General features: G+C 64.7%; 48 protein-coding genes and 1 pseudogene (1 of these 49 only partly in view). 39 read left to right on the top strand and 10 right to left on the bottom strand.

The genetic code is table 11. The annotated features are described in order from the left end of the window. From rpmF to FOY51_RS07035, 21 genes are all read left to right on the top strand, one after another. Nucleotides 1-97: the 3' portion of a 50S ribosomal protein L32 gene (gene rpmF, locus FOY51_RS06940; RefSeq protein ID WP_149429422.1), read on the top strand. Its footprint begins 86 nt before the window's first position; only the last 97 of its 183 coding nucleotides appear in the window; its start codon lies off the left edge, out of view; its stop codon occupies nucleotides 95-97. A gap of 94 nt (nucleotides 98-191) precedes the next feature. Next, entirely contained in the window at nucleotides 192-869 is a 678-nt protein-coding gene (gene rnc / locus FOY51_RS06945) for a ribonuclease III (protein ID WP_235916183.1), read from the top strand. A 9-nt stretch (nucleotides 870-878) separates the two neighbouring features. Further along, nucleotides 879-1,739 carry a bifunctional DNA-formamidopyrimidine glycosylase/DNA-(apurinic or apyrimidinic site) lyase gene (gene mutM, locus FOY51_RS06950; RefSeq protein ID WP_149429424.1) on the top strand — a complete coding sequence of 287 codons (861 nt, stop codon included), beginning with the start codon at nucleotides 879-881 and terminating at the stop codon, nucleotides 1,737-1,739. Between the two features lie 134 nt (nucleotides 1,740-1,873). Beyond that, on the top strand, nucleotides 1,874-2,452 hold the full coding sequence (locus FOY51_RS06955) for a dihydrofolate reductase family protein (protein WP_149429425.1): 579 nt from the start codon (nucleotides 1,874-1,876) through the stop codon (nucleotides 2,450-2,452). A 3-nt stretch (nucleotides 2,453-2,455) separates the two neighbouring features. Continuing rightward, nucleotides 2,456-3,469 (top strand): PHP domain-containing protein, encoded by a 1,014-nt coding sequence (locus FOY51_RS06960; RefSeq protein WP_149429426.1) that lies wholly within the window; start codon nucleotides 2,456-2,458, stop codon nucleotides 3,467-3,469. A gap of 152 nt (nucleotides 3,470-3,621) precedes the next feature. Next, a complete protein-coding gene (locus FOY51_RS27830) occupies nucleotides 3,622-3,747 on the top strand; it encodes a hypothetical protein (protein ID WP_290367877.1) in 126 nt (41 codons plus the stop codon). Continuing rightward, nucleotides 3,744-3,842 (top strand): K(+)-transporting ATPase subunit F, encoded by a 99-nt coding sequence (kdpF, locus tag FOY51_RS06965; RefSeq protein WP_149429427.1) that lies wholly within the window; start codon nucleotides 3,744-3,746, stop codon nucleotides 3,840-3,842. The genes FOY51_RS27830 and kdpF overlap by 4 nt, the downstream gene beginning before the upstream one ends. Nucleotides 3,843-3,845: 3 nt before the next feature. Further along, nucleotides 3,846-5,531: a potassium-transporting ATPase subunit KdpA gene (kdpA, locus tag FOY51_RS06970; protein ID WP_149429428.1), complete on the top strand. Its 1,686-nt coding sequence runs from the start codon at nucleotides 3,846-3,848 to the stop codon at nucleotides 5,529-5,531. Then, nucleotides 5,528-7,615, top strand: coding sequence for a potassium-transporting ATPase subunit KdpB (gene kdpB / locus FOY51_RS06975; protein ID WP_149429429.1), 2,088 nt, complete (start codon nucleotides 5,528-5,530; stop codon nucleotides 7,613-7,615). Before kdpA ends, kdpB begins: the two co-directional genes overlap by 4 nt. Nucleotides 7,616-7,621: 6 nt before the next feature. Further along, nucleotides 7,622-8,272, top strand: a complete 651-nt coding sequence (locus FOY51_RS06980) for a potassium-transporting ATPase subunit C (RefSeq protein WP_149429430.1) — start codon at nucleotides 7,622-7,624, stop codon at nucleotides 8,270-8,272. Between the two features lie 7 nt (nucleotides 8,273-8,279). Then, nucleotides 8,280-10,784, top strand: a complete 2,505-nt coding sequence (locus tag FOY51_RS06985) for a sensor histidine kinase (RefSeq protein ID WP_371830413.1) — start codon at nucleotides 8,280-8,282, stop codon at nucleotides 10,782-10,784. Then, nucleotides 10,781-11,461 carry a response regulator gene (locus tag FOY51_RS06990; RefSeq protein WP_149429432.1) on the top strand — a complete coding sequence of 227 codons (681 nt, stop codon included), beginning with the start codon at nucleotides 10,781-10,783 and terminating at the stop codon, nucleotides 11,459-11,461. Before FOY51_RS06985 ends, FOY51_RS06990 begins: the two co-directional genes overlap by 4 nt. 22 nt (nucleotides 11,462-11,483) lie before the next feature. Further along, complete coding sequence (locus tag FOY51_RS06995) at nucleotides 11,484-11,912, top strand: OsmC family protein (RefSeq protein WP_149429433.1); 429 nt, start codon at nucleotides 11,484-11,486, stop codon at nucleotides 11,910-11,912. After that, on the top strand, nucleotides 11,912-12,196 hold the full coding sequence (locus FOY51_RS07000; RefSeq protein WP_235916162.1) for an acylphosphatase: 285 nt from the start codon (nucleotides 11,912-11,914) through the stop codon (nucleotides 12,194-12,196). Before FOY51_RS06995 ends, FOY51_RS07000 begins: the two co-directional genes overlap by 1 nt. Before the next feature lie 238 nt (nucleotides 12,197-12,434). Beyond that, nucleotides 12,435-12,971, top strand: a complete 537-nt coding sequence (locus tag FOY51_RS07005) for a hypothetical protein (RefSeq protein ID WP_149429548.1) — start codon at nucleotides 12,435-12,437, stop codon at nucleotides 12,969-12,971. A gap of 3 nt (nucleotides 12,972-12,974) precedes the next feature. After that, nucleotides 12,975-14,141: a glutathionylspermidine synthase family protein gene (locus tag FOY51_RS07010; RefSeq protein ID WP_149429435.1), complete on the top strand. Its 1,167-nt coding sequence runs from the start codon at nucleotides 12,975-12,977 to the stop codon at nucleotides 14,139-14,141. 14 nt (nucleotides 14,142-14,155) lie between these two features. Then, nucleotides 14,156-14,629 (top strand): DUF350 domain-containing protein, encoded by a 474-nt coding sequence (locus FOY51_RS07015; RefSeq protein WP_149429436.1) that lies wholly within the window; start codon nucleotides 14,156-14,158, stop codon nucleotides 14,627-14,629. 210 nt (nucleotides 14,630-14,839) lie between these two features. Then, nucleotides 14,840-17,584: a sensor histidine kinase gene (locus FOY51_RS07020; RefSeq protein WP_149429437.1), complete on the top strand. Its 2,745-nt coding sequence runs from the start codon at nucleotides 14,840-14,842 to the stop codon at nucleotides 17,582-17,584. Further along, a complete protein-coding gene (locus FOY51_RS07025) occupies nucleotides 17,581-17,997 on the top strand; it encodes a roadblock/LC7 domain-containing protein (RefSeq protein WP_149429438.1) in 417 nt (138 codons plus the stop codon). The genes FOY51_RS07020 and FOY51_RS07025 overlap by 4 nt, the downstream gene beginning before the upstream one ends. An 8-nt stretch (nucleotides 17,998-18,005) precedes the next feature. Further along, nucleotides 18,006-18,380, top strand: a complete 375-nt coding sequence (locus FOY51_RS07030) for a DUF742 domain-containing protein (protein WP_149429439.1) — start codon at nucleotides 18,006-18,008, stop codon at nucleotides 18,378-18,380. Further along, complete coding sequence (locus FOY51_RS07035; protein ID WP_187776207.1) at nucleotides 18,361-18,948, top strand: GTP-binding protein; 588 nt, start codon at nucleotides 18,361-18,363, stop codon at nucleotides 18,946-18,948. Before FOY51_RS07030 ends, FOY51_RS07035 begins: the two co-directional genes overlap by 20 nt. Before the next feature lie 6 nt (nucleotides 18,949-18,954). On the opposite strand, the gene FOY51_RS07040 is transcribed toward FOY51_RS07035, so the two are convergent. Then, nucleotides 18,955-20,493 carry an APC family permease gene (locus FOY51_RS07040; protein WP_149429440.1) on the bottom strand — a complete coding sequence of 513 codons (1,539 nt, stop codon included), beginning with the start codon at nucleotides 20,491-20,493 and terminating at the stop codon, nucleotides 18,955-18,957. Nucleotides 20,494-20,555: 62 nt separating this feature from the next. On the opposite strand from FOY51_RS07040, the gene smc reads away from it, so the two are divergent. The 8 genes from smc to FOY51_RS07080 all read left to right on the top strand — a co-directional run bounded on the left by smc (nucleotide 20,556) and on the right by FOY51_RS07080 (nucleotide 33,618). After that, nucleotides 20,556-24,176, top strand: coding sequence for a chromosome segregation protein SMC (gene smc, locus FOY51_RS07045; RefSeq protein ID WP_149429441.1), 3,621 nt, complete (start codon nucleotides 20,556-20,558; stop codon nucleotides 24,174-24,176). A gap of 51 nt (nucleotides 24,177-24,227) precedes the next feature. Next, on the top strand, nucleotides 24,228-25,655 hold the full coding sequence (gene ftsY, locus FOY51_RS07050; protein WP_149429442.1) for a signal recognition particle-docking protein FtsY: 1,428 nt from the start codon (nucleotides 24,228-24,230) through the stop codon (nucleotides 25,653-25,655). Between the two features lie 112 nt (nucleotides 25,656-25,767). Beyond that, on the top strand, nucleotides 25,768-26,421 hold the full coding sequence (locus FOY51_RS07055) for a hypothetical protein (RefSeq protein ID WP_149429443.1): 654 nt from the start codon (nucleotides 25,768-25,770) through the stop codon (nucleotides 26,419-26,421). Between the two features lie 206 nt (nucleotides 26,422-26,627). Continuing rightward, nucleotides 26,628-27,986, top strand: coding sequence for an ammonium transporter (locus tag FOY51_RS07060; protein WP_149429550.1), 1,359 nt, complete (start codon nucleotides 26,628-26,630; stop codon nucleotides 27,984-27,986). Nucleotides 27,987-27,990: 4 nt separating this feature from the next. Beyond that, nucleotides 27,991-28,329 carry a P-II family nitrogen regulator gene (locus tag FOY51_RS07065; protein ID WP_149429444.1) on the top strand — a complete coding sequence of 113 codons (339 nt, stop codon included), beginning with the start codon at nucleotides 27,991-27,993 and terminating at the stop codon, nucleotides 28,327-28,329. Then, on the top strand, nucleotides 28,319-30,844 hold the full coding sequence (locus FOY51_RS07070) for a [protein-PII] uridylyltransferase (protein WP_149429445.1): 2,526 nt from the start codon (nucleotides 28,319-28,321) through the stop codon (nucleotides 30,842-30,844). The genes FOY51_RS07065 and FOY51_RS07070 overlap by 11 nt, the downstream gene beginning before the upstream one ends. A 137-nt stretch (nucleotides 30,845-30,981) precedes the next feature. Continuing rightward, a complete protein-coding gene (gene ffh / locus FOY51_RS07075) occupies nucleotides 30,982-32,544 on the top strand; it encodes a signal recognition particle protein (protein ID WP_149429446.1) in 1,563 nt (520 codons plus the stop codon). 9 nt (nucleotides 32,545-32,553) lie between these two features. Then, complete coding sequence (locus FOY51_RS07080; RefSeq protein WP_149429447.1) at nucleotides 32,554-33,618, top strand: amidohydrolase family protein; 1,065 nt, start codon at nucleotides 32,554-32,556, stop codon at nucleotides 33,616-33,618. Between the two features lies 1 nt (nucleotide 33,619). On the opposite strand, the gene FOY51_RS07085 is transcribed toward FOY51_RS07080, so the two are convergent. The 6 genes from FOY51_RS07085 to FOY51_RS07105 all read right to left on the bottom strand — a co-directional run bounded on the left by FOY51_RS07085 (nucleotide 33,620) and on the right by FOY51_RS07105 (nucleotide 38,427). Next, nucleotides 33,620-34,141: a hypothetical protein gene (locus FOY51_RS07085; protein ID WP_149429448.1), complete on the bottom strand. Its 522-nt coding sequence runs from the start codon at nucleotides 34,139-34,141 to the stop codon at nucleotides 33,620-33,622. A 2-nt stretch (nucleotides 34,142-34,143) separates the two neighbouring features. Beyond that, the gene (locus FOY51_RS27140) at nucleotides 34,144-34,308 is read right to left on the bottom strand and encodes a hypothetical protein (RefSeq protein ID WP_187776209.1); all 165 of its coding nucleotides are present in this window, start codon (nucleotides 34,306-34,308) and stop codon (nucleotides 34,144-34,146) included. Between the two features lie 118 nt (nucleotides 34,309-34,426). Next, nucleotides 34,427-35,143 (bottom strand): hypothetical protein, encoded by a 717-nt coding sequence (locus FOY51_RS07090; RefSeq protein WP_149429449.1) that lies wholly within the window; start codon nucleotides 35,141-35,143, stop codon nucleotides 34,427-34,429. A gap of 18 nt (nucleotides 35,144-35,161) precedes the next feature. Continuing rightward, on the bottom strand, nucleotides 35,162-36,268 hold the full coding sequence (locus tag FOY51_RS07095; RefSeq protein ID WP_149429450.1) for a VIT1/CCC1 transporter family protein: 1,107 nt from the start codon (nucleotides 36,266-36,268) through the stop codon (nucleotides 35,162-35,164). A 63-nt stretch (nucleotides 36,269-36,331) separates the two neighbouring features. Continuing rightward, entirely contained in the window at nucleotides 36,332-36,916 is a 585-nt protein-coding gene (locus tag FOY51_RS07100) for a hypothetical protein (RefSeq protein WP_235916164.1), read from the bottom strand. Nucleotides 36,917-37,074: 158 nt separating this feature from the next. Next, nucleotides 37,075-38,427: an MFS transporter gene (locus FOY51_RS07105; protein WP_149429452.1), complete on the bottom strand. Its 1,353-nt coding sequence runs from the start codon at nucleotides 38,425-38,427 to the stop codon at nucleotides 37,075-37,077. 117 nt (nucleotides 38,428-38,544) lie between these two features. Between FOY51_RS07105 and FOY51_RS07110 the strand changes: the two genes are divergently transcribed. Together FOY51_RS07110 and FOY51_RS07115 are read left to right on the top strand one after the other, a co-directional pair. Then, nucleotides 38,545-39,051, top strand: coding sequence for a winged helix-turn-helix transcriptional regulator (locus FOY51_RS07110; RefSeq protein ID WP_149429453.1), 507 nt, complete (start codon nucleotides 38,545-38,547; stop codon nucleotides 39,049-39,051). A gap of 62 nt (nucleotides 39,052-39,113) precedes the next feature. Next, the gene (locus FOY51_RS07115; RefSeq protein WP_187776210.1) at nucleotides 39,114-40,097 is read left to right on the top strand and encodes an LLM class F420-dependent oxidoreductase; all 984 of its coding nucleotides are present in this window, start codon (nucleotides 39,114-39,116) and stop codon (nucleotides 40,095-40,097) included. 49 nt (nucleotides 40,098-40,146) lie between these two features. Here the strand turns inward: FOY51_RS07115 and FOY51_RS07120 are convergent, their stop codons facing one another. Next, nucleotides 40,147-40,824, bottom strand: a complete 678-nt coding sequence (locus tag FOY51_RS07120) for a response regulator (protein ID WP_149429454.1) — start codon at nucleotides 40,822-40,824, stop codon at nucleotides 40,147-40,149. Beyond that, nucleotides 40,817-42,418, bottom strand: a complete 1,602-nt coding sequence (locus FOY51_RS07125; RefSeq protein ID WP_371830414.1) for a sensor histidine kinase — start codon at nucleotides 42,416-42,418, stop codon at nucleotides 40,817-40,819. The genes FOY51_RS07120 and FOY51_RS07125 overlap by 8 nt, the downstream gene beginning before the upstream one ends. Before the next feature lie 95 nt (nucleotides 42,419-42,513). On the opposite strand from FOY51_RS07125, the gene FOY51_RS07130 reads away from it, so the two are divergent. From FOY51_RS07130 to trmD, 8 genes are all read left to right on the top strand, one after another. Continuing rightward, nucleotides 42,514-43,509 (top strand): Bug family tripartite tricarboxylate transporter substrate binding protein, encoded by a 996-nt coding sequence (locus FOY51_RS07130; RefSeq protein WP_149429456.1) that lies wholly within the window; start codon nucleotides 42,514-42,516, stop codon nucleotides 43,507-43,509. Beyond that, nucleotides 43,506-44,027: a tripartite tricarboxylate transporter TctB family protein gene (locus FOY51_RS07135; protein ID WP_149429457.1), complete on the top strand. Its 522-nt coding sequence runs from the start codon at nucleotides 43,506-43,508 to the stop codon at nucleotides 44,025-44,027. The genes FOY51_RS07130 and FOY51_RS07135 overlap by 4 nt, the downstream gene beginning before the upstream one ends. Before the next feature lies 1 nt (nucleotide 44,028). Then, the gene (locus FOY51_RS07140; RefSeq protein WP_149429458.1) at nucleotides 44,029-45,558 is read left to right on the top strand and encodes a tripartite tricarboxylate transporter permease; all 1,530 of its coding nucleotides are present in this window, start codon (nucleotides 44,029-44,031) and stop codon (nucleotides 45,556-45,558) included. After that, on the top strand, nucleotides 45,555-45,944 hold the full coding sequence (locus FOY51_RS07145; RefSeq protein WP_149429459.1) for a universal stress protein: 390 nt from the start codon (nucleotides 45,555-45,557) through the stop codon (nucleotides 45,942-45,944). The genes FOY51_RS07140 and FOY51_RS07145 overlap by 4 nt, the downstream gene beginning before the upstream one ends. A gap of 185 nt (nucleotides 45,945-46,129) precedes the next feature. After that, complete coding sequence (gene rpsP / locus FOY51_RS07150; protein WP_149429460.1) at nucleotides 46,130-46,594, top strand: 30S ribosomal protein S16; 465 nt, start codon at nucleotides 46,130-46,132, stop codon at nucleotides 46,592-46,594. Next, a complete protein-coding gene (locus tag FOY51_RS07155) occupies nucleotides 46,591-46,833 on the top strand; it encodes an RNA-binding protein (protein WP_006933693.1) in 243 nt (80 codons plus the stop codon). The genes rpsP and FOY51_RS07155 overlap by 4 nt, the downstream gene beginning before the upstream one ends. A 13-nt stretch (nucleotides 46,834-46,846) precedes the next feature. Further along, complete coding sequence (gene rimM / locus FOY51_RS07160) at nucleotides 46,847-47,374, top strand: ribosome maturation factor RimM (RefSeq protein ID WP_149429461.1); 528 nt, start codon at nucleotides 46,847-46,849, stop codon at nucleotides 47,372-47,374. Then, a complete protein-coding gene (gene trmD, locus FOY51_RS07165; protein ID WP_149429462.1) occupies nucleotides 47,371-48,069 on the top strand; it encodes a tRNA (guanosine(37)-N1)-methyltransferase TrmD in 699 nt (232 codons plus the stop codon). The genes rimM and trmD overlap by 4 nt, the downstream gene beginning before the upstream one ends. On the opposite strand, the pseudogene FOY51_RS07170 reads toward trmD, so the two are convergent. Next, nucleotides 48,066-48,189, bottom strand: a pseudogene (locus tag FOY51_RS07170) (IS5 family transposase); the annotation flags it as partial. The gene trmD and the pseudogene FOY51_RS07170 sit on opposite strands and share 4 nt — an antisense overlap.

A 48,189-nucleotide genomic window follows, 5' to 3' on the forward strand; every position in this document is an offset into this window, starting at 1 on the left:
GTGCCCGAACCGTGGCTGTGGCGAGAAGACTCTCCCGCACACCGCGTGCCCGTCTTGCGGTACGTACAAGGGTCGACAGGTCACAGCAGCGGTCTGACGGCTGCTCCGGGATCGACGTGGCGAGCAAAAGCGCCAGTGCGGCTTCGACCAATGACGATGTTGCGTGGGTCAGCGATGCGGACTATTCCAGTCTGCTCGCTGCCCTCGGCATCGACCTTCAGCCTGCGCTGTTGACGCTTGCGCTCACCCATCGGTCCTATGCCTACGAAAACGGTGGCTTGCCCACGAACGAACGCCTCGAGTTTCTCGGCGATTCGGTTCTCGGGCTGAGCATCACCGAAAAGCTGTATCGCACTCACCCCGAGAAGTCGGAGGGTGAGCTAGCGAAGCTGCGCGCCAGCGTCGTCAATATGCACGCTCTCGCTGAGGTTGCTCGCGGCCTCGGTGAAGGCGGTCTCGGGACCTACCTGCTGCTCGGTAAGGGCGAAGAGCAGACGGGTGGCCGGGACAAAGCCAGCATCCTGGCGGACGGCATGGAATCTCTGCTCGGCGCAATCCATCTGGAACACGGTATCGACGCCGCTCGCACCGTCGTATTGGATCTCTTCGACGAGTTGCTCGAGCGTGCACCCAAGATGGGTGCCGGCCTCGATTGGAAGACCAGCCTGCAAGAATTGACCGCCGAGAAGAGCCTCGGCGTTCCGGTGTACGAGATAACCTCCACCGGGCCCGATCACGACAAAGAGTTCACGGCAACCGTTTTGGTGAGCGGATCGCCGCTCGGAACCGGTGTCGGGCGGTCGAAGAAGGAAGCGGAGCAGAAGGCGGCCAGCACCGCGTGGAACGCGCTGTCGCCTGACGCCGACTGATCCGGCCGCATGCCTGAACTTCCCGAAGTCGAGGTAGTTCGCCGCGGCCTTGCTACGCACGTCGTCGGTGCGACGATCGAATCCGTCGAGGTGTTGCATCCCCGAGCAATTCGCCGCCATGAACCCGGAGCGCACGACCTTTCGGCGCGACTGATCGGGCAGACGTTCGCTGCCGCCCAGCGACGCGGCAAGTATCTGTGGCTCGAACTCGAACCTGCGGGCGAGGCGTTGGTTGTTCATCTGGGAATGAGTGGCCAGATGCTGGTCCAAGATCCTGCCGTCGATCGCGAGAAGCACGCTCGGATCGTCACCACACTCGATTCCGGCGCGGAGCTGCGATTCGTCGATCAGCGCACCTTCGGGGGCTGGGCGTTGGCCCCGTTGGTGACGGTGGACGGAACTGTGGTTCCCGAGCCGGTCGCTCATATCGCGCGAGATCCGATGGATGCTTTGTTCGACGTCGAATCGGTCGTTACGACGTTGCGCGGCAAGCACACCGAGATCAAACGCGCGCTGCTCGATCAAACGGTGGTCTCCGGAGTCGGTAACATCTACGCCGACGAAGCGCTGTGGCGGGCAAAGCTGCACGGCAACCGGCTGACGGACAAATTGAGCAGGCCGGCGCTGCGGTCGCTGATGAATTCGGTGCATGCGGTGATGGGGGAGGCGCTCGTGGAGGGCGGCACCTCGTTCGATTCGCTTTACGTCAACGTCAACGGCCAGTCCGGCTACTTCGATCGATCGCTCAATGCCTATGGGCGCGAAGATCTTCCGTGTAAGCGCTGCGGTGGCCCGATGCGACGCGAGAAATTCATGAACCGATCGTCGTTCTCGTGCCCACGGTGTCAGCCGCGGCCGCGGGGCGTATGAGGTCAACCGTCGCGAGCCGGGGGACTCCCACCTGCTCCTTACGGTGTCAGGGGATCCCTCGCTCAGTCTGAAATTTGCACAGCACGGGTCGGCCCCGCACGCTACCGTCGTAACGTATCGATCGAGGAGGGCGGATGCGCAAGCTCACGTACTACGTCGCGGCAACCATCGACGGCTTCATCGCCGCGACGGACGGGTCGGTCGACTTCTTCCCGGTCGGTGGTGATCACGGTCCGGCAATCACGGCTCAGTATCCGGAGACGGTGCCGACCAAGGTGCGCGAAGCGCTGGGGATCGACAGCGAGAACGGCGAATTCGACTCCGTGCTGATGGGGCGCAAGACCTACGACTTCGGCGTCAAGACGGGTACCGCCAGCCCGTACGCGCACCTTCGGCAGTTCGTGGTGTCGCGGACGCTGGCCGAGAGTCCTGATCCGGCAATAGAACTCGTCGCCGACCCCACGGCGAAGGTCCGCGAGCTGAAGAAGGAACTCGGCCACAACGGCATCTGGCTCTGCGGTGGCGGCGAACTGGCGCACGCTCTGCTGCCCGAGATCGATCAGATATTCGTCAAGATCTACCCGATAGTTCTCGGAACCGGTCGGCCGTTGTTCGGTGCGGGTGGCGGCGTCGGTGCGCCCCTGGACTTCCGGGTGATGACCAGCCGGGTCTTCGCCGACGGCGTCGCGTTCATGAAGTATCAGAGGACCTGATCGGTGGATCCGACAGTTGCCCTCCGCGAGGTCGCATACTGGCTGGAACGCTCACGCGCAGAGACGCATCGGGTGAAGGCGTATCGCAAGGCCGCCGACATCGTCGACGGCCTCGACGACGCCGAGCGTGCCGAACACGGTCGGACGAACAGCTGGACCACCCTTGCCGGGATCGGACCGAAGACCGCCGCGGTGATCTCGCAGGCGGTTGCGGGCCGCGAGCCCGACTATCTCGCCGAGGTCAAGGGCAAAGCCGAACCCATCGGCGAAGGCGGGACCGAACTGCTCGCCGCACTGCGAGGCGATCTCCATACACACTCCAACTGGTCCGACGGCGGAAGCCCGATCGCGGAAATGATGCGCACGGCAGTCGCGTTGGGCCACGAGTATTGCGCGCTGACCGACCACTCACCGCGATTGACGGTTGCCAACGGGCTGTCGGCGGAACGGCTGCGCTCGCAGCTCGAGGTCATTGCGGAGTTGCAAGCCGAGCTCGCTCCATTCCGAATTCTCACGGGCATCGAGGTTGACATCCTCGACAACGGCACCCTTGATCAGGACGATGACTTGCTCGCCGAACTCGATATCGTCGTCGCGAGTGTGCATTCGAACCTCCGCGCGGACAGCGCGGCGATGACGCGACGCATGGTCAAGGCCATCGCGAATCCTCATGTCGACGTACTGGGGCACTGCACCGGCCGGCTGGTCGAGGGCAATCGCGGAACCCGACCGGAGTCGAAATTCGACGCGGCGATCATCTTCGAAGCATGCAAGCAGTTCGGGACGGCCGTCGAGATAAACAGTCGCCCGGAACGCCAAGACCCGCCCATGCGGCTGATGGAGATGGCGCTGGAGACCGGCTGCTACTTCTCCATCGATACCGATGCCCACGCACCAGGCCAACTCGATTGGCAGGGTTACGGATGCGAACGCGCGCAGGAATGCGGCGTGCCCGCCGAACGCGTCATCAACACGTGGTCGGCGGACGAACTGTTGGAGTGGGTGGCGCCCGCCTAGCGTTCACCGCCGTAAAGATTCCATCAAGTCGCCTGGTCAGGGCGTAAGAGGTCCGTAAGCAACAGCGGAACCGTGCCCAGACGGAGAGATGCTGTGTTTCCTTCCAGCATCGACCTCGACAGAAGCTGTCGAACTCATACAAAGGACTCTTGATGGCTGATCTGGCCTATGTGCTGCTGATTTTCGGCGGCTTCGCTGTGTGCGCGCTGGTTCTGCGCGCGCTGTACGGCGGCGGTCCTTCGACGAAGTCGGGCGTCAGCAAAGGGGCGCCGTCATGACAGCCGCCGGCCTACTGAGTGTGGCGTTGATCGTCGTGTCCGCTGCCCTCGTGATCTATCTTCTGATCGCCCTTCTGGACCCCGAGAGGTTTTAGTACATGAATCCCGCTCTTGCCGCGGGACTGCAGATCGCATTGGTGGTCGGAGTTCTCGCGATTCTGTATGTCCCACTCGGCGACTACATGGCCCGGGTCTACACATCGGAGCGCGATCTTCGGATCGAGTCCCTGCTGTACCGGGTGTGCCGAATCGACTCTCGTACCGAACAGACCTGGTACGGCTACGCAGGTAGCCTGCTCGGGTTCTCACTCGCGAGCGTTCTCTTTCTGTATGTCCTGCAACGTATTCAAGGCGTGCTGCCGATAAACAACGGCCTGCCCGGCGTCAGCCCGGCGGTCGCGTTCAACACTGCCGTGTCTTTCGTCACCAACACCAACTGGCAGTCGTATACGCCCGAAACGACGATGTCCAACCTCACCCAGCCGCTGGGACTCGCGGTGCAGAACTTTGTATCCGCTGCCGTCGGTATGGCGGTTGCCGTCGCGTTGATACGTGCATTGATCCGGGTTCGCGGTACCGGGGAGATAGGCAACTTCTGGGTGGATCTCACTCGGGGTAGCTTGCGCATTCTGCTCCCCGGGTCTTTCGTCGTGGCGCTGATACTGCTCAGCCAAGGCGTGATTCAGTCGTTCCACACCGGCTTCGCTTCGACCGGACTCGACGGCACCAGCGTCACCAACGCTCTGGCACCCGTGGCGTCGCAAGAGGCCATCAAGGAGTTCGGCACCAACGGTGGCGGAATTCTGGCAGCCAACTCTGCGCACCCGTTCGAAAACCCGACGCCGCTGAGCAACATCGTCGAAATCATTGCGCTGCTGTTGATCCCGGTGGCATTGACCCGCACCTTCGGGACCATGGTCGGCGATCGCAAGCAGGGGCTCACGCTGGTTGCGGTGATGACATTGCTGTGGGGTGGTCTGCTCGCAGTGACCTTGGCGGCCGAATCCGGAACACGCGGTATCGCGGCCAAGGCCGCCGGAGCGATGATGGAAGGCAAGGAAGTTCGGTTCGGAATTCCCGGCTCGGCTTTGTTTGCGGTATCGACGACGGGAACCTCGACGGGAGCGGTCAACGCCGCGCACGACAGCATGTCGCCCCTGGGGGGTGGCGCCGTGATCTTGAACATGCTGCTCGGCGAAATCGCGCCTGGTGGAACGGGAACCGGCCTGTACGGAATCCTGGTCCTCGCCTTGATCGCGGTGTTCGTCGGTGGTCTGCTGGTCGGGCGGACCCCCGAATATCTCGGCAAGAAGCTCGGCAAGCGCGAGATCACGTTGGCCTCCCTGTCTGTTCTGGTCATGCCCGCGTTGGTGTTGATCGGGGTCGGCATCACGTCGATCCTCGGCACCACCACCGGATTCCAAGGCAACAGCGGCGATCCCGGTAGTCCTCAATCCATCCACGGGTTCTCAGAAGTGGTCTACGCGTACGCGTCGGCGTCCAACAACAACGGCAGCGCGTTCGGCGGGTTGACGGTGACCAGCGACTGGTTCCAATCGTCGCTCGGCATCTGCATGCTCCTCGGGCGGTTGCTGCCGATCGTCTTCGTGCTGGCGCTGGCGGGATCCTTTGCCGCACAGAAGAAGACGCCGCCGACGGCGGGCACCCTCCCGACGAGCGGTCTGATGTTCGGTGGATTGCTCACCGGCACAGTGGTACTCGTCGCGGCCCTCACCTTCTTCCCGACCCTCGCACTGGGTCCCATCGCGGAGGCTTTGCAATGACAACCACACTCGACGCGCCCGTGGCGTCTGAGCACGATGCGCCACGCTCACGCAGCGTGAACGGCGGAATCTTCAGTCCTCGCCAGCTGATCTCGTCGCTGCCTGCGGCATTCCGCAAGCTCGATCCTCGTCATCTGGCCCGCAACCCCGTGATGTTCGTCGTGTTGATCGGCTCGGCCGTCAGCACGCTCATGGCGTTCGCCGATCCCTCGGTGTTCTCGTGGGTAGTCGCGGCGTGGCTGTGGTTCACCGTGCTGTTCGCGAACCTCGCCGAGTCCGTCGCCGAAGGTCGTGGCAAGGCGCAGGCCGCCAGTTTGCGGCAGGTCAAGCGCGACACCGTCGCCAAACGACTCGACCCGAACGGCGGCGTGCAGGAAGTCGCAGGCACCGATCTGAAAGTCGGCGACAAGGTGGTAGTCGTCGCAGGCGAGGTGATTCCTGGCGACGGCGATGTGATCGAAGGCATTGCGACAGTGGACGAGTCGGCAATCACCGGCGAATCGGCTCCGGTCGTCCGGGAGTCCGGCGGTGATCGCTGCGCTGTCACCGGTGGTACCACCGTGCTCTCCGACCGGATCGTCGTTCAGATCTCGGCCGCACCCGGCGAATCGTTCGTGGACAGGATGATCGCGCTAGTCGAGGGTGCGTCGCGGCAGAAGACGCCGAACGAGATCGCGCTGAACATCCTGCTGGCGTCGCTGACGATCATCTTCCTGCTCGCGGTGGTGGCGATCGGCCCCATGGGGCTCTACGCAGGTAACGCGCAAGATCCGATCAAGCTGATCGCGCTACTCGTCTGCCTGATCCCCACCACGATCGGCGCGTTGCTGTCGGCGATCGGCATCGCAGGCATGGATCGGTTGGTGCAGCGCAACGTGCTCGCCATGTCCGGTCGCGCCGTGGAGGCCGCGGGCGATATCGACACACTGCTGATGGACAAGACCGGCACCATCACCTACGGCAACAGGCAAGCGACCGAGCTGTATCCGGCGCCGAGTGTCCCCGCCGAGGAACTGGCCGAAGCCGCGCGGCTGTCGAGTTTGGCGGACGGGACGCCGGAAGGCCGCAGCATCGTCGACCTATGTTGTGAGAAATTCGGTCTCGATGCGCAGCCGAGCACCGAGGAAAAAGCTGCCGAGTTCGTCGCGTTCACCGCGCAGACCCGCATGAGCGGACTGGACATCGCAGGCAGCCAGATCCGCAAGGGCGCAAGCGATTCGGTGATCACCTGGGCGTCCGGACTCGGTGCGTCGGTAGTCCCCGCTGTCACCGACGCCGTGAACGAGATTGCGCAGAACGGCGGCACACCACTCGTGGTCGCCACCGTCGAGCGCGGTGCGGCACGCATTCTCGGCGTGATCGCGCTGTCCGATGTGGTGAAACCCGGTATCGCCGAACGCTTCGCGGAGCTGCGAGCAATGGGCATCCGCACCGTGATGATCACCGGAGACAATCCGCTGACCGCCCGGGCCATCGCAGCGGAGGCCGGGGTCGACGACTTCATGGCGGAAGCCACACCCGAGGACAAGTTGGCCCTCATCCGTAAGGAGCAAGAAGGTGGGCGTCTCGTCGCGATGACCGGCGACGGCACCAACGACGCTCCGGCACTTGCACAATCGGACGTCGGCGTCGCGATGAACACCGGTACCTCTGCAGCCAAAGAGGCCGGGAACATGGTCGATCTGGATTCCGATCCCACCAAGTTGATCGAGATCGTGGAGATCGGCAAACAGTTGCTGATCACGCGCGGTGCCCTGACCACATTCTCCCTCGCGAACGACCTGGCCAAGTACTTCGCGATCCTGCCCGCGCTGTTCAGCGGCATCTATCCGCAGCTGGACACGCTGAACATCATGCGGCTTGCAACACCCGAATCGGCCATCGTCTCTGCGGTGATCTTCAACGCGTTGGTGATCGTCGCGCTGATTCCGTTGGCGCTCAAAGGTGTTCGCTACCGTCCGTCGAGCGCATCTCAGTTGCTCGGCCGAAACCTGCTGATCTACGGCGTCGGCGGTGTGGTCACGCCGTTCATCGGCATCTGGCTGATCGACCTCGTTGTGCGACTGATTCCTGGAATTGGGTGATCTGACATGCGATTTTCTCTTGGCCTGCTTCGGCAGACGGTGGCCGGCCTGACCGTGCTGCTTGCGTTGACCGTCGTGTTGGGCGTCGCCTATCCGGCAGTGGTGTGGGGAGTGAGCCGCATCAGTTCGGGCGCCGCCGAGGGGTCGCCCGTCACCGATGCTGCCGGCTGCGTGGTCGGTAGTCGTTGGGTGGGAGTCGATCCGAAGGTCGCCGCGGATGCGCCCGACCCGTTCTTCCATGCCCGTGTCACTGGGTCCGCGGCAGACAACGACCCGTTCGCTACCACGGATCCGTCCGCGGCGCTGCCCTCCAACCTGGGCCCGAGCAGCCCAGTACTTGCGCAGTTCATCGAAGCGCGCCGCGCCAAGATCGCGCAACGCGAGGGGGTCGATCCGGCCGCGGTACCGGTGGACGCCGTGACCGGATCGGGCTCGGGCATCGACCCGCAGATCAGTCCTGCCTATGCGGCCATTCAGATTTCGCGGGTCGCGCGCGAAACGGGTAAGTCCGTGGACCAGGTGCGCGCACTCGTGGACGAGAACACCGATGGCCGGACACTCGGCTTCATCGGGGCGCCGCGCGTGAACGTTCTGGAACTCAACACGGCTCTCGGCCTGAAGGCACCTTCCTGTGGAGCGGCCAACACTGGTGGATGATGAGGACGTGAACGCCGCCGCGGATCGCAAACGAGGGGAGCTGCGCATCTATCTGGGCGCAGCTCCCGGCGTGGGCAAGACCTTTGCGATGCTCGGCGAGGCCCATCGCCGAATGGACCGCGGCACCGATGTGGTTGCGGCAGTGGTCGAAACACACGGTCGCAAGCGAACGGCGGAGTTACTGGAGGGGATCGAACAGATTCCGCCACTTCGAGTCGAGTATCGCGGCACGTCGATGCCGGAATTGGACGTGGCGGCGGTGCTGCGGCGAAAGCCCGCTCTGGTGCTGGTCGACGAACTGGCACATACCAATACGCCGGGCAGCGATCATCGCAAGCGCTGGGAAGATGTGGAGCAGATTCTCGACGCAGGCATCGACGTGGTGTCCACGGTGAACGTGCAACACCTGGAGAGCCTCAACGACGTTGTCGCACAGATCACCGGCGTGGTGCAGCAGGAAACCGTGCCCGATTCGGTGGTCCGCGCTGCGACCCAGATCGAGTTGATGGACATCACTCCGGAAGCGTTGCGGCGCAGGCTAGCCCATGGCAACGTCTACGCGCCGGAGAAAGTCGATGCGGCGCTGAGCAACTACTTTCGCCCCGGAAACCTCACGGCGCTACGCGAACTCGCGCTCCTGTGGCTTGCGGACCAGGTGGATGCGGCGCTGGCGAAGTACCGCTCGGAGAACAAGATCACCGACACCTGGGAGGCCCGCGAACGCGTGGTGGTCGCGGTGACCGGTGGACCGGAATCGGAAACCCTGGTGCGTCGGGCGAGTCGTATCGCGTCGAAGTCGAGCGCCGAGCTGATCGTTGTGCATGTGGTGCGCGGCGACGGTCTGGCAGGCGTCTCGGCGCCGCAGATGGGCAAGGTTCGCGAACTGGCAACAAGCCTGGGAGCGAGCCTGCACAGCATCGTCGGCGACGACGTTCCGGCCAGTCTCCTCGAGTTCGCCAAGGAGATGAACGCAACGCAGTTGGTGCTCGGAACGTCACGTAGGTCGCGGTGGGCGCGGATCTTCGATGAGGGCATCGGTGCGGCGACGGTGCAGCAGTCCGCGAAGATCGACGTCCACATGGTGACGCACGAAGAGGCCAAGACCGGGTTTCGCATCTCGTCGGTGACACCGAAGGAGCGGCGCATCCTGGCGTGGGTCGCGGCCGTCGTGGTCCCGCCGCTGGCGTGTTTTCTCACTCTGTTGCTGCTCGACAAATATCTCGCACTGGGCGGTGAGAGCGCCGTCTTCTTCGTCGTCGTACTGGTCGTCGCACTGCTGGGCGGCGTTGCGCCTGCCGTGCTGTCGGCGCTGGTCTCCGGCCTGCTGCTCAATTATTACTTCGCCGCACCGCGGCACAGTCTGACGATCGCAGAGCCCGACAGCTTCGTGACGGTGCTGGTCTTGCTGCTGGTGGCGGTGGCGGTTGCCGCCCTCGTCGACGGCGCCGCCAAGCGGGCGCGGGAGGCCAGGCGCGCGTCGCAGGAAGCCGAACTCCTTGCATTGTTTGCAGGTTCGGTGCTGCGCGGCGCGGATCTACCTGCCTTGCTGGAGCGTGTCCGGGAGACCTATTCGCAGCGCGCGGTTTCCATGGTGGGGGAGCGGGAGGGGCTGATCGCCGCCGTCGGTGATCGGCCTGGCGGCTGTGCAGACGATGCCGACACTGTGCTGGATGTCAATGACGGCGAATATCGGATGCTGCTGTGCGGAACAACGCTGCCCGCGCGCGATCGCCGGGTGCTCGGAGCAGTCGCCAATCAAGCCGTCGGTTTGGTCCGTCAACGGCAACTCGGCGAAGAAGCAAGCAAGGCAACGGCTCTGGCGGAGGCAGATCGGTTGCGGCGTTCGCTGCTCTCAGCCGTCAGCCACGACCTGCGGACCCCGCTCGCCGCTGTGAAGGCCGCCGTGTCGAGCCTGCGCAGCGACGATGTGGAGTTCTCGCCCGAAGACACCGCCGAACTTCTCGCGACGGTCGAGGAGTCGACGGATCAGCTCACCGGCCTGGTCGGCAATCTGCTGGACTCGTCGCGTTTGGCGGCGGGCGTGGTGCGGCCGACCCTGGTCCGGGTGTATCTCGACGAGGTGGTGCACCGCGCGCTGGTGGGGGTCGGTGTCGGCGCGCGCGGATTCCGCCGCGTAGGCGTGGATCGGTTGCAGGTGGATGTGGGCGACACCAGTGCGATGGCGGACGGCGGCTTGTTGGAACGGGTCATCGCGAACCTGGTGGACAACGCGTTGCGGTATGCGCCGGACAGCGTGGTGCGCGTCGATGCGGCGCAGGTTGGTGACAGAGTGCTGATCACGGTGGCCGACGAAGGTCCGGGCATCGCACGGGGGACGGAGGAGCAGGTGTTCGATGCGTTCCAGCGGCTCGGCGATCGAGACAACACCAGCGGCGTCGGACTCGGTCTGTCGGTCGCGCGTGGCTTCGTCGAGGCGATGGGCGGAACCGTCACGGCGACCGATACGCCCGGCGGCGGTTTGACGATCGTCGTGGATCTGGCGGCGGCATGACCCGAGTGTTGGTTGTCGACGACGAACCCCAGATACTGCGGGCGCTACGCATCAACCTCTCGGTTCGCGGATACGAGGTGACTACCGCGGCAACAGGTGCCGGTGCCCTGCGTGCGGCTGCGGAGACGCACCCCGAGGTGATCGTGCTCGATCTCGGTCTACCGGACATGGACGGCATCGAGGTGCTGGCCGGTCTGCACGGCTGGTCGAGTGCTCCGGTGATCGTGCTGTCGGCTCGCACGGACTCCGCGGACAAAGTGGAGGCGCTCGATGCGGGAGCCGACGACTATGTGACCAAGCCTTTCGGCATGGACGAGTTCCTTGCGAGGCTCCGCGCAGCGGTCCGGCGCGGCGCAGCGGCGGCCGATGTCGATGAACCGGTGGTGGTGACCGACTCCTTCACCGTCGACCTCGCCGCGAAGAAAGTGGTGAAGGACGGCGCCGAGGTGCATCTGACGCCGACGGAGTGGGGAATGCTCGAAATGCTGGTGCGCAATCGGGGCAAGTTGGTCGGCCGCAAGGAGCTTCTCAAAGAGGTGTGGGGGCCCGCGTACGAGACCGAGACGCACTACCTGCGGGTCTACTTGGCTCAGCTGCGGCGCAAGCTGGAGGTGGATCCGGCTCATCCGAAGCACCTGCTGACAGAATCCGGGATGGGCTACCGGTTCCAGCGCTGACCGAACTGGCAGGATTGTCGACATGACAGAGGAAGCGCAACCGACAACGCTCTGGGTCGAGCGAACCGGAACCCGCCGATACACCGGCAAGAGTTCGCGCGGCGCAGAGGTGCTCGTCGGATCTCAGGACGTCGACGGCGTTTTCACCCCGGGTGAGCTGCTGAAGATCGCGCTCGCCGCCTGCACCGGCATGAGTTCGGACTTCCCCCTGTCTCGCAGGCTCGGCGACAATTACGACGCGACGGTTCGCGTGTCCGGCGATGCCGACCGGGAGAACGAGACCTACCCGAAACTCGACGAGGTTCTCGCGCTCGACCTCAGCGAACTCGACGATGCCGCCCGCGATCGGCTGCTCACCACTGTGGCGCGAGCCGTCGACAAGGTATGCACCGTAGGCCGAACTCTGAAGGCGGGCACCGAGGTGTCGCTGACCTTCGACGTCGATTCCTAGTGGGCGCAGCAGCAGACGTTCGGCTCAGTGCATGGGTGCACGGAAACGTTCAAGGCGTCGGCTTTCGATGGTGGACCCGCTCGCGCGCTCTCGAGCTCGGATTGGTCGGCCACGCCACCAACACGCGCGACGGCAGAGTGTCCGTTATTGCCGAAGGATCCCGTGCGCAGTGTGACAAGCTACTCGCGCTGCTGCGCTCCGGCGAGACGCCGGGCCGAGTGGACCTGGTTGTGGAAAGCTGGGAAAGCGCACGCGGTGAATTGACCGGATTCGAGGAGCGGTAGTGCGACAGACTGCGGCATCGACGCACGAGCGGCGCGGAGACACGACGCGCAAGCGGCGCGAAGACATGAGGGAGAACCGGTGACGTCCGACGGTTCCGATAGCGGACAGAACGGCGCAGGCAACACGGGCCCGGAAAATACCGAGCCGCAGCCGTTCCAGGGTCGGCCTGGCCCCGACCCGGCTCAGCCGCGTCCCTACGCACCCCCGCCGGAGCCGACAACGCCCGCCTCGTTCGCGCTGCCCGGATCGGAGCCGCCGCAGCCGCCGCGGCGCGGCACGGTCCGCAACCAAGATCCCGGATCCACCAAACCGCGCCCACCGACGGTCGCCGAGGCTCGGGCGCGCGACAAGGCGCGCAGGTTGGCTGCCGAAGAAGAAGAGGCGCAGGCGCTGGCGGCGGAGAAGAAGCGCAAGCGCAATCGCAGGCTGATCGGCGGCGGCGCCGTTGTCGGGCTGGTCGGCGTGGTTGCGCTCGGCTATTCGGCGTTGAAGTCCGACGAGGTCAACGCCAGCTGCGTGAAGGAGGAGAACGGCCAGGAAGTGGTTGTCGCCGATTCCTACTGTTCCCAAGGGCACTCCAGCGGCATGGGCGGTCTGATCATTCTTGGCGGCAGCCAGTACCGCTACTACTACGGCGGCAACCAGACCATCGGTCAGCGTCCGACCGGCGGCACCACCACTCTTCCGAAGGGCGCCACAGTGAAGACCAAGTCGGGCACCACAATTCAACGCGGTGGTCTCGGTAGCAAGCTCGGCGGCAGTAGTGGGTCATAGCTGATGCGGCGAACGAGAACCACCCCGCGTCCGGGCTGGCAAGCCATCGTCGAATCACAGGGTTTGGTCTACGGGACGCCCGCGCGCGACGCGAACGGATCCGCGCGACCCTACTGGGACGAATCGGTGCATTACGAGTTCGAGATGGACGAGATCCTCGCGCTCGAAGCCGATGTGGAACTCCTGCACTCGATGTGCCTCCACGCCGTCGAGCAGGTCGTGCTCACCGAGCGCTACCGCGACTTCGGCCTTCCGGAGTGGAGTTGGCAGGCGATCGCGGACTCGTGGAAGCGATCCGATCCGCATGTCTACGGCCGTTTCGATCTGCGCTACGACGCGCGGCGGCCCGCAAAGCTCCTCGAATACAACGCCGATACGCCGACCACCCTGTTGGAAGCCTCGGTGGTGCAGTGGCATTGGCTGACGGACCGCTATCCCGACGACGATCAGTGGAACTCGCTGCACGAGAAGCTGGTCGAGCGTTGGGGCGAATTGGCGGATGTTCTACCGAGCTCGGAACTGCACTTCTCGTGGTCGTCGGCGGATGCGTCCGGCGAGGACAACGTCACCACGGCATATATGCAGGAGACAGCTGCGGAAGCCGGCTTCGACACCGTCGGCCTCGCCATCGAAGAAATCGGTTTCGATACCGAACTCGAGCGGTTCGTCGACTTGGAAGAGTCGCCGGTTCACTCGATCTTCAAGTTGTATCCGTGGGAGTGGGTGCTCGACGACGAGTTCGGCAAGCGCGTGGCGGCGAGCCTTCCCGCGACCATGTGGATCGAACCGCTGTGGAAGTCGATTCTCAGCAACAAGGCGATTCTGGCTGTGCTGTGGGAGATGTATCCCGGGCACCCGAACCTGCTGCCCGCGTACCTCGATCAGCCGAACGAGCTGACCGAGTACATCCGTAAGCCGAAGCTGGGCCGTGAAGGCGCCAACATGACGATCGTCGGCGCGGGTATGGAAACCGCAACCGGCGGCATCTACGGCGAAGAGGGCTACGTCTACCAATTGCTCGATCCGCTGCCGGAGTTCGACGGCATGCGCCCGGCGTTGGGTGCCTGGATCGTCGGCGATACGTCGGCAGGCCTCGGCATCAGGGAAACATCAGGACTCATCACCGACGACGGCGCCGCCTTCGTCCCGCACCGCATTCCGCAGAAATGAATGGAGAGACAGGTATGACGGCAGTGGGCACGGGTGGAGCAGCCACTCTCGCGCTGGAATCCGGCTATTGGGATTCGCTGGGCAGGGGAGTGGCGGCGATCGCCCTCTACGCGATCGTCGGGCTGTTCTTGGTCGTGGTGGGCTTCTATGCGATCGATCTCACAACGCCCGGCAAATTGCGCGACCTCGTTCGCGAGGGCAAGCCCAACGCAATCATCGTCAGCAGCACCGGAATGCTCAGTATGGCGTTCATCGTCGTGCTCGCCATCTTCTCGGCGTCGGGCAAGCTCAGCGAGGGGTTGATCTCTTCGTTGATCTTCGGACTGGTCGGTATCGCCGCCCAGGTCATCTCGGTGCGGATGGTCGAAGTGGTCATCGGTATCGATATCGGAGGTGTGCTGCGGTCTGATTCGTATACCCCTGAGGTGCTTGTGGTCGCTGGGGCGCACTTTGCGCTCGGCCTCGTCGTAGCGGTTGCAATCTTGTGACGATTGCCGTCAAAGTGGCCCAAAACAGCATTTGAGATGCCTGCGAGGGTGCGGATGCCAACCCTGAGCTAGGTTCGGGGTTACAATTCCGCGTATCCGGCATCACCTTGTCGGCTGATTTCACACGCTCTCCAACGCCCGGTGAAGACTCCGCAGTGTGTAGGTGCGATCTCTAAGCGTCATGGCGGGCCGGTGGAAGGAGAGCTAGCAATGAGGGACGCCTCGCGCCCCCGTCGTAGGTCATGGAACCTCGACGAGTGGGGCTTGCGCTGGAAAGTGCTCGCGGTTTTGGCTGTGCCGCTGATCGTGGCCATGGTGCTCGGCAGTATGCGAGTGCTGAATGCGTACAACGAATCCAACAGGCTCAGCGCTGCCGCTGATCACGTGGCGAGAGTTCCGGCGGCCGTTCAGCTCGAAGCCGCTGCAGGCACCGTGATCGGCGGACAAGAGTCGAACACGGTGACCGATGCGGACATCGCTCAACTGAAGACTCGAATCGACGAGGCGAATACGGCCGCATCGGGATCGGACGCGATTCCCGAGGTGTCGGCGGCGCTGCGCAGGATGACGGCATCGGCTCAGAAGGTGGTCGACGGCGGTAAGAACGTCGCGCAGGACTTGGCGGCGATGTCGACGCTGCAACATCAGATTCAGGCGGACTCGGTGGTCGCCGTCGAGGCGACGGTCAAGCCGATCGAAGACAACGACGTCGTCAGCACCAAGACCCAGCTCGTGGACGCCCTGACCGCGCAGGCACGCCTGTTCGACGAAGTGACGGCGGGAATCGTCATTCTGCGCAATCCGAAAGACCCCGGGCTCGAGCTGTCGACCGCGTCGGCCGCGGAGCGTGCGCTGGTGGATTCCCTCGCTCGGGATTACCCGAAGGACGACGCCAGTATCGCCGACCTCTACAAGGGGCTCGATTCTCGCGCGCAACTGATCTCCCAAGGACAAGCGTCCGGCCAGTTCCCATTGCTGGAGCTGCGCGAATCGCTCCTGGCGAGCCTGTCCACGTACGCGGACCTGATTTCCATCGCGACCAAGTCCATCATCAGCACCGTCAACGATCGCGCCGATTCCGCCAAGACGGCCGTCTATCGTGACGCCGCGATCTCGCTGGGAACCCTGCTGTTGGCGCTGGCATTGGCGTACCTGGTCGCACGGTCGCTGCTGTCGCCGCTGCGCCGACTGCGCCGCGGCGCACTGCAGGTCGCCGAATACGACCTGCCCGATGCCGTCGAACGTATCAAGGCCGGTGAGAGCATCGACGACTTCGAGTTCGCTCAGGTTCCCGTCCACACATCCGAGGAAATCGGTCAGGTGGCGCGCGCCGTCGACGACATTCACGGCCAGGCCATCCGCCTCGCCGGTGAGCAGGCCCACCTGCGACTGCAGATCAACGACATGTTCGAGACGCTCGCTCGCCGGACCAAGACGCTGGTCGATCACCAGCTGCGGCTGATCGAAGACATGGAGTACAGCGAAAAGGACCCCAAGCTTCTCGACAGCTTGTTCCGCCTGGACCACGTCGCAGCTCGTATGCGACGAAACGGCGACAACCTGCTGATTCTGGCAGGCACCCGGGTGCGTCGCGCGAAGTCGGCGCCGGTCAACCTGGTGGACGTGCTGCGTGCGGCAGTGTCGGAGGTGGAGGACTACCGACGCGTGAAGATCGGCGCGACGCCGGACATCGCACTCTCGGGTGGCGCAGCTCGTGACGTCGCGCACCTCGTCGCGGAGCTGTTGGACAACGCGCTGCGCGCATCTCCGCCGAGCTCCGATGTCACCTTCTCCTACGCCAACACCGGTCAAGGCGGCACTGTGCTCGAGGTCGCCGACCGCGGCATCGGTATTCCGCCGGACGAGATGGCGATGATCAACGACCGCCTGGAAATGGGCGCCGAGGTCAGTCCCGACACAGCCCGCCGCATGGGGCTGTTCGTGGTGAGCAAGCTTGCCGAACGCCACGGCATGCGGGTGCGCCTGCGTCCGACGTTCGACGCCGCTCGCGAACCCGGCGTGACGGTCAGCGTGCACATCCCCGATTCGCTCATCGTCGCCGCACATGCCGAGCCGGGCGCCAACGTCTTCGCCGATGCGACCGAGGTCGTCGAGCAATCCGCCCCCACCCAGGTGGTACCTCAGGTGCCGACGGGCGGAGCAGCGCCGGCGGCGGCAGGAACGTTGGGCGCGCTCCCACAACGTCGTCCAGGCACAACGGACGTTCCGCAGCGCCAAGCTGCGGCACCGAGCATTCCGCAGCGCCAGCCGGTGCCGCAGCGCCAGCCGATACCGCAGCGCCAGCCGGCCGCGCCCGCTGCGGCGAGTGCATCTGCCACAGGCTTGGTCGCCTCGGGTCTGCCCCAGCGTCAACCCGGTTCCGCGCTTCCGTCGCAACAGCGGGCCGCAGCCGATGCCCGACCGGTCTCGAGCGGTACGCCGATCGGCGATGCGATCGCTGCTGCTCAGGCAGCGGGAACGCCGGTGGCGGAGTCGCTGCCGAGCCGTAGGTCCGCTGCGGCACAGCCGGATTCGGATGTCGCGCGGCATCGTTATCGCACCAATCCGGTCAAGACCGCGTCGTTCTTCCAGTCCCGGATCGATCGGCCGGATCCGCCCATCTTTGCCGAGCTCTCGTCGAATTGGTTGGACGATCCCGCGCAGATGCCGCGCCATGGTGGTGCATGGGAGTCCGCAGGCGACGACGGCTGGGACGCGGCGCGGCGCGCGGCTCAGGTACCGGTCGATGCGCGCACGGGCACCGGTCTGCCGGTGCGACAGCCTGGCAATCGTTTGGTTCCTGGCGGGGTCGGTGCAGCGGCCGAGCCGAAGGCCGCGTCGACCCGCGGCCGCGACCCGGACGCCATACGGGCTAACCTCAGCCGGCACCAGCAGGGCGTTCGCAACGGTCGAGCGTTACGTACTACCGACACGACGGACGAAGGACAACGATGAACATGCAATCCGGATCAGTGGCCCCGCGGCCCCTCGACTGGTTGGTCTCGAACTTCGCCCAGGACGTCGCGGGCGTGTCGCACGCGGTGTTGGTCTCTGCCGACGGACTCCTGATGGCGTCCAGCGCGCACCTACCGACGGATCGGGCCGAACAGCTTTCCGCGGTCACCTCGGGATTGGCCAGCCTGGCGGTCGGCGTGTCGAACCTCTTCGACGGCGGCGGGGTGATGCAGTCGGTCATCGAGATGGAGCAGGGCTACCTGCTGCTGATGAGCGTGGGAGACGGCTCGCATCTGGCAGTGCTCACCAACGTCAACTGCGATATCGGCCAGGTCGGCTACGAAATGGCGCTGCTCGTTGAGCGCGTCGGAACAACCGTTCAAGCAACGCCGCGTGTCGGCTCCGGATCCTGACACTTGTCATGAACGATCAGATCAACAGACCGGACTTCGAAGAGCCGAGTATGGTTCGGCCCTATTCCTTGACGTCCGGTCGCACCCGACCTGCGATCGAGGTTGCGTTGGAGGCTCTGATTCAAGCCCTGCCGGTCACGGAAGATCGGCGGGCGGAACTCGGCAACATCGAGGCGTCCATCCTGGCACTCAGCAGGCAGTCGCCGTCCGTCGCCGAGATTGCCGCGAAGGTCGGAGTACCGATCGGTGTGGCCCGGGTTATCGTCGCCGACCTGGTAGAGGCCGGGCTCGTCCGGATTCTTGCGACTCTGCAAGAGGACTCGAGCACGTCGGAACGTCGCGACCTCATCGAAAGGGTGCTCAGTGGACTACGCGGAATCTAGCGCCGGCAGCCGGCCGACCTCGACCAAGATCGTGGTCGCGGGTGGCTTCGGTGTCGGTAAGACGACGTTGGTGGGTTCGGTATCCGAAATCGTGCCGCTGCGCACCGAGGCATTGGTCACCAACGCCAGCCAAGCGGTCGACGATCTGGCAGCCGTTCCGCTGAAGTCGACCACAACGGTCGCAATGGACTTCGGTCGCATCAGTCTCGGTAGCGACCTGGTTCTTTACCTGTTCGGCACGCCCGGCCAGAACCGTTTCTGGTTCATGTGGGACGACCTGATTCGTGGTGCCATCGGCGCCGTGGTGTTGATCGACACCCGCAGGCTCGAAGAGAGCTTCGCCGCTGTCGACTACTTCGAGGCCCGCAACCTCCCGTTCCTCGTCGCCATCAACGAGTTCGACGACGCGCCGCAGTACCCGCTGGAGGACATCCGGCAAGCACTGGCCGTTTCGCCCGACGTTCCGATCATGTCGATCGACGCACGGGTTCGGGAATCGTCGAAGCAGGCTTTGCTCGCTGTCACCGAATACGCACTGCGGAAGTTGTCGGAACCGATCGCGTACTGACGTCCGCTAGCGGGCAGTTTCCTCCGCGACGTCGGTCTCGACCGGCAGCGCCCGGGGGATTACCTCGCCGCGGAAGTATGCGGGCATTGCCGCGCGCGTCAGCAGGTAGAGCGGGAGCCCAAGGGCCATCGAGCCGACGCCGAGCAGGAACACCCCACCGATCTGCCAGTGCGGGGCGAACGGCAGCGTCAACGACGATTCGCCCGAGTCGGCGGCCCAGGATGTCACGGCGGTCCAGCCCGCGGCGAACAACAGCATTGCACCGCCGAGGCCGGGTACTACGCCACGAATCAGCAAGGCCCGCGGGTTGTGTCGAAATTGGCTGCGGTAGAGCCAGGTGCAACTGAGCCCGGTCATGCCGTAGTAGAAGCCGACCGACATGGCGATCGCGGAGACCGCGTCGACGATCAGCGAGCCACCGGAAAATCCGTTGAGCACCACATACAGCAGCGCCGACACCACGCCGAACGCCACGGTCGACACGGTCGGTGTGAGGTAGCGCGGGTGCACGTTCGCGAACCGATCGGGCAGCGCGCGATGCAGTGCCATCGAGAACGTCGTGCGGGACGTCGGCAGGATCGTGGTCTGCGTGGATGCGGCCGCCGAGGTCAACACCATGATGATCAGCAGGTGGGTCAGGATCGAACCGATCCAGCCGCTGCCGAACACCGCGGCACCGAGGGCTCCGAGAACGTCGTCGACGTGGTCAGGGTTGGCGAGGCCACTGCCCTCGGTGCCGACACCCGCGTAGGCCTGGGCCGCCACCGTGACCAGGATGTAGAGCGCGACGAGGGTGATGGTCGCGATGATCGCCGACCGGCCGGGCGTGCGCCTGCTGTCCACGGTTTCCTCGTTGACCGAGACCACCGAGTCCCAACCCCAGTAGATGAACACCATCAGCAGGGTGGCGTTGACAAGCGTGGAGAACGAGTGGATCTGGAACGGGTCGAACCACGACCATGCCGGCGTGATCGAGCCGCTCGCAGCGTTGCCGATCGCCACCCGGATCAACGCGACGGCGGCGAACACCACCAGCATCACGAACTCGACCGCAAGCAGGGCCGTCTGTACGCGGGCAGAGAGGTCGATCCCGCGTAGGGCGATGAAAGTCATGGCCACCATGAATGCGATCCCGAGGGCGAGCACCCAGCCGCTGGTCGGATCGGAACCGATGCCGTGCGCACCGAACAGCAGAAACGTGTACTGGCCACTGACCTGCGCCAGGCTGGCCATGACCAGCACGTCGGCGACCACGATCGCCCAACCGGACATCCAGCCCCAGAACGGGCCGAAAGCACGGGTGGCCCAGACGAAGGTGGTGCCGCAGTCGGGATCGGCGTAGTTGAGTTCGCGATACCCGACGGCTACCAGCAACATCGGGACGAAGGCGATCAACACGATGATCGGAGCCTGTAGTCCGACACCGGCGACCACCAGTCCCAACGTCGCGGTGATGCTGTATGCGGGACCGGCGGAGGCAACGCCGATCACCACGCTGGAAACGAGGCCGAGGGCTCCCGAGCGCAGTGCGCGGCGGCTGGTCATTGGAGAAGGCTATTTGTGCGCAATGCAGCAGTCGAGGCGGCACCCGGTAATCTGGACCGACTATGCATCTGAAGAGTCTGACGCTGAAGGGCTTCAAGTCCTTTGCTTCGGCGACGACTCTGCGTTTCGAGCCTGGCATCACCTGCGTGGTCGGGCCGAACGGATCGGGCAAATCGAACGTCGTCGACGCGCTGACCTGGGTAATGGGTGAGCAAGGCGCCAAGGCGCTGCGGGGCGGCAAGATGGAAGACGTCATTTTCGCGGGTACGTCGGGTCGCGCGCCCCTGGGCCGCGCCGAGGTCACGCTGACGATCGACAACTCCGACGGCGCGCTCCCCATCGAGTATTCCGAAGTCTCGATCACCCGGCGAATGTTCCGCGACGGCGCCGGTGAATACGAGATCAACGGCAACTCGTGTCGCCTGATGGACGTTCAGGAGTTGCTGAGCGACTCCGGCATCGGCCGTGAAATGCACGTGATCGTCGGCCAGGGCCAACTCTCCGCGATCCTGGAATCGCGTCCGGAGGATCGGCGCGCGTTCATCGAAGAAGCGGCAGGCGTCCTCAAGCACCGCAAGCGGAAGGAAAAGGCGGTTCGCAAGCTCGACGCGATGCAGGCCAACCTCGCTCGCCTCACCGACCTGACCTCGGAACTGCGACGCCAGCTCAAACCGCTCGGCAGGCAGGCCGAAGTTGCCCGGCGCGCCCAGACGGTGCAGGCCGATCTGCGCGATGCTCGCCTGCGTCTCGCCGCCGACGATCTGGTCACCAAGCGCGCCGAACTGGCCGATCAGCGCAATCACGAGTCGATCGCACGTGAGCAGCAAGAGACCGTGCAGACCGAGCTTGCTGCTGCCACAGCCGAATTGGCAGCCCAGGAGCGCGCCGTCGCACAGCTGACACCGAGCGCCGAAGCTGCCGGTCAAACGTGGTTTCAGCTCTCTGCGCTTGCCGAACGGGTCAACGCCACCATCCGCATCGCACGGGAGCGGGCGCGACATCTCGACGGCGAATCGTCGTCGGATCAGGGCCGTGACCCCGACCAGCTCGAAGCCGAAGCCGAGCGCGTGGCCGCCGAAGAGTTGGAACTGATCGCCGCCGTCGAAACCGCGCACGCGGCACTCGATTCGGCGAAGGAGCACCTCGCCGAGCGTGAGCAGGCCGCTGCCGCAGCAGATCACGCGCACATGGCCGCTGTTCGCGCCATCGCCGACCGTCGAGAAGGTCTGGCACGGCTCTCGGGTCAGGTCGATACCCGTCGGATGCGCGCCCAGTCCGTGGACGACGAGGTCGCGCGCTTGACCATCGCCATCGAAGAAGCGCGAACGCGAGGGGATCAGGCACAGCTCGAATTCGACGAGGTCCAAAGCCAGATGGGCGAGCTGGACTCCGGCGAGGTCGGCCTCGATACTCGCCACGAACACGCCGTCGAAGCCTTGAAGCTCGCCGATCAGCGGGCGGCCGAGCTGCGGGAGCAGGAGCAGGCGGCGGGCAAGGACGTGGCGTCGCTCGAGGCGCGGATCGACGCTCTGTCGATGGGTTTCGGCCGCAAGGACGGCAACGCCTGGCTGGTGGAGAACCGTTCCGGTGACGGTCTGCTGGGTCCGCTCGCCGGGCTCATCAAGGTCTCTGGCGGCTACGAAGTCGCGGTGGCGGCCGCAATGGGTCCGGCAGCAGATGCCGTGGCTGTCGATTCTCATCACTCCGCGCGCGAAGCCGTGCTGGCATTGAAGGCAGCGGACGGCGGTCGAGCGGCACTCGTGTTCGGTAGGAACGGATCCCGCAGCCCAACGCCGACAACAACTTTGAACGGTTCCGCAAAATGGGCGGTCGACGTGATCGACTGCCCCGATTCGCTGCGCAGTGGCCTCGGCGCCCTGTTGTCCGGCATCGCCGTGGTCGAGAAGCTCACCGACGCAGTCGAATTGGTCGAGGCACAGCCTGCACTGCGCGCGGTCACCAAGGACGGTGATCTGGTCGGAGCCGGATGGATCACCGGTGGTTCCGATCGTCCGCCGAGCCAGCTGGAGGTCCAAGCCGCCATCGATACCGCACGAACGTCGTTGACGTCGGGGAAGCGGCGGGCCGAAGAGTTGGCGGCAGCATTGTCCGGTGCGCTCGACGAGCAGCGTGATCGTCGCGAAGCAGCCGACGAGGCGCTTGCCGCGCTGCACGAATCGGATCGCGCGATGGCCGCGGTGTACGAGCAGCTGGGCCGGTTGGGCCAGGTGGCGCGTCTGGCGCACGCCGAATCCGATCGGCTGACCGGTCAGCGAGCGCAGGCCGAAGCCGGTCGCGACGAAACACTGGCCGAACTGCGTGAGCTCGAAGAGCGGCTCCGGCTTGCGGAGGAAGAACAGTCCGGGCTCGACGACGACGGCGCCGGCGCGGCAGGCGCGGATTCGGCGCGTCGCGAACGCGAAGAGTCGGCCGCCGCGGTCGCCGAGATTCGCTCGGTCGAGGTGGAGGCGCGCCTCGCCGTCCGCACCGCCGAGGAACGTGCGAATTCGGTTCGGGGCAAGGCGGATTCGCTGCGGCGTGCGGCGCGAGCCGAACGGGAGTCCCGGGTTCGCGCCGAACGTGCGCAACGCGCACGTAAGCATGCGGCTGCTGTCGCCGCCGCAGTGGCCGAGTCGGGTCAGCGTGTTGCCGAGCACCTGGAGGATGTCGTCGCAGCCGCCGTCGCCCATCGCGACGATCTGGTGAAACAGCGCGCCGAGCGTGCCGAACAGTTGGAGACCGTGAAGGCACGCGCCGCCGTGCTCAACGGTCAGCTGGGTGCGCTCACCGACGCCGTGCACCGCGACGAGGTGGCGAGGGCGCAGGCGGCGACCCGCATCGAACAGTTGGAAGAAGCGATCGCCGAGCAGTTCGGCATGGGGCTCGACGATCTGATCGGCGAGTACGGGCCGGACGTGCCGCTGCCGCCGACGGAGCTGGAGATCAGCGAGTACGAGCAGGCGAAGGAACGCGGTGAGCAGGTGGTCGCACCTGCCCCGATGCCGTACGACAGGGAATCGCAGGAACGGCGCGCCAAGCGCGCGCAGAAGGACCTCACAACCCTCGGCAAGGTCAATCCGCTTGCGCTGGAGGAATTCGCGGCCTTGGAGGAGCGCTACAACTTCCTCTCGACACAACTCGAGGACGTGAAGAGCGCGCGCAAAGACCTGCTCGACGTGGTCGCCGAAGTGGACGAGCGGATTCTGCAGGTCTTCGCGGAGGCCTACGCCGACGTGGAGCGCGAATTCGGCCAGGTCTTCCAGACGCTGTTCCCCGGTGGCGAGGGCCGACTGCTCCTGACCGATCCGTCGGACATGTTGACCACGGGTATCGAGGTGGAGGCGCGACCGCCCGGTAAGAAGGTCAAACGGCTGTCGCTGCTGTCCGGTGGTGAGAAGTCGCTGACGGCGGTGGCACTGCTCGTCGCGATCTTCCGGGCCCGCCCGTCGCCCTTCTATGTGATGGACGAGGTTGAGGCCGCGCTCGACGACACGAACCTGCGGCGCCTGATCAGCCTCTTCGAGCAGCTTCGGGAGAAGTCGCAGCTGATCGTGATCACGCACCAGAAGCCGACCATGGAGGTCGCGGACGCCCTCTACGGCGTCAGCATGCGTGGTGACGGCATAACCACGGTCATCTCGCAGCGGTTGCGCGGCCAGAATCTCGTCGCGCAAGATGCCTGACGGGAGTCCACCCGTTTCGGCTGCGTCGGCCGGTTCTGTCAGGATGAACCGGTGACTGCCCAAGTTTGGATCATCGTCGCGGCTGCTGTCGCAATTCTCCTCGTCGCTCTCATGGTCGGCTCGCTGCTGTATCGGCGCCGTCGAATCTCGTTGACCGGACAGCAGTCCGGTGCGACGAAGGTCGTCGAGGATCGCTCGGGCAACTACCAGGCCGGCGGTGGGTTCAGCTTCAGCAAGGGTGGCGTGGACACGGCGCCGCCGCCGGTGCCGGTCGAGCGTACCGATACCGACGGTCAGCCAAAGGTCGGCGACGACGCCGCGGTGCCGCGAGACGCGCCGAAGCGTCCGATCACCGACGTGCGTCTCCCCGATAGCCCGGAAAAAGTGGCGCCGCCGGAAACGCATGTGCAGCCGCCGAGTACCGGGCACGTCGGACATGTCACCGAGGCACCCGGTGCGCCGATTCCGGTGCCCGTCCCCGACTCGCCCGCGGAAATCGACACCACGCGTGCGATCGACGAGATCGAGCCGACCGCAGGCAGGCTGAATCGACTTCGCGGCCGACTGTCTCGGTCGCAGTCTGCGGTCGGTAAGAGTTTGTTGGGGCTGCTCGGCGGCGGCGACCTCGACGAAGAGTCCTGGGAAGAAGTCGAGGACACCCTGCTGATCGCCGATCTCGGCAACGCCGTCACCGCACAGGTGGTCAGAGCGTTGCGTGAGCAGATGGCGACCCGCACCGTCCGCACCGAGGCCGACGTCCGGGCGCTCCTGAAGAGTGTGCTGGTCGAGCAGCTGCACCCCGAACTCGACCGGTCCATCCGCGCACTTCCGCACGACGATCATCCGTCCGTCCTGCTGGTCGTGGGCGTGAACGGCACCGGAAAGACCACGACAACAGGCAAACTGGCCCGCGTGCTGGTCGCCGACGGTCGCCGGGTCCTTCTCGGCGCGGCTGACACCTTCCGCGCAGCCGCAGCCGATCAGCTGCAGACCTGGGGCCAGCGCGTCGGCGCCGATACCGTGCGCGGAAAAGAGCAGGCCGATCCGGCGTCCATCGCCTTCGATGCCGTGAGCAAGGGCATCGAGGCCGGCGTCGACGCTGTGTTGATCGATACCGCGGGACGCCTGCACACCAAGACCGGGCTGATGGACGAACTGGGCAAGGTCAAGCGCGTCATCGAGAAGGCGCTCAATGGTCGCTCCGCAGGCTCCGCTCCTGGTGCAACGGTCGACGAGGTACTGCTGGTACTCGACGCCACCATCGGTCAGAACGGACTGATGCAGGCGCGCGTCTTCGCCGACGTCGTCGATATCACCGGCGTGGTGCTCACCAAACTCGACGGGACCGCCAAGGGTGGAATCGTCTTCCAGGTTCAGCACGAACTCGGCGTTCCGGTGAAGCTGGTCGGGCTCGGTGAGGGTGCCGACGATCTGGCCCCGTTCGAGCCGACAGCATTCGTCGACGCACTGCTGGGGTGAGTTGCCCCACTGTTCGCTGACCGTTCCCGACGACTCGTTTCAGGCGTAAACGATCTTGCCGGGATTGTCGGATGTCCCGCGCTATCGTGGGTGCATCCGAACGGAGGCTGCGATGGCGGAGCTTTCTCACGAGCTCTTTGCTCGACGTGTGCTGGCCGCTGCGATGCCGTCGGATCGGGTGAGCGAAGTGATCGGCCGCGTGATCGGAACGAGCATCGTCATAGGCCCGCTGCGAGCCGGGCCGGGTGGGGTTGCAGCTGTCACCGCGGTCGGCGTTCCCGGGCCGGTCGCCGCCGAGGAAAGCAGCGACCCGGACTGGGCGTTGCGCATCCAGGTGCCGATCCGATTGAGCGTGCACGTCGTGCTGGCTGGCCGCACTGCGCGCTACCTGATCGATGTGGTCGTGCGGACCAGGCTGCGCCAACAGCTGGAAGAGCCCTGCACGGTCGTGATCGACGTGGAGCCCGTGCACAAGCGTGACGTCTACTCCCGAACTGCGCCCAAGGGGGCGCCCGCCCGCCTTGTCGGGTGGATCGGGAACATCAACAGCGAGGTCGCCGAACGGGTGGTCCAGTACATCAACGAGCTGATCGACAGCCCAAGGGTGGCAACGCTGCGAAGGATCGACGTCGCGGCCCTGCTCGGCCGTGCCTGGGCGGCCGGTCTGGTTGTCGACGTGCCGCAGCGCGTCGCCCCCGTGAGTGAAGTCGGTCGCCGGAACACCGAAAATCACGCACAGTCGAGAGACCCGTTTCTGCGCGCCTGAGCGGGCGGTCTCGCTGTTTTCACACGGTCGTCGGAACGCGTTTGTGCAGGAAGAAACCTGGAAGCAACACAACCCTGCGATGCGTTCACCCGCGCGAAACACTGCAGCGTCATAGCTGAAACACCATTCGAAGAACCTTCTGTTCAGGTCGTTAGCCGGAACCGGCTGGGCTACGAAGGAGGAGGCTCAAGGTGGATTTCCCGACAATGGGTGTGCCGGATACCGGCGACACTGCCTGGATGTTGGCGAGCTCAGCGCTCGTCCTACTTATGACGCCAGGTCTCGCGTTCTTCTACGGCGGCATGGTCCGTGCGAAGGGCGTGCTGAACATGATCATGATGAGCATCAGCGCGATGGGTCTCATCACCGTGCTGTGGGTCCTCTATGGCTTCTCCGAGACCTTCGGCGACAGCAAGGGCGGCGTAGTAGGTGACCCGGGCAAGTACTTCGGGCTCGCCCACCTGATCAGTGGTAACGGAAAGGCCGCGGTCGCTGCGAGTGGGTCGACGCCGGCGTCGGATGCGGTCAACATCCCGTTGTTCGGCACAATCCCCGCGCTCGTCTTCGTCGCCTTTCAATTGATGTTCGCCATCATCACCGTTGCCCTGATTTCGGGAGCGGTCGCCGATCGTCTGAAGTTCAGCTCGTGGCTGATCTTCGCCGGCGTGTGGGCCACGGTGGTCTACTTCCCGGTCGCGCACTGGGTATTCGCCTTCGACGGCGTGACCGGCGAGCACGGCGGTTGGATTGCGAACAACCTCAAGGCAATAGACTTCGCAGGTGGTACAGCGGTCCACATCAATGCGGGTGCAGCCGGTCTGGCCTTGGCGCTGGTACTGGGTCGCCGCAAGGGTTGGCCGCAGACGCCTTTCCGTCCGCACAACCTGCCGTTCGTCATGCTCGGTGCCGGTCTGCTGTGGTTCGGTTGGTACGGCTTCAACGCCGGTTCGGCCACCTCCGCCAACGGTGCGGCGGCCTCGACGTTCCTGACGACGACCGTAGCGACCGGAGCTGCCATGCTCGCGTGGCTGCTGGTGGAGCGGATCCGCGACGGTAAGCCCACGTCGCTGGGTGCCGCTTCGGGCATCGTCGCCGGCCTCGTTGCCATCACCCCGTCATGCTCCTCGGTGAACGTGCTCGGCGCGCTCGCGATCGGCCTGGTCGCAGGCATCGTGTGTGCGCTCGCGGTCGGTCTGAAGTTCAAGTTCGGCTTCGACGATTCTCTCGACGTCGTTGGTGTCCACCTGGTCGGCGGTGTTCTCGGCACTCTCATGGTCGGTCTCGTTGCGGCTCCGGAGGCTCCGGCTGCTGTCAAGGGACTGTTCTACGGTGGCGGCTTCGATCAGCTGTGGCGCCAGGCCGTTGGCGCGGGTGCGGTGCTCGTCTACTCGTTCGTCATCGCGGGTCTCATCGCCCTTGCGTTGAAGTACACGATAGGACTGCGTTCGAGCGACGAAGATGAGTCCGAGGGCCTGGATGAATCGGAGCACGCAGAGACGGCATACGATTTTGCTGCACTCGGCGGAACCAATGCACTAGGCCGCGCGACCAGCAGAGAGGCATAACGAAATGAAGCTGATCACCGCAATTGTCAAACCGTTCACCCTCGAAGACGTCAAGACCGGACTCGAGCAGGCAGGCGTACTCGGTATGACTGTCAGTGAAGTCCAGGGCTACGGGCGCCAGAAGGGCCACACCGAGGTGTACCGCGGTGCTGAGTACTCGGTGGATTTCGTGCCGAAGGTACGCGTGGAGGTCGTTGTCGACGACTCCGCAGTGGACAAGGTCGTCGAAGTGATCGTCGAGGCCTCGCGCACCGGCAAGATCGGCGACGGCAAGGTCTGGGTCACACCGGTCGAAGCGATCGTTCGCGTTCGAACCGGGGAACGCGGCACGGATGCGCTCTGACCCAACAGGGTCGCAGAACAACGGCCCCGTTCCCGCCGGGAAATCGGCGGGGGCGGGGCCGCCCGCATCATCGGGGGGATCGGTCGTAGCGTCCAGCTCGGACGCGGCAGCAGACCTTGTTCGGGCCAGAACTCAACTGCTCGACGGCGGCGACGCGCGTCACCGCCGACTGGACGCTCCTGCGCTACGACAGGCGTTGGTGGATCTGCACGAATTCTGGCTCACCACAAAGGGAGCCGAACTCGGCATCAAGCCGGACAGTGGCTTCGCGCTCGTCGCGGTCGGCGGGTTGGCGCGGCGCGAGATGCTGCCCTACTCGGACCTCGACCTGGTGCTCCTGCACGACGACGTCGACCCCAAGCACGTCTCCGAGGTCGCCGACCAGCTCTGGTATCCGTTGTGGGACGCACACATCAAGCTCGATCACAGCGTTCGCACGGTGCCGCAGGCTATTCAGGTGGCAGCGAAGGACCTCACTGCGGCGCTGGGCATGCTCGAGGCTCGGCATCTCGTCGGCGACGAGGAACTGAGCAACTTGCTGATCGGCGGTGTGCGTCGCGAATGGCGCACCGGAATCCGTTCGCGTTTCGACGAATTGGTGGAGCAGGCGCGAGCGCGGTGGAGTCGAAGCGGCGAGATCGCACACCGTGCCGAACCCGACTTGAAGAACGGCCGCGGCGGTCTACGTGACGTTCAGCTGCTCGATGCGTTGGCGATTGCCCAGTTGACCGACGCAGTGCCCGGGCTGGGGCCCGAGGTGCCCGGTGGCGGATTGGACTATTCGCACCGTCGACTGCTCGATGTTCGGACCGAACTGCATCGAGTCGCGGGTCGGGCACGAGATCAATTGCGTGCCCAGGACGCCGACGAGATCGGCGCTGCGTTGCGTATCGGCGACAGATTCGATCTGGCTCGCACCCTGAGCGATTCGGCGCGCACGGTCAGCTATTCGGTGGATGTCGGGTTGCGCACCGCGGGCAATGCGCTGCCGCGTCGCGGCCTGTCGCGGTTGCGTCGGGTACCGGTGCGACGACCGCTCGACGAAGGCGTCGTCGAGCACGCCGGTGAAGTGGTGTTGGCGCGCGATGCGCAACCGACCAAGGACCCCGGCCTGATCCTGCGGGTCGCTGCCGCGTCGGCGCAGACCGAGATCCCGATGGCGGCGACCACGCTCAACCGGTTGTCCGAAGGATCGCCCGAGCTCCGGGAGCCCTGGCCGAAGGAAGCGCTCAACGACCTTCTGGTGCTGCTGGATTCGGGGCGCAACGCCATCGCGGCCATCGAGGCTCTCGACCGTACCGGGCTGTGGGGGCGACTGCTACCGGAGTGGGGTGCGGTGCGCGACCTGCCGCCCCGTGACGCCGTCCATACCTGGACGGTCGATCGGCACCTCGTCGAAACCGCCGCCTATGCAAGCGGATTCACGACTCGTGTGTCACGGCCGGACATCCTGGTGCTCAGTGCGTTGCTGCACGACATCGGCAAGGGGCGCGGGGGAGACCACAGCGTGGTCGGCGCGGAATTGGCGATCCAGATCGGAAATCGGTTGGGGCTCTGGCCGACCGACGTCGCATTGCTCAGCGCGATCGTGCGCCATCACCTGCTGCTACCCGAGACCGCGACGCGACGCGACCTCGACGATCCGGCCACCGTGCAATCGGTGGTCGATGCCCTCGACGGCGACACCATGCTGCTCGAGTTGCTCCATGCACTGGCCGAGGCCGATTCGCTGGCGACCGGGCCTGGCGTCTGGGGCGATTGGAAATCGTCGTTGGTCGGCGAACTGGTACGGCGGTGCCGAATGGTGATGGCAGGCGATCGGTTGCCGACGCCGGACCCGCTCGATCCGGAACAGGTGGAGCGCGCCGCCGACGGCGGCGTCCACGTCGACCTGCGACCGGAGGGCGGCCAACACACCTTCGTCGTCACCGTGATCGCACCGGACAAACCGGGCCTGCTGTCCGACGCCGCCGGGGTCTTGGCACTGCATTCGCTGCGTGTGCTGTCCGCCTCGGTGGGTGGTTCGGGCGACTCCGCCATCAACACCTTCGTCGTCTCTCCCAAGTTCGGCTCACCGCCGCCTGCGGGCCTGCTGCGACAGGAACTGATCCGAGCGATGGCGGGCGATCTGGACCTGCTGAAGATGCTGGAGAAGAAGGAGCGCGACGCAGCCGACTCCCAGCCGGTACGTGGATCGGGCGAGACGGGCGTTCCGATGCTCTACGCCCAAGCTCCGCCACGGCTGATCTGGTTCGACGGGACCGAGCCGGGCGAGGTCATTTTGGAACTGCGCGCCGAGGACCGTCTCGGGGTGCTTTGTCGGCTGGCGAAGGCCCTCGAAAAGCGCGGCGCCGACATCCGGTGGGCCAAGGTGTCGACGATGGGTTCTGCGGTAGTCGACTCGTTCTGCCTGCGTCTCGCCGATGCCGACAGCCGAGCAACCAGGCAGGGGATCGAAGTGGCAATTCTGGCGGTCGTACCCTCGCCGCGGCCTCCGAAGCCCGTCGACACGTAGGAATCGCCGATCCGGTGGCATTCCTCCCGGTGTTCGGGAGGAATGCCGCGCAATCGGTGCCAGCGTCGCACGCATACTCCGAGCTACTACTCTGGTGACCGTCGTGCGTTGAATTCTTCAGATCAGGAGCGCAATCGGTGTTCGAATCGCTTTCCGACAGATTGACCGGTGCCCTCAAGGATCTACGCGGCAAGGGTCGGCTGTCCGATGCGGACATCGACACCACCTGCCGCGAGATCCGGTTGGCATTGCTCGATGCTGACGTTGCGCTACCCGTGGTGCGCAGCTTCATCGGCAAGATCAAGGAACGCGCCAAGGGCGCGGAGGTCTCCGGTGCGCTGAACCCGGCCCAGCAGGTCGTCAAGATCGTCAACGAGGAACTGATCGCGATCCTCGGTGGCGAGACAAGGCGCGTGCAGTTCGCGAAGAACCCACCGACCGTGATCATGCTTGCAGGCCTGCAGGGCTCCGGTAAGACGACACTGGCGGGCAAGCTCGCCAAGTGGCTCAAGGATCAGGGGCATACGCCACTGCTCGTCGCCTGTGACCTGCAGCGACCCGGCGCGGTCAGCCAGTTGCAGATCGTCGGTGAGCGCGCGGGCGCGGCCGTGTTCGCCCCGCACCCCGGCACCTCCGTCGGCGACAGCGAGATCGAGATCCGCGTCGCCGATCCGATCAACGTCGCCCGTGCGGGCATCGAGGAAGCCAACGCCAAGCAGTACGACGTGGTCATCGTCGACACCGCGGGTCGCCTCGGTATCGACATGGAGCTGATGCAGCAGGCCGCCGGCATCCGCGACGCCGTCGAACCCGACGAAACGCTGTTCGTCCTCGACGCCATGATCGGTCAGGACGCCGTCAGTACGGCCGAATCGTTCCGTGACGGCGTCGGCTTCACCGGTGTGGTCCTCACCAAGCTCGACGGCGACGCCCGAGGTGGCGCCGCACTGAGCGTGCGCGAGGTGACCGGCATGCCGATCATGTTCGCGTCCACCGGCGAAAAGCTGGAAGAATTCGACGTCTTCCACCCCGACCGCATGGCCAGCCGCATCCTTGGCATGGGCGACGTGCTCAGCCTGATCGAGGCCGCCGAGCAGCACTTCGACGAGGAGCAGGCGCAGGCCACGGCCGCGAAGATCGGCTCCGGCCAGCTGACCCTCGAGGACTTTCTCGAGCAGATGATGGCCATCCGCAAGATGGGTCCGATCGGCAACCTGCTCGGCATGCTGCCCGGAGCAGGCCAGATGAAGGACGCGCTGTCGCAGGTCGACGACAGCCAATTGGATCGGGTGCAGGCGATCATTCGCGGCATGACGCCCGCCGAGCGCACCGATCCCAAGATCATCAACGCATCGCGGCGACTGCGCATTGCCAACGGATCCGGTGTCAAGGTCTCCGACGTCAATCAGTTGGTCGACCGCTTCTTCGAGGCCCGCAAGATGATGGCGTCGATGAGTAGGCAGATGGGCATGCCAGGCGCTCGCAGGCAAACGCGCAACAACGCGAAGAAGGGCAAGAAGGGGAAGAAGAGCGGCCGCGGGCCGACCCAGTCCAAGGCCGCACGCAGTGGATTCCCCGGCATGCCCGGTGGTCTGCCCGCCGGAATGCCGGACATCTCCAACATGCCCAGCGGGCTCGATCAGTTGCCGCCCGGTCTCGAAGGCATCGATCTGTCGAAATTGAAGTTTCCCAAGAAGTAAGTTCGACGCATGCACCTGCGTGGGACCGGTCTACCCGACGAGCAGCCGCTTGAACTCTGGATCCGTGACGGCCTGATCTCGTTGGAACCGGTTCCGGGTGCGGACACACTGTGCGAGTCCGGCTGGATCGTTCCCGGGCTGGTCGACGCACATTGTCACGTCGGAATCACCTACGGCGGCGGCCACGAGGACGAGGCGGGCGCCGTTGCGCAGGCGGAAGCCGAGCGCAATGTGGGCGCACTATTGCTGCGCGATGCGGGGTCACCCATCGACACGCGATTCATCGACGACCGCGACGATTTGCCGAAGATCATTCGCGCAGGCCGCCACATCGCGCGCCCCAAGCGCTATATCCGCGAGCTCGGCATCGAGTTGGAAGACGATCGCACGTTGCCCGAAATCGTCGCCGAGCAAGCACGATTCGGCGATGGCTGGGTCAAGATCGTCGGCGATTGGATCGACCGCTCGGTGGGGGATCTGGCGCCGCTGTGGGACGACGACCTGCTCCGTGACGCGATGAAGGCTGCCCACGACAACGGAGCGAGAGTGACGGCGCACGTCTTCGGTGAGGACGCGCTGCCCGGACTGATCGCGGCGGGAATCGACTGCATCGAGCACGGCACCGGCCTGACCGACGACACCGTTGCGATGATGGTCGAGCACGATGTCGCACTGGTGCCGACGCTGATCAACATCGAGACCTTCCCCGAAATTGCCGCTGGGGCAGGCAAATTCCCGGTCTACGCCCGCCACATGCGCGACCTGCACGCTCGGGTGAAGCAGACCGTCGGCAATGCCCACGATGCAGGCGTTCGCATCTATGCGGGCACCGATGCGGGCGGGTCGATCGTGCACGGTCGCGTCGCGGACGAGGTTGCGTCGCTTGTGGACGTCGGTCTGTCGCCGACCGACGCTCTCGGCGCCGCGTGCTGGGATGCCCGACGTTGGTTGGGGCGCAAGGGGATCGAGCACGGTGCACCCGCGGACCTGCTGGTCTACAACACAGACCCGCGTACCGGGCCGGATGTGCTTGCCGCCCCCGACATCGTGATCCTGCGTGGTCGGATTCACTAGGTCAGAACGACCCTCGACACTTGAATTCGAGAAACAGCGAGATCGCCAGCAGGAGAATGGCCAGCCCCTGAATACCGAGGGCGATCAGGCTTATCCATGCTTTCTTCTGAGTGCCTCGGCGCAGGCTCTCGATCGCAACCACTTCTCGGTCGGCGCAGATCCTGATCGCCTCGTCCGCACTCCCGTTCCAGATCGCATTGTGGGCGACGATGCTCCGTAGCGTCCTATCGGACACCTCTTGGTATCGCCATGCCGCGTTCTGAACATAGATTCCGATGACAGCCGAGATGACAAATGCGCCGAGCGCGACGAACAGAACGACGACCGCTGCTTGGCTCACGAACTTGGCTGCGTCCTTCTCCTTGCCGGTGATCAGCACAGTGATGACGAAGATCAGAGTGAGGAGGGACGAACTCGTCGTGACGATCGCGGCGCCACGCTCTTCGACTCTTTTCCGGCTGTCCAGTTCTGCGCTCTTGCGCGCAGTTATGTACTGCGCGTAGATCTCCGGCGCAGTCGCCATGGTCAGAAATCTCGAGCGTCGCCCGGGGGCTGCTTGTTGAAGGTCCCGTCGCTTTCCACCCATACGGGCGGCGTCCACTCGCCCCTTCGGTCCCCTTCGCCGACGGTCGGCGCATCGACCATGGTTTCGGATGGTTCAGGTAGTTGCGGGCTATCAGGATCGGTCACCGAATCCTCCTTGGCTTGCGCGCCACCGACGGCCGTACCGTCGTCGAGCGCACACCCATTGTGCCGCCATTCGGTCGCAATCGACACCGCTACCAGGCAATTCTTTCTGCTCCGCTGGCTACTTCAGAACGTTCACCGCACGTGCAATGACGAGCGCGGTCGTCGACAGCGCGACAACACTCTGAACCGTCATCAAGGCCTTCGCCCATTTCGAGAGGGGCATCGTGTCGGTCGGCGAGAATGCGACGACGTTGGTGATGCTCACGTAGAGATAGTCGACGAAGGTCGGTGTCCAATTCGGTTTCGCCAGTTCTGGATTTGCCATTTGCGGGAACATGAAGTCCGGGTAGATCTGCTTACCTGCCGCGCGAGCGAACGGGCCACCGCGATCGAGTTCCCAGTACCAGATCCCGAACGCGATCACGTTGGTCAGGTAGATCGCCGCGCCACTGGTGAGTAGGCCGATCGCGTCGTCGCCCGTCTTGCCGGTGACGATGTCGTAGTCCAGAAACCCCGCCGAAAATGCGTTGTCGAGGGTGATCGCCGCGACCAATGTGTAGCTCGCATATTTGCCGATGGTCGTGGATCGAGACAGGCGAACAGGATTCACGATGACGAGCACCACCAACAGCACCAACTCCAGTGACGGGATCAGCCAGCGCGGATGCAGACCGTAGGCGTCCGGAATCGAGTACTGCAGCCCAACGGCGACCAGAATGGCGATCGCCACCGGGAATCGGCTCTCCGGCCCATCGGGCCGAAGCCACGACGGCAGTGCATCGTCGAGTTCCTTGGCGTCGTGCTCCAGCCGTCGAACCACCCTGTTCCGTCCCATGATTCTCCTGTCACGAACTCAGCCGAGGGTTGCTCCGAAGAGCAATCCGAGTAGATAGGTGATGGCGGCCGCGCCCAGTCCGATCGTCAACTGGCGCAACCCACGTCGCAGTGGTGGCCCGCCGGACAGCAAGCCCACCACCGCGCCGGTCAGCAGCAGGGCAACGGCGACAAGGATGGTCGCAACGACCAGTGCAGGCACCTTGTCCAGCCCGAACAGGAACGGCAGCACCGGAATCAAGGCACCCGAGGCGAAGAAGGCAAAGCTGGACAATGCCGCGCCCAGGCCGGTTCCGACCACATCGTGCGCGCCGTCAGGCTCCGCATCGTCTGTTTCGTCGAGCGGTTGGTAGTTCTGGAGCAACGCATCGGCGCGTTGCTGCGCGTCGGTTTCCGACATCCCACGCGCTCGGTAGACCAGCGCCAGTTCGTTGGCGTTGACGTCGAGATGGGGGACAGCGGTGTGAGCTGTCGCGGTCGGAGTCGACGCCGCTAGCAATTCGCGTTGCGAGCGCACCGAGACATACTCCCCAGCGCCCATGGACAACGCTCCGGCAAGCAAGCCTGCCACTCCGCTGAGCAGCACGGTGTGTGCTTCGGCGCCACCGCCGCTCACCCCGAGGACCAGTGAAAGATTGCTGACCAGACCATCGTTCGCGCCGAACACCGCAGCGCGGAACGATCCGGAGATTCGAGACCTGCCGCGCTCCGCCAACGCACGAACGACCTCTTCGTGAACTTGTTCGTCGGCCGCCATCGTTGCTGTCGCATCGGTATCGGCACCGTACGGTGACTGGCTCTCCGCACGTTGGACCAGCGCGAGGACGAACACCGAACCGAAATGCCGTGCGAGCCAAACCAAGATCCGGGCACGCACGTTGCCGCGGCGCCGACGACCGGCATCGGCGCCCAGCAGCGTCTCCCAATGCGCCGCGTGCCGTTCCTCGGCGTCGGCGAGCGAGCGCAGGATCGCCTGCTCCTCACCCGACCGGCGTGCCGCGAGATTGCGGTAGATCCGGGCTTCCTCGCGTTCGTCGGCCAGACGGCGCCGCCACCGTCGCACCTTCGCTGGGGAGGGCGCCTGGCGATTCTCGGGCGGCGTGGCGGAACCTGCGTCGGGAACCATGGCTGTCACGGTAACGCGGTCGGGCTCGGAAACCCTGCGGCATAGCAGATGATGGGTCTGTGGCTACTTCGGATTGGAGGAGATGTCGGCGTTGTCGTCTTCCTTGATCGGGTCGCCGTTCTGCGACGACGACGTCTCGATCGACGAAATCAGCGAGTTCGCGTCGGTGATGCCGCTTGCATCGCCGTTCTTCAACTTGTCGAACGACGCCTCGAGAGTGTCGCCGAGCTTGGCGAGCGGAGCGGCGATCGCTTTGCACAGCGCCGGGCTTGCCTTCACGTCTTCCGACGCCAGGCGTACTTCACGTTTGATGAACAAGGCCGACAGGCCGCCCTTGACGAATGCGACGATCCGCCCGTCGGCACCCTTCTTGAACGTGCCTGCCTGGTAGGGCTTGTAAAGGTAGCGGTGGAACGCGCCGAAGCCAAGCGCGAGGTGGCCGGCGAATTTGGTCTTCGCGAACGATGTGGCATTGGAATCGGGGCACTGCTGGTCGATCGGTGCGGCATCACTGGACGATCCACTCGGATCCGCCGGGATCGACGTGCCTGCCGACGAGCTCGATGGGCTCGAGGTCTTTCCGCTGCAGCCGGTCAGTACGACGAGCGGAATCAGCAGCGCGACAAGGATGCGCAGTGTGCGGTTCATCAGGGTATCCATCCACTCGTGGTCAGGTGCGGTCTCACGATAGCCAGGTGACGCGCTCTGTGCGACCGTTGTCCGAATGGCCTGGATTGCAGGCGTGTTCGTCAATGCTGTTGATGCTCAATAAAACTCGACTTTTCGAGCAATCGTCGCAGACGGGACTATTTGCTCATACGGATGAATGCGATCACTCCGGCGCCGGTCAGCGACAAGGCCGCGGAGACCACGACCGCCACGTTCGCGCCGTGCGGCCCCGATTGCGAGAGCGAGATGATCATCGCGATACCGATGGATGCGCCGAGGTAGCGGGCGGTGTTGTTGGCACCCGAACCCATTCCAGCATGATCGGCCGGAACGGAGCCGACGGCGAGGCCCGCGAGCGAGGCGTTGGCGAATCCGCTGCCGATGCCCGCGATCGCCAGCCCGATCAACAGCCACCAGATCGAGGTGTCCGGGCCGAATCCGATCAGCCCGAGTTCGCCGATTCCGCAGAGTGCCAATCCTGTTGCGAGGACATTCCGTGCGGTCAGGATCGGAACGAGGCGCTTCGCCTGCAGCGCCGACACGAACGACAGGCCGGACCAGACGCCCAGAATCAGTGCGCTCTCCATGGCGCTGACGTCGAGCGTTCGCTGCAGAAGGGCGGACAGCGAACTCATCAGCCCGATGACGGCGACGCCGGTCACCAAGGCGCCGACGGTTGCTGCCACGAAGCCCGGACGGCGGAAGAGCGCAAGATCGAGCAGCGGTTCGCGTGCCTGCCGCTCGACGAGTACGAAGCCACCGAGCAAGACGACGGCAGCGACGAACAGGATCAGGACGACGGGCTGGGACCAACCCGAGCGGCCCAGCGTGATCGCCGTTGTGAGGGCGACGATGCCTGCGGCCATGCTTGCCATGCCGCGCACGTCTGTTCGGCGCGCGTTCTCGGCCCACGATTCCGGGACCGATCGTAGCGTCGCGAAACCCAGGGCCACCGAACCTGCGGCCGCGACCCAGTACCAGAGTCGCCAATCGGCGACGTCGGCGAGGCCAGCAGATGCTATGGGTCCCAACGCGATTCCCGCGCCGAGCATGGCACCCCAGATTCCAGTTGCGTGCGCGCGTAGCCGGCCGGCCGGATACGAATGCGCGATGATGCCGAGACCGGCCGCCAGTAGCGCCGCGCTCGCCGCGCCCTGGACAATGTGTCCGGCGAAGAAGACGGTGGTGTTCGGAGCGAGCGCGCACGCCGCGCTCGCCACGGCGAGCAGCGCCGCGCCGATCACGAATATTCTTCTGCGCCCGAAGTTGTCGGCCAGGCCGCCGACGGCAAGCAGCGTCGTCGACAGACCCACACTTATGGTGCTGAGAATCCAGATCTGCCCCGTTGCACCTGCGTGCAGTGTGGCCGCGGTCGCGGGCACGGTGGTCACGGGCGCGGTGTAGTTCATCAACGCGAGGAGCGTCGCGGCGCTGGGAATTACAAGCGCTGCACGCGAAATGCTCGTCGGCGTCGCTGTATCCGATGCCATGTCGCCTCCGAGATCGATGCGCGGTCTAGTTCGTTCACTGAACCGTCCGACTGACGATAACACAATTCCGGTTCGATGAATGAACCAAAATGGAGAAATCGGGGTAGTGTCGCCGACATGGCGTTGGGAAAGGACTATGCGCGACAGAACTGCTCACTCGCTCGTGCCCTGGAGGTGGTGGGCGAGCGATGGACGCTGCTGATTCTGCGAGACGCGTTCTACGGAGTACGACGGTTCAGCGACTTTTCCGTCCACCTCGACATTCCGAAGGCGGTGCTTGCGGCGCGCTTGCACGCGCTCGTCGACAGCGGTCTGCTCGACAAGGACGGCCACGATTACGTGTTGACTGCGACCGGGCGAGAACTGTGGCCGGTGGTGCACATGTTGGCTCGCTGGGGCGAGCGCCACTTCACTGACGGTGCGCCGAGTCGGCTGTTCCTGCATGCCGATTGCGGGACGCGCGTCGACGCGGACGGCAGGTGCTCGGTGTGCCGTACCTACCCGACCCCTGACGATCTCGAGATTCACCCGGGCCCGGGAATGAACCCGCAGGGGCGCGACGATGCGGTTGCGATCGCCCTTCGCAAGCCCCACCGCCTGTTGACTCCGATAGCCGCCGACTGAGCCCTGACCTGGAGTTCGCTCGACGTAGCAGGACTCGGCGCAGTGAGCGTAGCGTCGAAATCGTGACTATTCGACTGGGCTACCAGATGCCGAACTTCAGCTACTCGGGTTCGGCCACAGAACTGTTTCCGACCGTCATCGCGCAGGCGCGAGAAGCCGAGGCCGCGGGCTTCGACACCGCGTTCGTGATGGACCACTTCTATCAACTGCCGGGTATCGGCGAGCCGGAAGAACCTATGCTCGAGTCGTATTCGGCTCTGTCGGGTCTGGCGACGGCAACCGGGCGAATTCAGCTCTCGGCTCTCGTGACCGGCAATACCTACCGCAATCCGCCCATGCTGGCGAAGACGGTGACCACTCTCGACGTCGTGAGTGGCGGTCGTGCGGTGCTCGGCATCGGCGCAGGCTGGTTCGAGTTCGAGCACAACTCGTTCGGCTACGAATTCGGAACGTTCACAGACCGTTTCGAGCGTTTGGACGAGGCGTTGCAGATCATCGCACCGATGCTGCACGGCGAGCGGCCTACCTTCACAGGCAAGTGGTACCACGTCGACAAGGCGATGAACGAGCCGCGCATTCGCAACGATCTTCCGATTCTGATCGGCGGTAGCGGCGAGAAGAAGACCTTCGCGTTGGCTGCGCGGTTCGCCGATCACCTCAACGTTATCTGCGACGCATCGGAATTGCCGCGCAAGTTGGAAGCGCTCGACGCCCGGTGCTCCGAGGCCGGTCGCGATCGTGCAACGTTGGAGACCAGCTTCCTGGCGTTCGTCATGATCGACGAAGACGGCGACAAGGCGCGAAAAGCGCAGAGCGACTTCCTCGCCGAGCGTGGCGTCGATCTCGCCGCCCTCTCGGACGACGATCGCAAGAAGGCCACGGACCGCCACTTCGTCGGCAGCCCCGACGACGTCGCTCAGCAGATCAAGGAGCGGGTGCTCGATCAGGGCATCGACGGCGTCATCATCAACCTGATCACGAACGGGCACGAGCCGGGCATCGTCGAGCTGGCCGGAAAAACCTTGGCACCGCTGGTCGCCAAGTGAACTCGGGTGAATGGCACTGTCGTTCGATCTGAGCGAACGAGAGTGCCGTTCACCCAGGGTGGGCGAGGCGGTAACGGCGCTCGGGGCGACCCGCCTTGCCGTACTGCAGGCGAATCTCCAACGCGCCCTTGGCAAGGTAATGCTCGAGGTAGCGTCGGGCGCTCACCCGTGACAGACCGACGCGGTCCGCGCATTCGGAGGACGACAGTTCACCGTCGGTGCGGACCGCGTCGAGTACCAAGGCGCCGGTTTCCGCGCTCAGGCCTTTCGGAAGTTCGTCCTTTCGGGTGTCGGTGCTGGAGCCGCCGAAGAGTGAGTCGATCAACGACTGGTCGGCGCCGCTGCCTGCCCGCAATGTCGCGGCACGCGCCCGGAATCCATCCAACTTCTCCTGCAACTGCGGATACTCGAACGGCTTGATCAGATAGTCGGCGGCGCCGCCGTGCAATGCGCCGCTGACGGTGTCGAGTTCGCGTGCCGCGGTGATCATGATGACGCCCACCGGGTTGCCGTCGGCGCGCAATTTCCGCAACACTGCGAGTCCGGACATGTCGGGTAGATGGACGTCGAGCAACACCAGGTCCGGGTGCAGTGCAGCGACAGCATCGAGCGCCTCTGCGCCGTTGCGTGCTACGCCGACAGCGGTGAAACCGTCTGTCCTGTCGACGAATCGGCGGTGAATCTCGGCGACCATGAAGTCGTCGTCGACGATGAGAACGTCAACCACGGGCGTCTCCTGTCCGAGGCAACGTCACCGTGAACACCGCACCGCCGCTGGGTGCGTCCGAGATCTCGACCGTTCCGCCGTGTTGTGCACTCACAAGTCGTACCAGGGCAAGGCCGATTCCGCGGCCGCCGGGCACCTCCGTCTTCGATGTCACACCGCGCGCAAAGATCGTCTCGCGTTTGTCGATCGGCACTCCGGGACCGGAATCCGTGACGTCGATGACGAGGCCGTCGTGGTTTCGAATGCCGATGGCCACACTCGCTTTGTCGGCACCCTCGGACACGTCGACGGCATTGTCGATCAGGTTGCCGAGCACCGTGATGACGTCGGTCGACATCGCAGGTTCCAATGCGCCGAGCCGTGACGCCGGATTCAACTCGAGGCGGACACCAGATTCCGCGGCGAGCGATGTCTTGGCGATGAGCAGTGCCGCAACGGCTGGATCCGAGATGCGTTGTGTCACAGCATCGCTGATCTCTGCGCGACGTCGGGTCAGCGTTCCGACGAAGTCGGTGACGGCATCGTATTCACCCAGCTGCGCAAGGCCGGAAATCGTGTGCAGCTGATTCGCGAACTCGTGGGTCTGCGCACGCAGCGTGTCGGTGACGCTCTTGTGCGATGTCAATTGGCTTTGCATGGAGGCGAGTTCGGTGCTGTCGCGCATGGTGGTGACCGTGCCGATCAGCTGGCCCTGACTTGTCGCCGGGCGACGGTTCAGTGCGAGAACGCGGCTCGGCGTAGCAATGACGGTGTCACGTCCGCCGTCGCCGGACAACAGGAATTCGCGTATCGATGGATCGAGCGCAACGTCGTCGAGTCGCTTCCCGACGTCTGCGTCGGACAGCTCGAGCAGTTCCTGCGCGCTGTCGTTGAGGAGGGTGATCACGCCGTCGGGGTTCACAGCGACCACACCTTCACGGATGCTGTGCAGCAACGCTTCTCGATGATCGGCCAGGCTGGCGATCTCGTCGATCTCCAGTCCGCGGGTGTGTCTCTTGATTCTGCGAGCCAGCAACGACGAGCCGAGCAGGCCGAGCACGGCGCCCAGACCCAGGTACAGCAGCAGTCGAGCGCCTGCGCCGCTGAGCAACTCCCAGATCGACGGATAGCCCTCGCTCACCGAAATGATTGCCAGCACAGTGCCTGCGGAGTTCAGCATCGGAACGTGCCCGACTATCGAATGTGTGCCGTCGATGGTCACATCGCCCGACCACGAGCGGCCCTGGCGCACGTCGCTGGAACCCAACTCGGCTCGTGCACCCACGCGCGTCGGATCCGACGAGACCTCGACGATGCCTGCCGGTGAGACGATCTCGACCAGGTCGGCACCCGACAGATTCAACGCTCGGTCCACCTCGGGAGCGAGCACGCTCTCCACCATCGGGTTGTCGATCTGATCGGGGACGATCGGTGTCGAACCGAGGTTCTCCGCGACCGAGATCATTCGCTGGCCGCGCAATTGGCGGAACTCCGTTGTCGACTGGTGCACCGACACCGCAGCGACGGCGCCGAGCACGACGGCCACCACGACCAGTTGGAACAGCAGAAACTGGCCCGCGAGGCTGCGTCCGCTCCGGACGAGTGATGACCACAAAGAACTTAACTTTCGTTGCTTTCGTATACGTGACGTGAGTCACGTATCGGCCCAGTATTGCTGAGGATCACAGAAGAAAGCGAAATGGGGAAATGATGTCGGAAACTGCCGGGTCGAGAGCACGCAGGAGTCGCGCGCTGATCGCGCTGCTGGCAATTCTGCTCGTCGCGGGCTGCGGTGTTACGCGCGGCGATCAGGAGCAGGGTCTGCATCGCCTGCGCATGATGGTGCCGAACAGCCCCGGCGGCGGCTACGACCTCACCGCGCGCACTGCCGTGAAGATCATGGAAGACGAGGACATCACCGGCCGCGTCGAGGTATTCAACGTCCTCGGTGCCGGCGGGACGGTCGCCATGGCGCGGTTGATGAACGAAAAAGGCAATGACGACCTCATGATGATGATGGGGCTCGGTGTCGTCGGCGCCGTCTACACGAACGGATCGAGCGCACGCGCATCGAATGCGACACCGCTTGCGAAGGTGGTCGAGGAGCAGGAAGGCATTCTGGTTCCGGCCGATTCGCCTCTGCGGACGATCGACGACTTCGTCGCGGCGTGGCGCGCAGACCCGGCATCGGTGACGATCGGCGGCGGTTCCTCACCCGGTGGCCCCGATCATCTGTTCCCGATGGAGACCGCCCGTGCGGTAGGCGTCGACCCCAAGTCGGTCAACTTCGTCTCCTACGACGGCGGCGGCGATCTTCTGACTGCCTTGTTGGGCAAGAAGATCACTGCTGGAACGTCGGGTCTTGGGGAGTACGTCGATCAGATCGAGGCCGGCCAGGTTCGCGTGCTCGCGGTATCCGGCAAGGAACGTGCGCAAGGTATCGACGCTCCGACCCTCACCGAAGCAGGCATCGATCTCACGTTCACCAACTGGCGCGGAGTGCTTGCGCCACCGGGACTTTCGGATGACGCACGCGCAGCCATGGTGGAAGCGCTCGAAAAGCTGCACGACACAGCGGAGTGGAAGGAGGCCCTGGTGAAAAACGGTTGGAGTGACGCATTCATGACGGGTACGGATTTCGAGAATTTCTTGAAAGACCAAGACAAGCGGGTTTCGTCCACGCTGTCCGAACTGGGGCTGGCATGAGTACCGCGGTCGAGACCAGTCCGGTGGAGCGCCGTTCGATCGACTGGGCCCAGCTGATCGTCTGCGCCGTGCTGGTGATCGTCGGAGCGTTCCTGATCTTCGACGCTCTCACCTTGGCGGGCGGATTCGCCAAGGTGGATCCGGTGGGGCCCAAGCTGTTCCCGATGGTGATCGGGATCGGGTTGCTGCTCTGCGCGGTGATTCTCGGCGTTGCCATCACTCGTGGCTCCAAGGGTGAGGCCGACTCCGGTGAGGACATCGACCCGGACTCCCCAGGGGATTGGCGCACCGTCGGACTGCTGATCGCCGTGTTCGTCGCGACGATCGTGCTGGTGAATCCGCTCGGCTGGGCGATAACGGGCGGCTTCCTGTTCGCGGCGTCGGCGACGGTGCTCGGTAGCAAGAAGTATCTGCTCAACATCATCATCGGGGCGGTGCTGTCGGTCGGCAGCTTCTACGCCTTTTACTCAGGGCTCGGAATCCCGCTGCCCGCAGGCATTCTGGACGGAATCCTCTGACATGGACAATCTCAACTGGTTGCTGCAAGGCTTCGAGCAGGCGGCAACACCGGTCAACCTTCTCTACGCGGTCCTCGGCGTGTTGCTCGGCACCGCCGTAGGCGTGCTGCCCGGCATCGGACCCGCCATGACGGTGGCCTTGCTGCTGCCGATCACCTACAACGTCAGTCCCAGTGCAGCTTTCATCATGTTCGCCGGCATCTATTACGGCGGGATGTACGGCGGTTCCACGACCTCGATCCTGTTGAACACACCCGGCGAATCGTCGTCGGTGATCACCGCCATCGAGGGCAACAAGATGGCGAAAGCGGGCAGGGCGGCCCAAGCGTTGGCCACCGCCGCCATCGGTTCGTTCGTCGCAGGCTCGATCGGCACCATGTTGATGGTGCTGTTCGCGCCCGCGGTGTCGAAGTTCGCGGTCACGCTCGGCGCGCCGTCGTATCTGGCGATCATGTTGCTCGCGCTGGTCGCCGTCACCGCTGTGTTGGGCAGTTCCAAACTGCGAGGCTGCATTTCGCTGCTGCTCGGTCTGGCGATCGGGCTGGTCGGAATCGACTTCCTCACCGGTCAACCCCGCGCCACGTTCGGCATTCCGCAGCTCTCCGACGGCATCGACATCGTCGTAGTGGCGGTCGCCGTATTCGCCGTCGGCGAAGCACTGTGGGTCGCAGCGCATCTGCGTCGTAAGCCTGCCGAGGTGATTCCCGTGGGTCGGCCATGGATGGGCCGCAGCGACTGGAAGCGCTCCTGGAAGCCGTGGCTGCGCGGCACCGCATTCGGCTTCCCGTTCGGTGCGCTGCCTGCCGGCGGCGCGGAACTGCCGACGTTCCTCTCCTACATCACCGAGAAGAAGCTGTCGAAGCACAAGGACGAATTCGGCAAGGGTGCCATCGAGGGTGTCGCAGGTCCGGAAGCGGCGAACAATGCGTCCGCAGCAGGCACGCTCGTCCCGATGCTGTCGCTCGGCCTGCCGACGAATGCCACCGCGGCGGTCATGCTGACAGCGTTCGTGTCCTACGGCATTCAGCCGGGCCCGACGCTGTTCGAGAAGGAACCGCTGCTGATCTGGACCTTGATCGCCAGCCTCTTCATCGGCAACTTCCTGCTGCTGGTGCTCAACCTTCCGCTTGCGCCGCTGTGGGCGAAACTGCTCCGCACGCCGAGGCCCTACCTCTACGCCGGCATTCTGTTCTTTGCCACGCTCGGCGCCTTCGCGGTGAACCTGCAATGGCTGGACCTGGCACTACTGCTGACCTTCGGATTGATGGGTCTGATGATGCGGCGCTTCGGGCTGCCTGTGCTGCCGCTGATCATCGGCGTCATCCTCGGGCCGCGCGTCGAACGGCAATTGCGGCAGAGCCTGCAGCTCGGTGGCGGCGACTGGAGCAGTTTGCTCAACGAACCGGTCGCGATCGTCGTCTACGTGCTGATCGTCGCGCTGCTGGTAGTTCCGGTAGTCAACAAGTTCGTCCGAGGTCGGCGCCCGATCGACCCGCAGACCACCGAGGTGCGAGAGAAGGAGAACGCATGATCGTCGTCGGATACACCCCCGATCGGTTCGGCGCGGCGGCCCTCGAGCACGCCATCGCCGAGGCGACCCTGCGCGGGGTGTCCCTGCTGGTCGTCAACGCATCGAAAGGCGACGCGCTGGCCGACCCCTCGTTCGCACCCAGCGGGGGACTGCGAGATCTCGACGAGCACCTCGCAGCCAGTGGCGTCGAGTACACCGTCGAGCAATCGGTCGGCGCCGAGGTGGCGGACACGCTGCTGGCAGCGATGGAGGTCGATGCCGCTGACCTGCTTGTCATCGGAATTCGCCATCGCACGCCGGTGGGCAAACTCCTGCTGGGCAGTACGGCGCAACGGGTCCTGCTCAATTGCGCGAAGCCCGTGTTGGCGGTCAAGCCGGTCGAATGACCCTTCTTGCGCTGCAGACGATTAACACGGGCGATCAGCTGTCTGGCACAATGGACAGCTGTTCGCCCGTCTCCGGTTACGCACCGCGCGGCGGTCACAACAAAAGAAAACATCGCAAAACCGGGCCCGCATGCCGTGCGCGCCGCTGAATTGCGCCGTGACCAACATATGAAGGAACGTCTTACATGGCTGTCAAGATCAAGCTCACGCGGCTCGGCAAGATCCGCAACCCGCAGTACCGCATCGTTGTCGCGGACTCTCGCACCCGTCGTGACGGACGCGCGATCGAGACCATCGGCAAGTACCACCCCAAGGAAGAGCCGTCGCTCATCGAGATCGATTCCGAGCGCGCGCAGTACTGGCTGGGTGTCGGCGCGCAGCCGACCGAGCCGGTCGAGAGCCTCCTGAAGATCACCGGTGACTGGCAGAAGTTCAAGGGCCTGCCGGGTACCGAGGGCACGCTGAAGGTCAAGGAGCCCAAGCCGTCCAAGCTGGATCTCTTCAACGCCGCGTTGGCGCAGGCAGATGGCGATGCCTCCGGCGCAGCCACCACTCCGAAGAAGAAGGCCGCCAAGAAGGACGCCGCCGAGGCACCGGCCGAGGCTTCCGCAGACAAGGCCGACACGGCCGACGAGGCTGCTGACAAGTGAGCACCGTTGTCGCCGACGCAGTGGAGCACTTGGTCCGCGGCATCGTCGCCAATCCCGACGACGTTCGCGTCGAGCTGATCACCGGCCGTCGCGGGCGCACCGTCGAGGTGCACGTACATCCGGATGATCTTGGCAAGGTGATCGGTCGTGGTGGTCGCACCGCGACCGCACTGCGCACGCTGGTCTCCGGTATCGGCGGACGCGGGATTCGCGTCGACGTAGTCGACACCGATCAGTAGACCCATCCAGTCGATGGAGCTGGTAGTCGGTCGTGTCACCAAGTCGCATGGGATCAAAGGCGAACTGGTCGTAGAGGTTCGCACCGACGATCCCGACCTGCGTTTTGCCGTCGGCACGGTGTTGCAAGGTCACAAGCCTCGCGACAAGCAGCTCCTCAGCTACACAGTCGAAGCCGCCCGGGAACATTCCGGGCGGCTTCTGCTGCGCTTGGTGGGCATCGACGATCGTGATTCAGCGGATGCGTTGCGCGGGCTGCTGTTCGTCATCGACTCGGCCGACGTCCAGCCATCCGATGATCCCGACGAGTTCTACGACCACGAACTCGAAGGTCTCGCCGTCCGACTGACTGACGGCACCCCCGTCGGCACCGTGCGCGAGGTATTGCACTCGGCGGCAGGCGAAATGCTCGCGGTCGTGGGTGAGGACAAGCGCGAAATCCTGGTGCCGTTCGTCGCCGCGATCGTCCCGTTCATCTCGACAGCCGACGGGTTCATCGAAATCGATCCACCCGACGGATTGTTGGATCTGGAATCGCTGTGAAGATAGACGTCGTCACGATTTTTCCGGAGTATCTGGAACCGTTGCGAACGGCGTTGCTGGGCAAGGCGATCGACAAGGGTTTGATCTCGGTCGATGTACACGACCTGCGCGACTGGACGCACGACGTGCACAAGGCGGTCGACGACTCACCCTACGGTGGCGGGCCCGGCATGGTGATGAAACCGACGATCTGGGGCGACGCCCTCGATCAGGTGTGCCCGGACGACGCGTTGCTGGTTGTGCCGACGCCGGCCGGTGTGCCCTTCACACAGGAGACCGCGCACCGCTGGTCGGGGGAAAAGCACGTCGTATTCGCGTGCGGCCGTTACGAAGGCATCGACCAACGGGTGTTCGACGACGCCGCTCGGCGGGTGCGCGTCGAAGAAGTCAGCATCGGCGACTACGTGCTGATCGGCGGCGAGGCGGCTGTGCTCGTGATGACCGAAGCAGTGGTTCGGCTGATGCCCGGTGTACTCGGGAATCAGCAGTCGCACCAAGAGGATTCGTTTTCCAGTAGTTCTGAACTGCGCGGCCTGCTCGAAGGCCCGAGCTACACACGGCCTGTCAGTTGGCGTGACCTCGACGTGCCGCCCGTCCTGCTCTCCGGTGACCATGCCAAGGTCGCAGCGTGGCGCCGTGAACAGTCGTTGCAGCGGACCGCGCAGCGTAGGCCGGATCTGCTGCCGGAGGACTAGGGCGTGTCTCTCAATTGGTTGGCTCCGACGCGGGCGTGGATGACGGCGCAGGCCAGCAGGACACCACCGAGGTAGGTCAGGGCGTATTTGTCGTAGCGGGTCGCGATACCGCGCCACTGC

Origin of the sequence: Antrihabitans cavernicola, assembly GCF_008297975.1 — a bacterium.
Lineage (GTDB): Bacteria > Actinomycetota > Actinomycetes > Mycobacteriales > Mycobacteriaceae > Antrihabitans > Antrihabitans cavernicola.

Bases quoted from the DNA above. Each gene is read 5' to 3' on its own strand.
- mutM (WP_149429424.1), top strand. From the start codon at position 879: ATGCCTGAACTTCCCGAAGTCGAGGTAGTTCGCCGCGGCCTTGCTACG.
- FOY51_RS06955 (WP_149429425.1), top strand. From the start codon at position 1,874: ATGCGCAAGCTCACGTACTACGTCGCGGCAACCATCGACGGCTTCATC.
- FOY51_RS27830 (WP_290367877.1), top strand. From the start codon at position 3,622: ATGGCTGATCTGGCCTATGTGCTGCTGATTTTCGGCGGCTTCGCTGTG.
- kdpF (WP_149429427.1), top strand. From the start codon at position 3,744: ATGACAGCCGCCGGCCTACTGAGTGTGGCGTTGATCGTCGTGTCCGCT.
- kdpA (WP_149429428.1), top strand. From the start codon at position 3,846: ATGAATCCCGCTCTTGCCGCGGGACTGCAGATCGCATTGGTGGTCGGA.
- kdpB (WP_149429429.1), top strand. From the start codon at position 5,528: ATGACAACCACACTCGACGCGCCCGTGGCGTCTGAGCACGATGCGCCA.
- FOY51_RS06980 (WP_149429430.1), top strand. From the start codon at position 7,622: ATGCGATTTTCTCTTGGCCTGCTTCGGCAGACGGTGGCCGGCCTGACC.
- FOY51_RS06990 (WP_149429432.1), top strand. From the start codon at position 10,781: ATGACCCGAGTGTTGGTTGTCGACGACGAACCCCAGATACTGCGGGCG.
- FOY51_RS06995 (WP_149429433.1), top strand. From the start codon at position 11,484: ATGACAGAGGAAGCGCAACCGACAACGCTCTGGGTCGAGCGAACCGGA.
- FOY51_RS07010 (WP_149429435.1), top strand. From the start codon at position 12,975: ATGCGGCGAACGAGAACCACCCCGCGTCCGGGCTGGCAAGCCATCGTC.
- FOY51_RS07015 (WP_149429436.1), top strand. From the start codon at position 14,156: ATGACGGCAGTGGGCACGGGTGGAGCAGCCACTCTCGCGCTGGAATCC.
- FOY51_RS07020 (WP_149429437.1), top strand. From the start codon at position 14,840: ATGAGGGACGCCTCGCGCCCCCGTCGTAGGTCATGGAACCTCGACGAG.
- FOY51_RS07025 (WP_149429438.1), top strand. From the start codon at position 17,581: ATGAACATGCAATCCGGATCAGTGGCCCCGCGGCCCCTCGACTGGTTG.
- FOY51_RS07030 (WP_149429439.1), top strand. From the start codon at position 18,006: ATGAACGATCAGATCAACAGACCGGACTTCGAAGAGCCGAGTATGGTT.
- FOY51_RS07040 (WP_149429440.1), bottom strand. From the start codon at position 20,493: ATGACCAGCCGCCGCGCACTGCGCTCGGGAGCCCTCGGCCTCGTTTCC.
- smc (WP_149429441.1), top strand. From the start codon at position 20,556: ATGCATCTGAAGAGTCTGACGCTGAAGGGCTTCAAGTCCTTTGCTTCG.
- FOY51_RS07055 (WP_149429443.1), top strand. From the start codon at position 25,768: ATGGCGGAGCTTTCTCACGAGCTCTTTGCTCGACGTGTGCTGGCCGCT.
- FOY51_RS07060 (WP_149429550.1), top strand. From the start codon at position 26,628: ATGGGTGTGCCGGATACCGGCGACACTGCCTGGATGTTGGCGAGCTCA.
- FOY51_RS07065 (WP_149429444.1), top strand. From the start codon at position 27,991: ATGAAGCTGATCACCGCAATTGTCAAACCGTTCACCCTCGAAGACGTC.
- FOY51_RS07070 (WP_149429445.1), top strand. From the start codon at position 28,319: ATGCGCTCTGACCCAACAGGGTCGCAGAACAACGGCCCCGTTCCCGCC.
- FOY51_RS07080 (WP_149429447.1), top strand. From the start codon at position 32,554: ATGCACCTGCGTGGGACCGGTCTACCCGACGAGCAGCCGCTTGAACTC.
- FOY51_RS07085 (WP_149429448.1), bottom strand. From the start codon at position 34,141: ATGGCGACTGCGCCGGAGATCTACGCGCAGTACATAACTGCGCGCAAG.
- FOY51_RS07090 (WP_149429449.1), bottom strand. From the start codon at position 35,143: ATGGGACGGAACAGGGTGGTTCGACGGCTGGAGCACGACGCCAAGGAA.
- FOY51_RS07095 (WP_149429450.1), bottom strand. From the start codon at position 36,268: ATGGTTCCCGACGCAGGTTCCGCCACGCCGCCCGAGAATCGCCAGGCG.
- FOY51_RS07100 (WP_235916164.1), bottom strand. From the start codon at position 36,916: ATGAACCGCACACTGCGCATCCTTGTCGCGCTGCTGATTCCGCTCGTC.
- FOY51_RS07105 (WP_149429452.1), bottom strand. From the start codon at position 38,427: ATGGCATCGGATACAGCGACGCCGACGAGCATTTCGCGTGCAGCGCTT.
- FOY51_RS07110 (WP_149429453.1), top strand. From the start codon at position 38,545: ATGGCGTTGGGAAAGGACTATGCGCGACAGAACTGCTCACTCGCTCGT.
- FOY51_RS07130 (WP_149429456.1), top strand. From the start codon at position 42,514: ATGTCGGAAACTGCCGGGTCGAGAGCACGCAGGAGTCGCGCGCTGATC.
- FOY51_RS07135 (WP_149429457.1), top strand. From the start codon at position 43,506: ATGAGTACCGCGGTCGAGACCAGTCCGGTGGAGCGCCGTTCGATCGAC.
- FOY51_RS07140 (WP_149429458.1), top strand. From the start codon at position 44,029: ATGGACAATCTCAACTGGTTGCTGCAAGGCTTCGAGCAGGCGGCAACA.
- FOY51_RS07145 (WP_149429459.1), top strand. From the start codon at position 45,555: ATGATCGTCGTCGGATACACCCCCGATCGGTTCGGCGCGGCGGCCCTC.
- rpsP (WP_149429460.1), top strand. From the start codon at position 46,130: ATGGCTGTCAAGATCAAGCTCACGCGGCTCGGCAAGATCCGCAACCCG.
- rimM (WP_149429461.1), top strand. From the start codon at position 46,847: ATGGAGCTGGTAGTCGGTCGTGTCACCAAGTCGCATGGGATCAAAGGC.